The organism is Streptomyces sp. NPDC002276 (genome assembly GCF_053891435.1).
Map to the genome: position 1 here is coordinate 641,886 of NZ_JBSFCQ010000002.1, position 57,671 is coordinate 699,556.

Here is a 57,671-nt window from a genome sequence, read left to right on the forward strand (position 1 = left end):
CGGCCCGGGGTGCCGACGACGACGTCGACGCCCTTGCGGAGCGCCTCGACCTGCGGCTCGTAGGCCCGGCCGCCGTAGATGGCGAGGACGCGTACGTTGCGCACCTTGCCGGCGGTCAGCAGGTCGTTGGTGACCTGTGTGCACAGCTCGCGCGTGGGGACCACGACGAGCGCCTGCGGGGCGTCGGTCAGCTGCTCGGGCTTGGCGCGGCCGGCCTCGACGTCGGCGGGGACGGTGACGCGCTCCAGGAGCGGGAGGCCGAAGCCCAGCGTCTTGCCGGTGCCGGTCTTGGCCTGGCCGATCACGTCCGTGCCGGTGAGGGCGACGGGGAGCGTCATCTCCTGGATCGGGAAGGGGGAGACGATACCGACGGCCTCAAGGGCCTCAGCGGTCTCGGGAAGGATTCCGAGCTCTCGGAAAGTAGTCAGGGTGCTGCCTCTTCTGTGTGCGCGGTGCGAGGCGAGCGCGGGGGTCGTGTCAGGACCGTGCCGGGACGTCGGCTGCCAATACGGCAAGCCGTAAAGACACGGGACAACTGCCGACGCTCTAGCGCTCGAACCGCTGAGGGTCCCCCTCCGAACTTCGTACGCAAAGTGCCGTACGGGTGAGGAGGGCTGTCGGGTCGGAGCCGATCGGGCCACCGACCGGGCATCCTCATTCGTGCGGCCCGGCGAATATTCGGCGGGCGCATTACCACCATACCCCGGAATCACGCACATGCGTTGGCCGATTTGGTCACGTAGTCGTCGTCACACTGACTGACCAGGGCCTTCCGCCGTGCGGTGAGCGGGCTATTGTGCGCTTCATGACGACCGCTGACAACGCCTCCGACGCACCCGCCGAACCCACCGGAGTCGCCGCCCAGGAGTGGGCCACGGCCTCCGCCGACCCGCAGTACCGCAACGCGGTCGTGGACCTGCTCGGCGCGCTCGCGTACGGCGAGCTGGCGGCGTTCGAGCGGCTCGCGGAGGACGCCAAGCTGGCGCCGACACTCGCGGACAAGGCGGAGCTGGCGAAGATGGCGTCGGCCGAGTTCCACCACTTCGAGCGGCTCAGGGACCGGCTCACGGAGATCGGGGCCGAGCCGACCGAGGCGATGCAGCCGTTCGTCGCCGCGCTCGACGGCTTCCACAAGCAGACGGCCCCCTCGGACTGGCTGGAAGGGCTCGTCAAGGCGTACGTCGGCGACTCGATCGCCAGCGACTTCTACCGCGAGGTCGCGGCCCGCCTCGACAAGGACTCCCGCTCGCTGGTGCTGGGTGTGCTGGACGACACCGGGCATGCGAGCTTCGCCGTGGAAAAGGTACGCGCGGCGATCGACGCCGACCCGCGCGTGGGGGGCCGACTCGCCCTGTGGGCACGGCGGTTGATGGGTGAGGCGCTGTCGCAGTCGCAGCGGGTGGTCGCCGACCGGGACGCGCTGTCGACGATGCTCGTGGGCGGAGTCGCGGACGGCTTCGACCTCGCGGAGGTGGGCCGGATGTTCTCCCGGATCACCGAGGCGCACACCAAGCGGATGGCGGCGCTGGGGCTCGCCGCCTAGCTACGCGTGGGCCGACCGTCCGCGGAGTCGTCTCGACGGCCGGAGGAGCAGGGAGAGCGAGGCGGTCGAGACGACCGCCGCGCCGAGCAGGCTCGGCAGGCCACTGCCGGGGCCCAGCGCGCTGTGCGTGACGAAGTCGCCGAAGAGCGCCCCGGCGACACCGGTGGAGAAGACCAGGGTGCGGGCCGGAAGACGGTCCGCGAGCCGGTGGGTGGCCGCCCAGGCGAGCAGCAGACCCAGCACGGCGGAGCCGAGCGCTTCCAGGATCATCACGGGGGTCCCTCCCACGGTCGGCCTGTGTACTGCTGTCACAGCCGGTCATACCCGTGACCTGCGGAATGCAATCCTCCCCTGTGGGCGACTTGTGCTCCATCTGTGATGGAAACGCGGTGGCGGAAACACGGTGACGGAAACGCCCTGACGGAAACGCGAGGGGGCCCGGCGACCTTCCGGCCGCCGGGCCCCCTCGCTGTTCGCTCGTGACTACAGCGCGCCGAAGCCCACCTTGCGCGGGGCCGCCTCGCCGAGCTCGACATAGGCGAGCCGGTCGGCGGGGACGAGGACCTTGCGGCCGTGCTCGTCCACGAGGCTCAGCAGCGGAGCCTTCCCGGTCAGTGCCTCGGCCACGGCCTGCTCGACCTCCTCGGCGCTCTGACCGGTCTCCAGAACGATCTCGCGAGGCGTGTGCAGCACGCCGATCTTGACCTCCACGCTATGTCCCTCCGACGGTCAGCAAAGTGCGCGATCTTCCGCGCCGTACGCAGCACACACTAGCCCGGTGAGAGGACGTAGATGTTCCGCGCCGGGAACGCCAGGAGCGAACACCGGACGGGAACAAAAAGGGAGCCCGGCGGTCAGTGGTGCTGCTCGCTCCCATGCAGCGGGAAACCGGCGATGCCGCGCCAGGCCAGCGAGGCCAGCAGCTGGACCGCCTGGTCGCGCGGGACACTGCGGTCGCTGTGCAGCCAGGAACGGGCGACGACCTGGGCGAGACCGCCAAGACCGGAGGCCAGGAGCATCGACTCGGCCCGCGACAGACCGGTGTCCTCGGCGATGACGTCGCAGATCGCGACGGCGCACTCGTTCGTCACCTTGTCGACGCGCTCGCGCACGGCGGGCTCGTTCGTCAGGTCCGACTCGAAGACCAGCCGGAAGGCGCCGCCGTCGTCCTCGACGTAGGCGAAGTACGCGTCCATCGTGGCGCGGACGCGCTGCTTGTTGTCGGACGTCGACGCGAGCGCGGTCCGCACCGCCTGGATCAGCGACTCGCAGTGCTGGTCGAGGAGGGCCAGGTAGAGGTCGAGTTTGCCGGGGAAGTGCTGGTAGAGCACCGGCTTGCTGACGCCGGCGCGCTCGGCGATGTCGTCCATCGCGGCCGCGTGGTACCCCTGCGCGACGAAGACCTCCTGGGCGGCGCCCAGCAGCTGGTTCCGTCGGGCACGGCGCGGCAGGCGGGTGCCCCGCGGGCGCGCCGCCTCTGTCTGCTCGATGGCTGTCACGCCGCCTCCCAAATGTCGTCCTCATGCGGTGAGCGCCGCGCGGCCATCGTACTTTTCGGTAACCCTGGTGTGCGCGCTGCGAGCGCAGAATTTCACGGACCGGACGGTGACGGAAGTCGCGCAAAGTGTTTCGAAAGGGGATGGAGCGGGCATGGGGGCGCGGTTCGGTGCACGCTCCAGGGGGAGACGGTGGACGGTGGTGACCGCGGGGCGGTCAGCGATAGTCGTCCTCGTCGATGGCCACGACCCGGGCCTGTTCGATGACGTCGGCCTCGTTCGCGGAGTCCGGGTCCACCTCGGGCAGTGGGTCGTCGCGGTCCGGTGTCACCTCGGTCGACTGCTCGGCGGCGTCGCCCTCCGGGGCCTCGACATCGAGTTCGGCGGCGCCGCTCTCGTCCTCGAAGGTCTCGGGATCGGTGGGATCGACGGCCATGGCGGGCTCCCTTCCTAGTACGTCCCTGGACGTCCCTGTACGTCTCCGACGAAGCAGGGGGCCACATTGGGTGCCCTGTCTACATCTACGAGCCTAGGAGACACCCGATCCGCACGCCATGCGATGAGCGGGGTGGCTGTCTCGATGACCCGCGCGCGGGGCAGGCCGTCGGATATCCCGCGCGCGGGAGGGCCGTCGGCGGTCCGTCGGCCCTCCCGCCGACGGCCTGTTCGCTGTCTGTGACGGCGAACACATGAACCACAGCGTGATCGTCTCGTAACATTGGCGCATGTCTTCGACAGAGCTGCCCTCCGTGTCGGTCGCCGCCGTGCTCCCGAAAGTGGCGCCCGTCAGGGTCGGCGACGGCGAGCGGCTCAGGTCGGTCGGCCTGCCGGGGATGACCCTCACGGTGCGGTCGAGGCCGCCGGTCCGCGAAGGACTCCCGCCCGCGCTGTACGTCCACGGGCTCGGCGGTTCCTCGCAGAACTGGTCGCTGCTCATGGCCGCGCTCGACGGCGTGGCCGACAGCGAGGCCCTGGACCTGCCGGGCTTCGGCGACTCCCCGCCACCGGACGACGGCGACTACTCCGTCACCGGGCAGGCGCGCGCGGTCATCCGCTACCTCGACGCGGCCGGACGCGGCCCGGTGCACCTCCTCGGCAACTCCCTGGGCGGCGCGATCACGACCCGCGTGGCCGCGGTCCGCCCGGACCTCGTCCGCACGCTCACCCTCGTCTCCCCGGCCCTCCCGGAGATCCGCGTCCAGCCCACGGCGGTCCCGACGGCACTGCTCGGCGTACCCGGAGTCGCCTCCCTGTTCACCCGCGTCAGCAGGGAATGGACGGCCGAACAGCGCATCCGAGGCGTCATGGCCCTCTGCTACGGCGATCCCGGCCAGGTGACGGCGGAGGAGTTCCGCGACGCCGTCGAGGAACTCGAACGGCGGCTCCAACTGCCGTACTTCTGGGACGTGATGGCCCGTTCCTCCCGGGGCGTCGTGAACGCGTACACGCTCGGCGGCCAACACGGCCTGTGGCGCCAGGCCGAGCGCGTCCTCGCCCCGACCCTGCTCGTCTACGGCCGCCGGGACCAACTGGTCGGCTACCGCATGGCCCAGCGAGCGGCCCGCGCCTTCCGCGACTCCCGACTGCTGTCCCTGCCGGACGCGGGGCACGTCGCGATGATGGAGTACCCCGAGATCGTGGCCACGGCGTTCCGTGAACTGCTCGCGGACGCAGGGAAGTTGGGGGAGTTGGGGACGGACATCGATACCGGCGCGCGTGCCGGTACGGGTACGGGTGCTGGTGGGGGTACCGGTGGAGGCACGGGCACGGGCACGGGTGCGGTGACGGGGCGTCGGACGGTGGACGCGGAAGCGGTGGCTCGCGGTGGGAAGGGCGGTCGCGGCGGCAAGGGTGGCCAGGGTGGCCGAGCGGGTCAGAGCGGCCGGAGTGGTGCGCGGGGGGTCCGTGACGGCGGTTCGGTGAGTACGGTGAGCGAGGGCGGCGGTGCTGCCACGGGTGCGGGTGCGGGTTCCGGCGCCGCGGGTGATGCCAAGGGCGACGATACGAACGCGGGGAGTTGAGGAGGCGACGTGGGACGCCATAGTCGCCGTAAATCCAACTCCAAGGGTGACGCTGCGGGCGGGGGCATAGGTGCGGGTGCCGGTGCCGGTGCCGGTAGCGACGTCAATGCCAACGCCGGTACTGGCAAAGGCGGTTGGGCGGCTCAAGAGCGTCAGCGGGCTCAGGGGCCTCAGCCGGGACAGGCGGGGTTGGCAGGGCAGGCGGGGTTGGCAGGTGGGTCGAGCCGGGCAGGCCGGCCGGGCCTGCCGGGTCAAGTGGGGCAGGCGGGGCAGGCGGGCAGGCCCAGCGGGGCGGGTCGGCCGGGTCAAGCGGGCCAAGCAGGCCAAGCAGGCCAAGTGGGTCAGGTGGGCCAGGGGGCTCAGCCGGGGGCGAGTTGGCCGGGTGCGCCGCGTTCCGGGGACGGGAACCCGGGCCGTGGAGTGCCGCGTTTCGCGGACGGGACCCCTGCGCACGGCTTCCCGAGGCTTCCTGACGGGACGCCTGCGCATGGCTTTCCGAGGCTTCCCGACGGCACTCCCGCGCGCGGTGTTCCGCGCCTGGCCGACGGGACCCCTGCGCACGGCAGTCCTCGTTTTCCCGATGGGACTCCCGCGCACGGCATGCCGCGCTTTTCTGACGGCACGCCCGCGCACGGCACGCCCCGCTTTCCTGACGGCACTCCCGCGCGCGGGATCCCCCGGCTGCCGGACGGCACCCCCGCGCGCGGTGTTCCGCAGGCTCGTGCCGGGCACCCCGAGCAGGCTGAATCCGGTGGTGGTTGGGGCGAGTTGAGAGGGCGGGACGGGCGGGCCGGGGTTCCTCAAGCCCCGGTCGTCGGCGGGCCCGTGCCGCCCGGGGCAGGCCCCGTAGTTCCCATCCCCCGACAGCGGCAGGCGCCGCAGACCGGGGCGCGGCGAGGTGGGCAGCGCGGTCGTGGTCCCCGGCAGGACTACGTCGACGCCTTCGACGGAGGCGGCGACGGAGGCGGAGACGGTGACGTCTTCGCGCCGCGAGTCGGTGTCGCCGCACACCGTTCCGACCCGTACGCCTCGGTCACCGACTGGCCGTCCGGGAGTGACGCCGGTACGGACACGGGTACCGACGCCGAAAGCGGTACCGAGGGCGGCCTCGGCAGTCCGGGCGCGCCGCCCGGCGACCGTAGCCGGACCGGTGTCGGTGCCGGTCCCGGCAAGGGCGGCAAGGGGCGCGCCTACACCGGTATCGCCGCCGCGGCCGTCACCACCGTGCTGGCGGTCGTCGTCGCCGGGCAGGTCGCGAGCGACGGTGACAACGGTGGTGTGCGGTCGGAGGCGGCCACCGACCAGGCCCGGGACGTACGGGGTACCGGTGCCGCCTCGGCGCGGCCCAGCGCGTCCGCCGCTCCACGCGTGGCGACCCTGACGTATGCCCAGAAGATGGACAAGAAGTACCCGCTCGGCGCCAAGCTCAAGGGGCCGGACAAGTTCGACGCGGTGCCCGGTGTCGACAAGGCGCCCGGCAAGGGGCGCAAGTACACGTACCGCGTGGACGTCGAGCAGGGGCTCGGGCTCGACGGCACGCTCTTCGCGCAGGCCGTACAGAAGACGCTGAACGACAAACGGAGCTGGGCCCACAACGGGGCCCGTACCTTCGAGCGCATCTACTCCGGCAAACCGGACTTCGTGATCACTCTCGCGAGCCCTGGTACTACGGCCAAGTGGTGCGCCAAGTCCGGGCTCGACACCACCGAGGACAACGTGTCGTGCGACTCGGCGGCCACCGAACGTGTGTTGATCAATGCGTATCGATGGGCACAGGGGTCGTCAACATATGGGGACAAGATGTACGCGTACAGAGAGATGTTGATCAATCATGAGGTCGGTCATCGTCTCGGCTACGGGCACGTCACCTGCGACAAGGACGGCGAGTTGGCCCCGGTCATGCAGCAGCAGACCAAGTTCCTCGACCATGACGGGATCCACTGTCTGGCGAACCCCTGGCCGTACCCGGGCAGTTGACAGGCGACGCTTATGTCACATTGACACGAGCCGCAACTTCCTTCATATTTTTTGGCATGTGGTCTAGTCATGTCGCGAATCGCGCCGCCTTCGAGCTGGCGCTCATCGGCGTGACCCCGCTCTGCGTGGCCGACATCCTCTGTCGCTGAACACCGCCCCTGGCGTCCGTGTCGCGACCCGCACCACCTCGCCCTTGCCTGTGACCTTGGCAGGGCATTTTCCGACGACCTGACGCCGGGGCAGACGCCTGTTCACTTCCGTCTCACTCCTCGTCCATCCGTCTCACTATTCGGGAAACCCCATGAGAATTCCCGAGTATCCCCCCCCCGAGAGGTCGTCATTCCGATGCGTCAACCGTCCGTCATAGCCCGGCGCGTGGCCGTGGCATCCGTCAGCCTGGCCGTGGCGGCGGGCGCCGCCGCCTGCGGGCCGAAGGACAACGATGCCAAGGCCTCCGGCGGCGACTCCACGCCGCACAAGGGAGGCACGCTCACGGTCCTGAACTCCAACCCCCAGGAGGACTTCGACCCGGCGCGCCTGTACACCTCCGGCGGCGGCAACGTCCCGTCCCTCGTCTTCCGCACCCTCACCACTCGCAACCGTGAGAACGGCGCGGCCGGCGCCAAGGTCGTCCCGGACCTCGCCACCGACACCGGGCGCCCCAACAAGGACGCGACCGTCTGGACGTACACCCTGAAGGCGGGCCTCAAGTACGAGGACGGCACCGCGATCACCTCGGCCGACATCAAGTACGGCATCGAGCGCTCCTTCGCCCCCGAACTCTCCGGCGGCGCGCCCTACTTGCGGGACTGGCTGGTCGGCGCGGCCGACTACCAGGGGCCGTACAAGGACAAGAAGGGGCTCAGCGCGATCGAGACTCCCGACAGCCGGACCATCGTCTTCCATCTCAACAAGCCCGAGGGCGAGTTCCCCTACCTCGCCACGCAGACGCAGTTCACGCCCGTCCCGCAGGGCAAGGACACGGGCACGAAGTACGAGCAGCACCCGATCTCCTCGGGGCCGTACAAGGTCGTCAGCAACCAGAACGACGGTGAGACGATCGTCCTGGAGCGCAACAAGTACTGGTCCACCGCCACGGACGCGGAGCGCAAGGCCTACCCGGACAAGATCGATGTGAAGTCGGGGCTCGACTCGTCCGTGATCAACCAGCGGCTGTCGTCGTCCCAGGGCGCGGACGCCACCGCCGTCACGACCGACACCAACCTCGGTCCCGCCGAACTCGCCAAGGTCACGGGCGACAAGGAACTCGCGGCGCGCGTCGGCACCGGGCACTTCGGTTACACGAACTACATCGCGTTCAACCCCACGGTCGCGCCGTTCAACAACGTCAAGGTGCGCCAGGCGATCTCGTACGCCATCGACCGTTCGTCGGTGGTCAACGCGGCGGGCGGCTCGTCGCTGGCCGAGGCCGCGACCACGTTCCTGCCGAACCAGAAGTCCTTCGGTTACGACCCCTACGACCTCTTCCCGGCAGGCGCGTCCGGCAACGCGGCCAAGGCCAAGGAGCTGCTGAAGGAGGCCGGTTACCCGAAGGGGATCACCGTCACTCTGACGCACTCCAACGACAAGGACTTCGAGACCAGCCCGGAGATCGCGACCGCGATCCAGGACGCGCTCAAGAAGGCCGGCATCACCGTCAAGCTCCAGGGCCTGGAGATCAACGACTACAAGGACAAGATCCACAGCGTCAAGACCGAGCCGGGCTTCTTCCTCGCCCACTGGGGTGCCGACTGGCCCTCCGGCGGTCCCTTCCTCGCCCCGATCTTCGACGGCCGCCAGATCGTCAAGGACGGCGCCAACTTCAACACCGGCCTGCTCAATGACAAGTCGGTCAATGCCGAGATTGATTCGATCAACAAGTTGACGAATCTTGACGAGGCCGCCAAGAGGTGGGGTGCACTGGACAAGAAGCTCGGCGAGCAGGCCCTGACCGTGCCGCTGTTCCACCCCGTCTACAAGCGACTGGTCGGCAAGGACATCAAGAACGTCGTGATCAGCGACTGGACCGGCGTCCTGGACATCTCCCAGGTCGCGGTCAAGTAACCCCATGAGCGAGGCACTTGTCGCCTCCCAGGCCGCCGGGACGGACGTCACCGTCCCGGCGGCCTCGGGGGCCCGTCAGTTCTGGCGGCGGCTGCGTGCGCAGCGCGCCGCCCTCGTCGCGGCGGCCGTCGTCGCCCTGCTCGTCCTGGTCGCGCTCGCCGCGCCGCTGCTCACCGCGATCGAGGGCCAGGACCCCTTCACCTACCACCCCTCGCTCATCGACTCCGCGCGCGGAGGCGTGCCGACCGGCTCCTTCGGGGGCATCACCGGCGACCACTGGCTCGGCGTCGAACCGCAGACCGGCCGCGACCTGTTCGCCCGCCTCGTCTACGGCGCCCGGGTCTCGCTCGGTGTTGCGCTGGGGGCGACCGTCGTGCAGGTCCTCATCGGTGTCGTGGTCGGTGTCGCCGCCGCGCTCGGCAGTCGATGGGTTGATCAACTGTTGAGCCGGTTCACCGAGATCATCGTTGCGATGCCGTTGATGATCATGTCGTTGGCGTTGCTGGCGATCGTGCCCAGCAGTTTCCCGCGGCCCCTGCTGGTCGCCCTGATCATCGGCCTGGTCGCCTGGGGCAGCGTCGCGAAGATCGTGCGCGCCCAGACGCTCACCCTGAAGCAACTCGACTACGTCTCCGCGGCCCGGCTCAGCGGCTGGGGCACCTGGCGCATCGCCCGCCGCGAACTGCTCCCGGGACTCGCCGCACCCGTCATCACCTACGCGGCACTCCTCGTCCCGACCAACATCAGCGTCGAGGCCGCGCTGTCCTTCCTCGGCGTCGGTGTGAAGCCCCCGACGTCCTCCTGGGGACAGATGCTCACCGCCGCCGACGTCTGGTACCAGGCCGCCCCGCAGTACCTGCTGCTGCCCGCCGGGGCCCTTTTCGTCACAGTCCTGGCGCTGACCGTCCTCGGCGACGGCATCCGCACGGCCCTCGACCCGCGCGCGGCCTCCCGCCTGCGCATCGGCACCGGCCGCAAACGCGAGGCCAAGGCGGACGCGGGAACCAAGGGCGCGGGCGGCAAGGACGCGAGCACCAAGGGCGACACCGGCACGAAGAGCGCCACTACGAAGAGCCCCAGTACGAAGAGCACGAGTTCCAAGGAGGCCACTTCATGAGCGGCTTCGGAGGATTCGTCCTGCGTCGCGGTATCGGCACCGTGATCACCCTGCTCGCCATCTCGGTGATCGTCTACGTGGTCTTCTTCGTCACCCCCGGGAACGTCGCCCAGATCACCTGCGGCCCGCGCTGCTCCCCGGAGCAAGTGCACCAGGTGGCCCAGCAGTTGAGGCTCGACGACCCGTTGTACCTCCGCTACTGGCACTTCCTCCAGGGCATCCTCGTCGGCCAGGACTACTCCACGGGCACCTCCGTGGAGCACTGCTCGGCGCCGTGCCTCGGACTGTCGTACCAGGGCGACCAGCAGGTCACCCAACTGATCCTGGCCAAACTGCCGGTGAGCCTGTCCCTCGTGTTCGGTGCGATGGTGCTGTGGCTGATCCTCGGAGTCGGCACCGGTGTCCTCTCCGCGTGGCGGCGCGGCCGGTTCACCGAGCGTCTGCTGACCGGCGTCACCCTCGCGGGCGTCGCCACCCCGGTGTTCGTGATCGGCCTGGTGCTGATGATCGTCGTCTGCGGGCAGCTCCAACTGCTGCCCTTCCCGCAGTACGTCGGTCTCACCGACGACCCCGAACAGTGGGCCTGGAACCTGCTGTTGCCCTGGCTCTCGCTGGCCCTCATCGAGGCCGCCGCGTTCGCCCGGCTCACCAGGGCGTCGATGCTGGAGACCCTCGCCGAGGACCACATCCGCACGTTCCGCGCGTACGGCGTCGGGGAGCGGTCGATCATCGGGCGGCACGCGCTGCGCGGGGCGTTCGCGCCGATCATCGCGCTCAACGCCAACAACGTCGGCTCGGCGGTCGGCGGCGCGGTGCTCACCGAGACGCTCTTCGGACTGCCCGGCATCGGACAGGAACTCGTCCACGCCGTCAATGTCGTCGACCTCCCTGTGGTCGTCGGCATGGTCCTGGTCATCGGCTTCTTCGTGGTCATCGCCAACGCCGTCGCGGACGTGCTGTACGCGGTGGCCGACCGACGGGTGGTGCTCGCATGAGTTCGGTGGAAGCGTCCATAGGTGGCTCGGCGGACGTCTTGGTGGAAGTCACCGACCTGACGGTCGGGTTCGGATCGCTGCGCGCCGTCGACGGGCTGTCCTTCCGGCTGGAGAAGGGCGCCGCGCTCGGCCTGGTCGGCGAGTCCGGCTCCGGCAAGTCCACGGTCGCCTCGGCCCTGTTGGGGCTGCACCGCGGCACGGGCGCCGACGTGGGCGGCTCGGTGCGCGTGGCCGGCATTGACGTACGGGAGGCCTCCGACGCGGACCTGGGGCGGCTGCGCGGCGGCAAGGCCGCGATGGTCTTCCAGGACCCGCTGTCGTCCCTGGACCCGTACTACGCGATCGGTGACCAGATAGCCGAGGTCTATCGCGTCCACGCGCGCGTGTCGCGTCGGGCCGCACGCGCGCGTGCCGTCGACGTCCTTGACCGAGTAGGAATTCCGGACGCGGTACGACGGTCCCGGTCCCGCCCGCACGAGTTCAGCGGCGGTATGCGCCAACGCGCCCTGATCGCCATGGCGTTGGCCTGCGAGCCGGACCTGCTCATCGCCGACGAGCCCACGACCGCGCTCGACGTCACCGTCCAGGCCCAGATCCTCGACCTGCTGCACACGCTCCGCGAGGAGACCGGCCTGGGCCTGCTCCTGGTCACGCACGACGTGGGTGTCGCCGCCGAGAGCGTCGACGAGATCCTGGTCATGCGGCACGGACGAGCCGTCGAGCACGGCCCGGTGGGCACCGTCCTCGGGGCCCCGACCGCGCAGTACACCCGGGACCTGCTCGGCGCGGTCCCCCGCGTGGACGCGCGGCGCGCGCTCTCCGGGGCGCCGCCGAACGCCTCGTCCGAGACATCCTCCGAGGCGTCCTCCGAGGCGCCTTCGGCGGCCCCGGAGGTCGTCCTGGAGGCCACGGGCCTGCGGCGCGAATTTGGGCGCGGGAAGCGGGCGTTCGCGGCCGTGGACGACGTGTCGCTGACCGTCCACCGGGGCGAGACCCTCGGCATCGTGGGCGAGAGCGGCAGCGGCAAGACGACGCTGGGCCGGATGCTGGTCGGGCTGCTGAAGCCGACGGCCGGCGAGATCAAGCCCGGTGGGGGAGTACGCCCCGACGTCCAGATGGTCTTCCAGGACCCCGTCTCCTCCCTCAACCCCCGCCGCAGCGTGGGCGAGTCGATCGCCGACCCGCTCCGCGCGCGTGGCGAGCGGGACGAGCAGCGCATCCGGGGGCGCGTACGCGAACTCCTGGAGCGCGTGGGGCTCGAAGGGGCGCACTACGACCGCTACCCGCACGAGTTCAGCGGCGGTCAGCGCCAGCGTGTGGGCATCGCGCGGGCGCTCGCGGCCGACCCGCGCGTGATCGTGTGCGACGAGCCCGTGTCGGCGCTCGACGTCACCACTCAGGCCCAGGTCGTCGCCCTGCTTGGCGAACTCCAGCGCGAACTCGGCCTCGCGCTCGTGTTCGTGGCCCACGACCTCGCCGTAGTGCGCCAGGTCAGCGACCGGGTCGCGGTGATGCGACGCGGGAGGATCGTTGAACAAGGCCCCGCCGACGAGGTCTACGACTCTCCGCAGGACCCGTACACAAAGCAGCTGTTGGCTGCCGTACCGGCCCTCGATCCGGAGGTGGCGGCCCAGCGGAGGGCGGCCCGGCGGGAGTTGGCGACGGCCTGAGGATCGTAGAACGATCCGCCCCCGGGTGATCCCTTAGCGCGAGCGAACGCGAACCGCACGGGAAAGTTACGACCGTTCACCCCTTTTGGTGGCGCGATGGACAACCGTCCGTCGCGCCACCGTCATGTCCGCATACGTTCGTCCCGCTGCGAGCCGCCGGGTCAACGGTGGCTCCCCACAAGGGAGATCGGGGGTGTGGTCGTGCGCATAGGACTGGTTACGGAGGGTGGCTATCCATATGTGAGCGGTGACGCCAGACTCTGGTGCGACCGGCTCGTGCGCGGGCTCGGGCAGCACGAGTTCGACGTCTACGCGCTCAGCCGCAGCGAACGCCAGGAGAACGAGGGCTGGCTCGAACTGCCGCCCCAGGTCCAGCGAGTACGCACCGCGCCGCTGTGGAGCACCGAGGACGACGGACCGGCGCTCGGCCGCCGCGCACGCCGGCGGTTCCGCGAGCACTACGAGGAGCTGGCGGCGGTGCTGTGCGCGGGGGATGCGCCGGTGCACGGGCCGACCGTGTCGGGCGCGCCGACTCCGACTCCGGGGCTGATCGGGTCGGCGTCGCGTGGGTCCGAGCCGGTCGGGTCCGAGCCGGGCGGGTCCGAGTCGGCCGTGCCGGAGTCGGTCGGCGCCGTACGGCTCGCGGAGTCCTCGGAGGCCGCTGCCGCAGGGCCCTCCGCGCGCTCCGGGGAGGCTTCCGCCGTTGTGGCGGACCGTTTCGCCAACGCGTTGTACGGGCTCGCGGAACTCGCCCGTGACGAGGGCGGACTCGTGTCCGCGCTGCGCTCCGAGAACGCCGTACGCGCCCTCGAACGCGCCTGTCGTGCGCCCGGCGCACTCCGTACGGCACGCGAGGCACGCGTACCCGATCTCCTCACGGTCGCCGCGCACGTCGAACGCGCCCTGCGCCCCCTCTCGCTCGACTGGTACGAGGACGACGCCCTCGGCTCCGTGGACCTCTGCCACGCGACGGCCGGCGGCACCGCGGCCCTGCCCGGACTGCTGGCCCACCACTTCGCCGGCGTACCACTGCTGGTGACCGAGTACGGCGTCCAGCTGCGCACGCACTACCTGGCCTCCGCGGACGCCCCGCCCGCCGTACGGGCCCTGTTCGCCGCCTTCCACGGCAGGCTGGCCACCGAGGTGTACCGCCGGGCCGCGCTGATCACCCCCGGCAACACCCACACCCGCCGCTGGCAGGAACGCTGCGGCGCCGACCGTACGAAGCTGCGCACGGTCCACCCCGGCATGGAGGCGTCCCGTTTCGCGGAGGTGGGCGAGGCGCCCGACCGCGCCGACCCGGACACGCTGGTGTGGGTCGGCCGTATCGAACCCGCCAAGGACCTGATCTCCCTGCTCCACGCCTTCGCGGAGATCCGCAAGGAGGAGCCCAAGGCGCGGCTGCGGATCGTCGGCGCGCCCGCCGGTGCCGAGGGCGCGGCCTACCTGGGCCACTGCCGGGCGCTGGCCGCACAGCTCTTCCCCGACGAGGCCGAGGGCGTGCACGCGGTCGGCGACAACCCGGTGTCCTTCGAGGAGATCGGCGGCCCGGAAGCCCCCACGCTCCCCGAGGCGTACGCGTCCGGCACGGTGATCGTCCTGTCGAGCGTCGTCGAGGGCTTCCCGATCGGCCTGGTCGAGGCCATGTTCTGCGGCCGGGCGACCGTGTCCACGGACGTCGGCGCGGTGGTCGAGGTCATCGGCGGCACGGGACTCGTCGTGCCCCCGCGCAATCCACGGGCGCTCGCCGAGGCCTGCGTGACCCTGCTGCGCGACCCCGAGCGCCGTGAGCGCCTGGGCGCCGCGGCGCGCGCCCGCGCCCTCGAACTGTTCACCGTCGAGCAGAACATCGCGGCATTTCACGGCATTTACCTGGAGGTGGTTTCGCACTCCCCGGTCCGCCGCGTGGTCCTCGACGAGACCGGCGAGCCCCTCCCGTTCGCCGCCCCCGCGGAGTCCCACGTCCCTGGCCGCTGGACCGGCCCCACGGCGGGCCCGGCAACAGGTTCCATGACGGGCCTGGCAACGGGCTTCGCGGCGGGCCCGACGGCTGTCCCCGCAGCGGCCCGTGTCGTGGCTCGCGGCGGCCCGCGCTGGGCGGCGGGAGCACCGGTACGCGCCACTACTCCGCTGCCGACGACGGAGGCGGCCCGATGAGCGGCCTCGGCGAACTCGACCGCCCCGGAACACCCGGCAGAGCGGAGGCATGGGACGCGCGATCGGAGGAGTGGCTCGGAGGACACGGTGAACCGGAGTCGGAGACGGAGAAGGCGCGGGCCGACGACGCCATCGATCCGCCGACCGGCGACGCCACCGATCCACCGGCCGACCGTCCGGCACCCGTCCAGCCCCCTCACGCACCCGACCGCAAGCCCGCCCCCGCCCGGCGCGGTGCCGCCGACCCCGTGAAGGCGTTGATGCACCGGCATCGCGAACTGTGCGAGCGGGCCGTCGACCCGCTGGAGATCGCGGCGGGCCTTGAGGCGCACGGTGTCACCGACCGGACCGCCACCCGCTTCCGGCACCGTGACGTCTTCTCGCTCGCCGAGGAGATGTACGCGCGCGTGCCCCGCGCCGACACGGCGGCCCCGCACTCCGACACCGACTTCGTCACCGAGCCCACGCCCCGCGCCGCCTGGGCCGTACTCGCCCTGCTGCCCGGAATCCTGTGCGCCGCAGCCGTGACCGGCGTGCGACTCACGGACGGTCGGGTGCGGCTCGCGGTGGCCGTCGCCGGTGTCCTCGCCGTGGCGTTCGGCGTGCGCGTGGCGCTTCTGCGCGGCCCACTGAGCACCCCGCCCGGCACCCCCGCGTGGCGCACCCCGCCCGGCACGCGCCTGTGGACGTACTGGCTGCTCGCCTACGCCCTCCTCGGCGACGGTCTGCTCCGCGCCACGGCCGACGGCGGCCCCGACGCCCTGCCGACCGGCACCACGGACGGACCCTGGCCCACGGCCACCGCACCCGTCCTGGCCCTCACCGCGGCCTGCGTTCCCGCGGCCTGGTGCGCCCACCACTTCGCCGTACGCGCCCGGCGCAGGCTCGCCACCAGTCGCGGCCTGGAGGACTTCGCCGACTCCGTACAGCCGCTGCTGCTCGGCACGTTCGCCCTCTTCCTGTGTGCCCTCTCCGCCCTCCTCGCTCTCTGCGGCGCGGCCCTGGGCGAGCCCGCCGGGTACGCCCAGGGCGTCACTCTGGGCGCGCTCCTGCTGCTCGCCCGCCTTCTCTTCGTGCACGGTTTCACCCGCGCCCCGGCCCGCGCCCTGGGCGCGGCGGCCGCGACGGAGGCCATGGCCCTGGCCCTGGACCTCATCGGGCGGCTCCCCGGCTGCGGCTTCCTCGCCGCCCCCGTCGAAACCCTCATCGGCTCCTGGGGTCCGGGCGCCATTCCCGCCCTGGCCTGCGGAGCGGCCGCCCTGACCCTCCTGTTCCACACCACCCGCACGCTGACCAGAGCCTCCGCGCACGCGCCGGCGGACGAGCCGCGGTGACGCCGCCATGACCTCGAACCAACCGGCCCCGTCACCCGGCCGCAGGCGTCCGGCCCCACCGCCGGAGGCAACCGCATCACCTTGTGAAGGAGAACACCAGATGATCACCTCCCGATCCGGAGAGTCGGCCACGGGAGCCGTCCGATGAGGGTCCTGCTGATCGGAGCCAACGGCTACCTCGGCCGGTTCGTCGCCGACCGCCTGCTCGCCGACCCGGCCGTCCAGCTCACCGTGCTCGGCCGCGGCGACGACGCCGACGTCCGCTTCGACCTCGCGTCCGGCAGCCCAGGAGCACTCACCCGCTTCCTCGACGCCGTGCACCCCGGAGTCGTCGTCAACTGCGCCGGTGCCACCAGAGGCGGCGCCCGCGAACTCACCCGCCACAACACGGTCGCCGTCGCCACCGTCTGCGAGGCCCTGCGCCGCAGCGGCTGCGGGGCCCGGCTCGTGCAGATCGGCTGCGGCGCCGAGTACGGCCCGAGCCAGCCCGGTTCCTCCACGGCCGAGGACGCGGTGCCCCGCCCCGGCGGCCCGTACGGCGTCAGCAAACTCGCCGCCACCGAACTGGTCCTGGGCTCCGGTCTCGACGCCGTCGTCCTGCGCGTCTTCTCGCCCGCCGGACCGGGGACCCCCGCAGGCTCCCCGCTCGGCCGGCTCGCCGAGGCCATGCGCCGGGCCATGCAGTCGGGCGACGGCGAACTCAAGCTCGGTGGCCTCGGCGCGCAACGGGACTTCGTCGACGTACGGGACGTGGCCCGTGCCGTGCACGCCGCCTCGCTCTCCGCCGCGCAGGGCGTCATCAACATCGGCTCGGGCCGCGCGGTCCGGCTGCGCGACGCCGCCTCCGTCCTCGCCCGCGTCGCCGGATACGGCGGAGCACTGCACGAACTCGACGGTCCGCCCGGACCACTGCGGGGCGCCATCGGCCACCCCCGCACCGACCCCGACCACGCGCCGGTCGCGTACCCGTACCCGGACGGCTGCGGCAGCTGGCAGCAGGCCGATGTGCGCACCGCGCGCGACCGGCTCGGCTGGCGGCCCCGGATCAACCTGGAGGAGTCCCTCGCCGACATCTGGATGGAGGCGGCGTGCCGCATCTGACCAGCACGAGCGCGGCCACCGCGGGCACCGCCGTCCGCGCGGGCTTCGGCATCCCCGGGTACGCACACCCCCTCGTCGCACCGGCCGAGTGGGGCGAACTCACCCGCCCCGGAACCCCCTTGCACTGGGTCGTCCTCAACGTCTCCTCCGGCCCGGGGACGCGGCCCGACCCGCACTGTCTGGAAGCGGTCGGCCGCCTGCGCAACACGGGTGTCCGTGTTCTCGGTCACCTGGACGCCGCGTACGGCGCCCGTGCCTTCGGCGAACTGATCTCCGAGGCGCACCGCTATCGCGACTGGTACCGGACCGACGGCTTCCTCCTGGACCGCTGCCCCACCGGACGCACCGCGCTCCCCGAGGTCCGCCGCACGGTCACCACGCTCCGCGAGATCCGTGACGGTGCCCACATCGTGCTGGGGCACGGCACCCACCCGCACGCCGGATACGCCGAGTTCGCCGACCAGTTGGTGACCTTCTCCGGCCCGTGGAGGGACTACCGCTGGTCGCAGGTCGCCGAGTGGACCGCCGATCACCCTCCCGAACGCTTCTGCCACTTCGTGCACAGCGTCCCGCGCGGCCATCTCGACGAGGCGCTGCGCATCGCCCGCTGGCAGGGTGCCTCGACCATCTACTTCACCGACCGCACCGATCGCGGCGGCCGCACCGACCCCTGGGAGACCATGCCCGGCTACTGGGACGAGATCGTCTCGCGGATCGGAACGGGTGTCTCGGAATGAAGAAGGGCATGGCAGTGTTACAGGGAGAACAACTGTCAGTGATTGACCGACCAACGGAGACCCCGTGTCGCTGCCACCCCTGGTCGAGCCGGCTGCCGAGCTCACCGTAGACGAGGTCCGCAGGTACTCCCGCCACCTGATCATCCCCGACGTGGGCATGGACGGGCAGAAGCGGCTGAAGAACGCCAAGGTGCTCTGTGTGGGTGCGGGCGGCCTGGGTTCGCCCGCGCTGATGTACCTGGCCGCGGCGGGCGTGGGCACGCTCGGCATCGTGGAGTTCGACGAGGTCGACGAGTCGAACCTGCAGCGCCAGATCATCCACAGCCAGGCCGACATCGGCCGCTCCAAGGCGGAGTCGGCTCGCGACTCCGTGCTGGGCATCAACCCGTACGTGAACGTGGTCCTGCACGAAGTGCGGCTCGAAGCCGAGAACGTGATGGACATCTTCAGCCAGTACGACCTGATCGTCGACGGCACGGACAACTTCGCGACCCGCTACCTGGTCAACGACGCCGCCGTACTGCTGAACAAGCCGTACGTGTGGGGTTCGATCTACCGTTTCGACGGCCAGGCCTCCGTCTTCTGGTCCGAGCACGGCCCCTGCTACCGCTGCCTCTACCCGGAGCCCCCGCCCCCCGGCATGGTCCCCTCCTGTGCCGAGGGCGGCGTCCTGGGCGTGCTGTGCGCGTCCATCGGCTCCATCCAGGTCACCGAGGCGATCAAGGTCCTCACCGGAGTCGGCGACCCGCTCGTCGGACGCCTGATGATCTACGACGCCCTGGAGATGCAGTACCGCCAGGTCAAGGTCCGCAAGGACCCCAACTGCGCGGTCTGCGGCCCGAACGCGACCGTCACCGAGCTCATCGACTACGAGGCCTTCTGCGGCGTCGTCTCCGAGGAGGCCCAGCAGGCGGCCGCCGGTTCGACGATCACTCCCAAGCAGCTCAAGGAGTGGATCGACGACGGCGAGAACATCGAGATCATCGATGTACGTGAGGTCAACGAGTACGAGATCGTCTCGATCCCCGGCGCCAAGCTGATCCCCAAGAACGAGTTCCTCATGGGCACCGCCCTGGAGACCCTCCCGCAGGACAAGAAGATCGTCCTGCACTGCAAGACGGGTGTCCGCAGCGCGGAGGTCCTCGCCGTCCTCAAGTCGGCCGGTTTCGCGGACGCGGTCCACGTCGGCGGCGGCGTGATCGGCTGGGTCAACCAGATCGAGCCCGACAAGCCGGTCTACTAGACACACGCCTTCCTGGGAGGGGCTCGGCACTATGGGTGCCGGGCCCCTTTCCGCTGCCCGGGTGGAAACCCGGACCGACGTGCGGCCTACGAGGCGCAGACCTTGCCGTCCTTGGGCACCGTCCCCTTCAGCAGATACGCGTCCACCGTCGAGTCGACACAGTCGCTCCCACTGCCGTACGCGCCATGGCCCTCGCCCTTCCAGGTGAGCTCCACACCGACGCCCTTGCCCAGCTCGTCGACCATCTTGCGGGCACCCTCGTACGGCGTCGCCGGGTCCCCGGTGTTGCCGACCACCAGGATCGGCGCCGCACCGGGCGCGCTGACCTCCGGGGTGTCGTACTGCCCGGCCACCGGCCAGTCGTGACACCACCCGGCCGTGTCCCAGCCCAGGAAGTCGCCGAACACGGGGGAGATCTTCTCGAACTCCGGCAGCAGTTTCTGCGTCTGCTCGGGCGTCGGCCGCTGCTTGTCGTCCAAGCACGATATGACCCGTTGTGAATGCGTCGTCGTGCCGTAGTGCCCCGCGCTGTCACGGTCGTTGTAGCCGTCGGCGAGCGCCAGCAGCTCCGAACCGTCGCCCTCCTTCGCGGAGTCCAGAGCACTGGTCAGCGTGGGCCAGCTCTGCTTGCTGTACAGCGGAAGGACGATGCCGGTCAGGGCGAGCGTCTGGGTCAGCTCGCGCCCGCTCGACGTCGCCAGCGGTTTGCTGTCGATCTGCTTCAGCAGGGCCGCGATCTTCTTCGAGCCCTGCGCGGGGTCCTGTCCCGTCGACTTGAGGTAGTCGTCCAGGGCGCGCTGGAAGCCCCGGGTCTGGTTCAGCGCGTGGCCCACCGAGTCGGCGGTCGGGTCGACGACCGCGTCCAGGATCAGCCGCCCCACCTTCTTCGGGAACAAGTGGGCGTAGACACCGCCGAGTTCGGTGCCGTACGAGATGCCGAAGTAGTGCATCTTCGTGTCGCCGAGGACCTGACGCATCAGGTCCATGTCGCGGGCCGTGTCGGTCGTCGACACGTGCGACATCAGCTTTCCGGCGGCCTTCTCGCAGCCCTTGCCGAAGTCGATGGCGTCCTGGAAGTACGCCTTCTCCTCGGCCGGTGTGTCCGGTGTGGCGTCCACGTCCTCGGCGGCCTGGATCGCCTTGTCGCCGCGGCAGCGGACGCCCTCACTGGCGGCGACCCCGCGCGGGTCCCAGCTCACCAGGTCGTAGTGCTCGTGCAGCGCGGACACGGTGGTGGAGTACGCCGGCATGTAGTCCACGCCCGAGCCGCCGGGGCCACCGAAGTTGAACAGGAGCGAGCCGATGCGGTCGCCGCCGGTCGCCTTCGAGCGGATCAGCGCGAGCCCGATCGTGGAACCGTCCGGCTTCGTCCAGTCCAGCGGCACCTTCAGCGTCGCGCACTGCCAGTCGCTGCTGGGCGCGGCCGAGTCGCCGGTGGCCTTGCAGCGCCCCCAGCCGAGCTTCTGCGCGGTCAGCGACGCGGGCAGCGCGGCCGTGGTGGACGCGGCAGAGGACGAGTCGGCCGTGGACGGCTTGGCTTCCCCCGAGCCCGCGCCGCCCTTGCCGTCGTCCGACGAGCCGCTGCTACAGCCGGCCGTCAGCAGTGCGGCGGCGGCCACCAGAGCCGTCCACCGTACGAATCGCGCCATGTGAATTCCCCCCTCGCAGGCCGTCCGCGTCACGCCGCGGATGGCGGTCAGGCCATAGTAGGCGGCGCGAGCCGAGCCCGTGACGGCCTGTGGATAACCGTTTGACCTGCACTTTTGCTGGGATTTCAGAGGGAGAGTCAGGAGCAGACGGTGCCGGCCGCCGGCACTTTCCCGTTCAGCAGATAGCCGTTCACCGCGCTCTGCACACACTTGTTCTTGCTGTCGTACGCCCCGTGCCCCTGGCCCTTGTACGTCAGCTCGACCGCGACGCCCTTGCCCAGCGCGTCCACCATCTTCCGCGCGCCCTCGTACGGCGTGGCCGGGTCACCGGTGTTGCCCACGACGAGGATCGGCGCCGAACCGGCCGCGCTCACGTCGGGATGGTCGGCGGCGCCGGGCACGGCCCAGTCGGTGCAGCTGACCATGCCCCAGGCCAGGAAGTCCCCGAACAGGGGAGACGCGGCCCGGAATTCGGGCAGCTTCCCCTCCACGTAGTCGGTGGTGTACCGCGGCTTCTCGTCGGCGCAGTTGATGGCGACGTTCGCCGCGGCGATGTTGCTGTACTCGCCGTTCTCGCTGCGTCCGTTCATCGAGTCGGACAGCACCATGAGGACCTTGCCGTCACCGCCGTAGGCCTGTTCGAGGCCCTCGGTGAGGTACTCCCAGAAGTCCTTGGAGTACAACGCCTGTGCGATGCCGTTGGTCGCGGCGGTCTGGGTCAGCTGGCGGGGGAAGATGCCCGGGATCGGCTTGCTGTCGAGGCTCTTGAGCAGCTTCGCGATGCGGTCCTTGACGTCCTGCGCGGTGTCGCCGATCGGACAGTCCGTCGTCTTCGACGTGCAGTCGTCGGCGAAGTTGTCGAGCGCCAGTTGGAAGCCCTCGGCCTGTCCCAGGGAGCCCTGTTCGGCGTTCTGCGTGGGGTCGACGACCGCGTCGAAGACGGCGCGCCCCACGTGCTTGGGGAACAAGTGGGCGTAGACACCACCGAGTTCGGTGCCGTAGGAGATGCCGAAGTAGTACAGCTTGTCGTCGCCCAGCACCTGGCGCATCAGGTCCATGTCGCGGGCCGCGTCGGTGGTGCGCACCTGGGGGAGGATCTTCTTGGAGTTCTTCTCGCAGGCCGCGTTGAACTGCTTGGTGTTGGCCAGGAGCTTGGTCCGCTCGGCCGCGTCGTCCGGCGTGGCGTCCTGCTGGAAGTACTCGTCGAGCTGGGAGTCGCTCTCGCACTTGACGCCGGCGCTCCGGCCGACTCCGCGCGGGTCGAAGCTCACCAGGTCGTAGCGGGTGCGCAGGGTCGCGTAGTCCTCGCCGAACGCGGGCAGCGTGGTGACGCCCGAGCCGCCGGGGCCGCCGAAGTTGAAGACGAGCGACCCGATCCGCTTGTTCGCGGGGCCACTGGTCTTCGCCCGGACCAGGGCGATCCCGATCGTGTCGCCCTTGGGCTTGCTCCAGTCGAGAGGCGCCTTCATGGTGGCGCACTGCCACTTGCCGCCGTTCGGCAGCGGCGACGGCGCGGCGCCGCCGCCCTCCGACTCGGACGGGGCCGGGCAGTCCTTCCAGCTCAGCTTCTGGGCCGTCGGATCCTCGTCCTTGGAGCCGCCGCCGCAGCCCGCCAGCGTGGCGGACAGCAGGACGACGGTGGCGGTCAGGGCAGCGGCACGCAGCCGGGAGGGGTTCGGCATGGTCCCATCCTGAGGTCGCATACGACAGGGCGCTCGGGGCACGGGCCGTACGAGGTACGCACGCGTGCGTGCCCCATGTTCCTCCGTGGGCGTGCCCTACAGGGAGCCCTTGCGGGACAGGTGGTTGAAGAACAGCCAGCCCGGCAGCACCGGAATCCACAGCGTCAGCAGCCGGTACAGCAGCACCGCGGGAGCGGCGACCTCCTTGGGCAGGCCGACGGCGATCAGACCGAGCGTCAGGCTCGCCTCGACCGCGCCCACACCGCCCGGGGTGGGGGCGGCGGAACCGAGCGCGTTGCCCGCGAGGAAGACGACGGCGACGCTGGCCAGGCTGAGCGACGTCGACTGGTCGCCGAACGCCCGGATCGACGCGTCCAGGCACATCACGAAGCAGGCCGTCAGCAGCAGCATGCCGCCGATGCCGGTGACCAGCTTCTGAGGCCGCTGCAACACGTCGAGCATGCGCGGGATGACGCCCGCGAACAGCGACCGCACGCGCGTGACGAGGAACTTTCGCAGGAACGGCACCGACGTCACCACGAGCACGAGCACCGCCACCGTCAACAGCCCGGCGATCACCGTCCTGGACGGCGACAGCGACGGCGTCTTCTCCGTGCCGGTGAGATAGCCGAACGACAGCAGCATCAGGATGTGGCAGCCCAGGCCGAACAGCTGAGACGCGCCGACACTCGCCACCGCGAGCCCGGGCCGCACCCCGGCACGCTGTAGGAAGCGGGTGTTCAGGGCGACACCGCCGACTGCGGCCGGAGCCACGATCTTCACGAACGACCCGGCGACCTGCGCCGCCACCGCCCGCAGGAACGGCACCCGCTCCGGCACGAACCCCAGGAGGGCCATCGCCGCCGCGAAGTAGCTCAGCGCCGAGAACAGCACGGCCGCGGCCACCCAGCCCCACTGGGCGTTGGCGACGAGCGGACCGAACTCGATGTGCGTGAGCTGCGTCAGCAGGAAGTACGCACCGATCGCGCCCGCGATGAAACTGATCAGCGTGCGGGGCCGCACCCGCTCCAGACGAGCCGGTTCGACCGGCGCCTGCGGTCTGATCAGCAGCACCTGGTGGCGGATCTGGGTGAGCAGATCCTCCTCGCGCGCCTCGTCCAGGGCATCGTCGATGGCCCGTTTCTCGGCCCGCTGCTCCGCCCGTACGGCCTTCTTGTCGGGCTTTTCGAGTACGGGCGTCGAGCCGCTCTCCGAACTCGCCTCCGCGTGGGCCAGCCGGGTCTGCCGGGACGCCTCAAGGATCGCCTCGCGCTCCCGCTGGGCCCGCTCCCGGGACAGTCGGCGCAGCGTCGCGCGCGTGGAGCGCGACAGCGCGATGGGCTGGAGCATCGGCAGACAGTCCGCCACGGCGTCGGGGCCGAGGACCCCGACCGCCGACGCCACCGCGCGCTCGGCGCCCACCCGCAGCCCGAGCGTTGTCACCAACTGGGCGACGTCCATGCGCAGTAGCAGTTCACGGGCCGCGATCTCGCCGCCCCGCAGGTCGGTCAGGATCACCTTGCCGGAACGATCCACCAGAATCGCGTCACCGGCGAGCCTGCGGTGGGCGATGCGCCGCGACTGCAACGCCTGCACCTGGTGCCAGGTCAGGCGCAGCAGATCGTCGGTGATCTCATCGTCCGCGAGCGAGTCGAGCGTGCGCCCACCGGTGTGCTCGTAGACGAGCATGACGGCGTCGGGGCCGAGTTCCGAGGTCGCGATCAGCTTGGGGGCGTTGGCCCCGGCCGCGATCGCCGCGTAGGCCAGCAGGGCCTCCTGCTCCAGCGCCTGGCGCAGCGACTGGAGGCTGCTGCGGGTCGCGAAGCCCCGGAGCGTCAGATTGCGCCACGCGCGATAGAAGAAGCCCTGGGCCTGCTGCTCCCGGTCGACCACGGTGACGTCCAGCGGTGGACCGTCCTCCAGGGTGACGAAGTAGCGTCGGCCGCGATCGCCGTTCTCGGTGTCGACGGCCTCCTCGCGGGCCGCGCCCACGGGATGGAAGCCGACCGTCCGCAGTCCCGCCATCAGCGTACGGCCGGTGGGACGGACGTTCGGGGAGCCCACCGCGTACAGCGTCCCGTAGGCGACGGTCCAGCCGATCAGCACCGTCAGGATGATCGAGAACGGTGTCGTGTACCCGGTGACCAGCATTGAGAAGGCATCCAGCAGCAGCACGATCCACAGCACCGAGCGCCAGCGCGGCCTCCGGGACATGCCTACGGCCGTCATGTAGGCGATGACGGGCGCCAGATAGCCGTGCACCGGGTCGGTGAGGGCGTGGATGTCACCGGGGGAGGGCTGGGTGAGCGCCTCCTGGATGGAGCCCGGGGCGGCCTTGGCGACCCACAGGTCCGTGGCGAGTGTCACTCCGTGGGCGAGGACCGCGGCGAGCACGCCGTCGGCGATACGCAGTCCGTCGCGCTTGATCAGCCGCTCGATCGCGAAGGCGACCGGCACCAACAGGATGGCGATGCTCGACGCCAGCCCCGCGATCTTGATCAGCAGGTCGGGTGCCTGGCCGGTGCCCTTGTTGATGTCCTGTTCGAGCCCCGAGGTCGTGCCGTGCGCGAACGCGGCGATCGCGAGCAGTACGACGATCGCAAGAAAGCCCACCAGGAGGCGCATGAGATCGGAAGGGCGGTGCACGCGCGCGGGGAGGAGCGGTTCGTCGCCCTCGACCTCTTCGGCGTGCGTCTCGCCGTCGCAGTCGTCGAGGCCGGGCGTGGCGTCGGGCGCGGGCGTCTCGGCGGGCCCCTCCGAGGGGTCCTGCCCGGGCGTATTGGCGGTGTCCGGGCGCGACGCAGCGTCAGAGGTGCCCTCCGCGTCTTCGGGGTGCACACCCTGCTGCTTCATCGTCTCTTCTTGATCTCGTATCACCGGTCACCGCCCGCACGATGGTGGCATGCCCCACCGACACACGGGGGCATCAGGGTGCAAATGCGGGGGCGCACAGTCTGCCCCACGCGCCGCTCCGGGGCGAGGGATAGGCACAGTCGCCAGCGCGTCGCGTTGTCGGTGCCGTGCGGCAGGATGGGGCGGATGAGCGAGCAGAGCCTTCCGGACGACACCGGCCCGGAGCACGCGGACGCGCTGCCCGAGTACGCGGAGCGGGTCCTCGACGTGGCCGAACGCATCCCGCCCGGGCGCGTCATGACCTACGGCGACGTCGCCGAATGGCTGGAGGAGGGCGGACCGCGTCAGGTCGGCCGCGTGATGGCCCTCTACGGAGGAGCCGTCGAATGGTGGCGCGTCGTCCGCGCGGACGGCGCCCTGCTGCCTGGCCACGAACTGGAGGCCCTCGCCCGCTACCGCGAGGAGGGCACCCCTCTGAAGGAGGCGAGCAGGGCCGCCGAAGGTCACCTGCCACGCCTCGACATGAATCGGGCGCGATGGGACGGCGGCGAACGCGCGGACGGTCACACCTGACAGCTTCCGCCATCGGACCCGCCCGGGTGCGGCCTGTGATCCGTACGGGGGAAACAGGGCACGTCCGTGGCATGCCGTACGTTCGAGGGGCGAGGGACACACGGGTCGTGAGAGCCCTGCGGGAAGAGGCGGAAGTCCCGCTCCCGTACGACCCGTCGGCGTAGCGTCGGCTGCACGCGTCCCCCTCACCCCGCTGCCACCGACCTCGACGCGCGGCAGCCTGCCAACCAGTACACCCACCAGGACCGGCGAACCACGTGAGCTCCGCTTCCTCCACCAGGCGCCTGTCGCACCCCCAGGTGCGACAGGGGAACCGTGGCGCTTACCGACTGGTGCGTACCCCGCCGACCCGGCCGGTCCCCCCTCACCTGGACGCGCCACAGCGCTCCGTGGTTGACCATGGGGCCGGTCCGCTGCTCGTCCTCGCAGGTCCCGGCACCGGAAAGACCACCACCCTCGTGGAGTCCGTCGCGGCCCGCATCGCCCGGGGAGGTGACCCCGCGCGGATCCTCGTGCTGACGTTCAGCCGCAAGGCCGCCGTCGAACTGCGCGACCGCATGGCACTGCGCATCGGCGCCGCCCGCGCGCCCCGGGCCACCACCTTCCACTCGTTCTGCTACGCCCTGGTCCGCGCCCACCAGGACAGCGACCTGTTCGTCGAGCCCCTACGGCTGCTGTCCGGCCCCGAACAGGACGTCGCCGTACGCGAACTGCTCGCGGGCCAGCCCGACCTGGAGCGGCTCGGCCTCGCGCATGTGCGCTGGCCGGACGAGCTGCGGGCCTGCCTGACCACCCGCGGCTTCGCCGACGAGGTCCGCGCGGTCCTCGCCCGCAGCCGCGAACTCGGCCTGGACCCCGCGGCCCTGGACGCCTTCGCCCACCGCATCGGCCGCCCCGACTGGCGGGCAGCCGCCGCCTTCCTCGCCGAGTACCTCGACGTACTCGACCTCCAAGGAGTGCTCGACTACGCCGAACTCGTCCACCGCGCGGTGCTCCTGGCCCACCGCCCCGAGGCCGCCGAACGGCTCGCCGCCCAGTACGACGCCGTATTCGTGGACGAGTACCAGGACACCGACCCGGCCCAGGTACGACTCCTGCACGCCCTCGCCGGCGGTGGCCGCACCCTCGTCGCCTTCGGCGACCCCGACCAGTCGATCTACACGTTCCGGGGCGCCGACGTGAACGGCATCCTGGACTTCCCGAGCGCCTTCCCGCGCGCGGACGGCAGCCCCGCCCCCGTAGAGGTGCTCCGGACCTCCCGCCGCTCCGGCGCCACTCTGCTGACCGCCACCCGCCTGCTGACCCAGCGCATGCCCCTGACCCGGCTCCCGGCCCAGAAGGTGCGCGCCCACCGCGAGCTGTCCCCGGTACGGGACGGCGGACGCGTCGAGGTGTACACGTACCCGACCCCCGGCACGGAGCTGGACAACATCGCCGACATCCTCCGCAGGGCACACCTGGAGGACGGCGTCCCGTGGAACGACATGGCCGTCCTGGTGCGCGCCGGCTCCCGGACGATCCCCACGGTCCGCCGCGCCCTCACAGCCGCAGGCGTCCCCCTGGACATCGACGGCGACGACCTGCCCCTGCGCCACGAACCGGCGGTGGCGCCCCTGCTGACGGCGCTGCGAGCGGTGGCCACCGCCGAGGCGTCGGGGCACACGGAGGACGCCGCGGGGGCCGTCCACACGGAGGACGACGCAGAGGTCGTAGGGGACGATCCCACGGAGGAACTCGCTCCCGCTCCTTCCTGGCTCGACACCGAGACCGCCCTCACCCTGCTCGCCTCGCCCCTCGCCGCCATGGACGCCGCCGACCTGCGCCGCCTGGGCCGGGCGCTGCGCGAGGAGGAGCGGGCCGGTGGCAACCCCGTACCGCCGCCCTCAGACGAGCTGCTCACGCGGGCGCTCGCCGAGCCGGAGCGGCTGGTCGCGCACGACCCCACGTACGCGCGGGGAGCCCAGCGCCTGGGCGCACTGCTGCGCAAGGCACGCGAGCGCCTGGCGGGCGGCGGTACGGCCGAGGAGGCGCTCTGGGACCTCTGGCAGGGCACCCCCTGGCCCGGGCGCCTGGAGCGGGCCACCCTGCGCGGCGGGGCGGCCGGGCGCAACGCGGACCGGGACCTGGACGCCGTCTGCGCGCTGTTCGCGACCGCCGCCCGCGCGGAGGAGCGCACCGGAGGCCGCGGCGCCCTCAACTTCCTGGAGGAGATCGACGCCGAGGACATCGCCGCCGACACCCTCACCCGGCGCGTCGTACGCCCCGACGCCGTACGGCTGATGACCGCACACCGCTCCAAGGGCCTGGAGTGGCGCGTGGTCGTCGTGGCCGGTGTCCAGGAGGGCCTGTGGCCGGACCTGCGCCGCCGCGGCTCGCTCCTGGAGGCCGACCGCATCGGCCGCGACGGACTCGCCGAACCACTCACCCCGGGCGCCCTGCTCGCCGAGGAACGCCGCCTGTTCTACGTAGCCGCCACGCGCGCGCGTGAACGCCTTGTCGTCACCGCCGTGAAGGCGCCCGCCGACGACGGCGACCAGCCGTCCCGCTTCCTCACCGAACTCGGCGTCGAGCCCAAGGACGTCACAGGGCGCCCCCGACGCCCGCTGTCCGTCCCCGCGCTGGTCGCCGAACTGCGCGCCACGACCGTCGACCCGCGCGTGTCAGACACCCTCAGGGAGGCCGCCGCGCGGAGGCTGGCCCGGCTGGCCGCGCTCGCCGACGAGGACGGCCGCCCACTGGTCCCGTCCGCGCATCCGTACCGCTGGTGGGGCATGTTCGAGCCGACCGAGAGCAAGGTGCCGCTGCGCGACCGCGACCAGCCCGTCGTGCTCTCCGGGAGCGCCCTCGACCAGCTCGCCAACACCTGTGCCCTGCAATGGTTCCTGGGCCGCGAGGTGAAGGCCGACGCCCCCGCGACCGCCGCCCAGGGCTTCGGGAACGTGGTGCACGTCCTCGCCGACGAAGTCGCTTCCGGACGCACCCCCGCCGACCTGGCCGTCCTCATGGAACGCCTCGACACCGTGTGGAACGCGCTCGCCTTCGACGCGCCCTGGAAGTCGGCGCAGGAGAAGGACAACGCGCGCGTGGCGCTCGAACGGTTCCTGAAGTGGCACGTCGACTCCAACAGCCTCCGCGCGGGCCGCACCCCGGTCGCCAGCGAGCACGACTTCGACGTCACCCTCGAAGCGGGCGACTACGAAGTGCGCATCCGCGGCTCCATGGACCGCGTCGAGACGGACGGCGAGGGACGCGCCTACGTAGTCGACTTCAAGACCGGCAAACAGACGCCGACCGCCCGCGAGGTCGAACGCCACCCCCAGCTCGCCGTCTACCAACTCGCCGTCCAGGAAGGCGCCGTGGACGACGCCTTCGACGGAGTGCGCCCCGAACCGGGCGGCGCCGAACTCGTCCAGCTGCGCCAGGGCGCCGCCGTACGGGACGGCGGCGAGACCCTGCCCAAGGTGCAGGCCCAGGAGCCCCTGGAGGGGGAGTGGGCCGGTGAACTGCTGGCCACGGCCGCGGGCAAGGTCCTCGACGAACGGTTCACGCCGAAGGCCGGCCAGCACTGCGCGCACTGCGCGTTCCGGGCCTCGTGCAGCGCGCGGCCCGAGGGACGGCACGTGGTCGAGTAGCGCGCGTGACACATCGCACCACATGTGCTGACCTGCGCTTCTGCTTCCCCCGAAGGCGATTGGTCCTCGACTGTCAGTGGCCGCCGCTAGCCTCTCCGACATGCCCGCCCGTATCACCGATCCCGATCAGCTCAAGGAGCTCCTCGGCATCCCCTTCACCCCGGAGCAGACGGCCTGCATCATCGCGCCGCCCGCCCCGCAGGTGATCGTGGCCGGAGCCGGGTCGGGCAAGACGACGGTGATGGCGGCCCGCGTGGTGTGGCTGGTCGGCACCGGCCAGGTCGCCCCCGAACAGGTCCTCGGCCTGACCTTCACCAACAAGGCCGCCGGTGAACTCGCCGAGCGCGTCCGCAAGGCGCTCATCAAGGCGGGCGTCACCGACCCCGACGTCATCGACCCGGACAACCCCCCGGGCGAGCCCGTGATCTCGACCTACCACGCCTTCGCGGGCCGCCTCCTGACCGACCACGGCCTGCGCATCGGCCTCGAACCCACGTCCCGCCTGCTCGCCGACGCCACCCGCTTCCAGCTCGCCGCGCGCGTACTGCGCGAAGCGCCCGGCCCCTACCCGGCCCTCACCCGCTCCTTCCCGGACCTCGTCAGCGACCTCCTCACCCTCGACGGCGAGCTGGCCGAACACCTCGTACGCCCCGAGGAGTTGCGCGCGTACGACGCCGAGCTGCTGCGCGACCTGGAGGGCCGCAAGCTCAGCAACGCCGAACTGCGCAAGGTCCCCGAGGCGGCCGCCGCCCGCCGTGAACTCACCGAACTGGTGAGCCGCTACCGGACCGCCAAGCGCGAGCGCGACCTGCTCGACTTCGGCGACCAGATCGCCCTGTCCGCGACCCTGGCGCGCACCCGCCCCGAGGTCGGCGAGATCCTGCGCGACGAGTTCCGGGTGGTGCTGCTGGACGAGTACCAGGACACCTCGGTCGCCCAACGCGTCCTCCTGGCAGGCCTGTTCGGCGCCGGCACGGGCCACCCGGTGACCGCCGTCGGCGACCCCTGCCAGGCGATCTACGGCTGGCGCGGCGCGTCTGTCGCCAACCTCGACGACTTCCCCGAGCACTTCGCGCACGCCGACGGCCGCCTCGCCGCCCGCCAGGCGCTCAGCGAGAACCGCCGCAGCGGCGGCCGCCTCCTCGACCTCGCCAACGGCCTCGCGGAGCCCCTGCGCGCCATGCACGCGGGCGTGGAGGCCCTCCGCCCGGCCCCCGGCGCCGAACGCGACGGCATGGTCCGCTGCGCGCTGCTGCCCACCCACGCGGAGGAGATCGACTGGCTCGCCGACTCCATCGCCCACCTCGTACGGACCGGGAAGGCGCCCGGCGAGATCGCCGTCCTGTGCCGCACGGCCACCGACTTCGCCGAGATCCAGGGCGCCCTCGTCGCCCGCGACATCCCGGTCGAGGTGGTCGGGCTCGCCGGGCTGCTGCACCTGCCCGAGGTCGCCGACCTCGTCGCCGTCTGCGAAGTCCTCCAGGACCCCGGGGCCAACGCCTCCCTGGTCCGGCTGCTGACCGGCCCGCGCTGGCGCATCGGCCCGCGCGACCTCGCCCTCCTGGGCCGACGCGCCCGGCTCCTGGTGTCCCACACGCGCGTGGGCGACGACGAGGACCCCGACCGCCGACTCGCCGCAGCCGTCGAGGGGGTCGACCCCTCCGAAGTCATATCGCTGGCCGACGCCCTCGACACGTTCCTGGAGACGCCCCTCTACGGCTCCGACGGCGCCGGGGACGACGACGGGCTGCCCTTCTCACCGGACGCGCGCGTGCGCTTCGCCCGCCTGGCCACCGAACTCCGCGACCTGCGCCGCTCACTGTCCGACCCCCTGATGGACGTCCTGCACCGCGTCCTGGCCGTCACCGGCCTGGAGGTCGAACTCGCGGCGTCCCCGCACGCGTTGGCCGCCCGCCGCCGCGAGACCCTGTCGAACTTCCTGGATGTCGCCGCCTCCTTCGCCGCGGGCGACGGCGAGGCGACCCTGCTGGCCTTCCTCGCCTTCCTGCGCACCGCCGCCCAGTACGAGAAGGGCCTCGACAACGCCCTCCCCGGAGGCGAGAACACCGTCAAGGTCCTCACCGCGCACAAGTCCAAGGGTCTGGAGTGGGACGTCGTAGCCGTCCCAGGCCTGGTCACCGGGACCTTCCCCAGCAGCCAGGGCCGCGAGAAGTGGACCGCCCAGGGCAAGGTCCTCCCACACGCGCTGCGCGGCGACACCGCCACCCTGCCCGACGTCGTCTCCTGGGACTCCAAGGGCATGAAGGCCTTCCACGAGGCCATGAAGGACCACCAGCACACCGAGGAACTCCGCCTCGGCTACGTCACCTTCACCCGCCCCCGCTCCCTGCTCCTCGGCTCCGGCCACTGGTGGGGCCCGACCCAGAAGAAGCGCCGAGGACCGTCCGACTTCCTCCAGGCCCTCCACGACCACTCCGCGGCCGGGTACGGCGAGATCGAGGCCTGGGCGGACGAACCCGAGGAGGGCGAGGAGAACCCCGCCCTGCAGACGGCCACCGCCGACCAGGCCTGGCCACTGCCGTTGGACGACACGGCGATGGCCCACCGCCACAAGGCCGCCAAGCTGGTCATGGACCACCTGGAGCGCCTCGCCTCCCACGACGAGAGCCATCCCGCGGCCAGCCATCCCGCGGTCACCCACGACCCGGACGCGCACGACGACCCGGACTGGCCCCCGCCACCGGAGGACGAAGAGCCGCCCTACGACGAGCCCCTCTACGAGGAAACTCCTCTCGATGCCGAAGACGGCCTCCCGGAAGACGACCCCGCCGACTGGGACGCCTGGACCACGGACCGCCCGACCGTCCCGCACCAGGCGACGGCCCCGGACCCCGCCGAACACCCCAGTGCGCCGGGGCACGCGCACCCACACCCCACCGAACCGCCCGGCACCCGCCTCACCCCCGAGGAGGCCCGCGCCATCGCCTCCTGGGACCGCGACCTCGACGCGCTCACCGGGGAGCTTCTGCGCGCCCGCCGAGGCGTCACCGACGTCCCCCTGCCCGCCTCCCTGACCGCCACCCAGCTGCTGCACCTGGCCGCCGACCCGGACGGGCTCGCGCGGGAACTCGCGCGCCCCATGCCGCGCCCCCCGCAACCCGCCGCACGTCGAGGCACCCGCTTCCACGCCTGGGTGGAATCACGCTTCGAAGAGCTGACCCTGCCCATGCTGGAGCCGGAGGAACTGCCCGGCAGCGAAGCCGAGATCGCCGACGAACGAGATCTGGAAGCACTCAAGGACGCCTTCGAACGCACCGAGTACGCCCGGCGCACGCCCTACCGCGTCGAGACCCCCTTCCAGCTCGCGATCGCAGGCCGCGTCGTACGGGGCCGTATCGACGCCGTCTACAAGGAGGGCGACGGCGACGGGGCGACGTACGAGATCCTCGACTGGAAGACCAGCACCACCCGCACCGCCGACCCGCTCCAGCTCGCGATCTACCGGCTCGCCTGGGCCGAGCGGCAGGGCGTGCCCCTGGAAGCGGTCACGGCCGCGTTCCTGTACGTGCGCGGTGGCGAGGTCGTCAGGCCGGAGGGCCTCCCGGACCGGGCCGCACTGGAGCGGCTGCTGCTGGAGGAGCCGGGCACACAGGCGGAATCACCGGGCGCGCAAGGGGAGTAGCCGACACCGCGCAAGCAAACTGTGAGGAACCGCCCACCGAGGATGTCAGTGCGGGCCGATAGGCTCGTGACCATGAGCCACACCGTTGACAGTGCCGTCAGCGCGGTCCGCACGTACATCGAGCAGCACCGCGCAGCCTTCCTCGACGACCTCGCCGAGTGGCTGCGCATCCCGTCCGTGTCGGCGCAGCCCGAGCACGCGCCCGACGTCCGGCGCAGCGCGGACTGGCTCGCCGCCGCACTCCGGGAGACCGGCTTCCCGACCGTCGAGGTCTGGCCGACCCCGGGCGCACCGGCCGTCTTCGCCGAGTGGCCCGCCGACGACCCCGAAGCACCCACGGTCCTCGTCTACGGCCATCACGACGTACAGCCCGCCGCCCGCGAGGACGGCTGGGACAGCGAGCCCTTCGAGCCCGTCGTCCACGGGAACCGCCTCTACGCGCGCGGGGCCGCCGACGACAAGGGCCAGGTGTTCTTCCACACACTCGGCGTCCGCGCCCACCTCGCCGCCACCGGCCGCACCGCCCCGGCCGTGCACCTGAAGCTGCTCGTCGAGGGCGAGGAGGAGTCCGGCTCCCCGCACTTCCGGGCACTCGTCGAGGAGCGCGCCGACCGGCTCGCCGCCGACGCCGTGATCGTCTCCGACACCGGCATGTGGTCCGAGGACACCCCCACGGTGTGCACCGGCATGCGCGGCCTCGCCGAGTGCGAGATCCGGCTGCACGGCCCCGACCAGGACATCCACTCCGGCTCCTTCGGCGGCGCCGTGCCCAACCCGGCGACCGCCGCCGCCCGCCTCGTCGCCGCCCTGCACGACGAGCACGCACGCGTGACGGTCCCCGGCTTCTACGACGGCATCGTCGAACTCACCGAGCAGGAGCGCGAGCTCTTCGCCGAACTGCCCTTCGACGAGCGGGAGTGGCTGCGCACCGCCAAGTCGCACGCCACCCACGGAGAGGCCGGACACACCACCCTGGAGCGCATCTGGGCCCGCCCCACCGCCGAGGTCAACGGCATCGGCGGCGGCTACCAGGGCGCGGGCAGCAAGACGATCATCCCGTCCTCGGCCATGGTGAAGCTCTCCTTCCGGCTGGTCGCGGGCCAGGACCCCGACCACATCGAGAAGGTCGTCCGCGACTGGGCCGCCCGGCAGGTGCCCGACGGAATCCGGCAGGAGATCACGTTCAGCGCGGCCACGCGCCCGTGCCTGACCCCGCTGGACCACCCGGCACTGCAATCCGTCGTCCGGGCCATGGCCACCGCCTTCGAGAAACCGGTCCTCTTCACCCGCGAGGGTGGCTCGGGACCGGCCGCCGACCTCCAGGAAGTCCTCGGGGCACCCGTCCTCTTCCTGGGCATCTCCGTCCCCTCCGACGGCTGGCACGCCCCGAACGAGAAGGTCGAACTCGACCTCCTCCTCAAGGGCGTCGAAACCACCGCCCACCTGTGGGGAGACCTCGCCGACACCTGGCGCCACGCGCCCTGACGAACCACGCGATCCGGAACGGCGACGCGCGCGAGGCACACTTGAAGAACCGCCCCGCACACCCGTCCCCGCCGGACCCGGTCGCCTCCTGCCGTACGTCCCGCTGAACCGCCCGCCGAAACAATCCGCATTGCCGGGGGAGTTGGAAGCACCCGTGACCACCTGGACCGACCACACAGCCGATCGACCCATCTCGCTCACCGCCCCGAGCGGCATCGACCGAGCCGCCCACCACCGGCTCGACGAGGCCTGGCTCGCCGCGGCGTGGAGCCACCCCACCACCCGCTGCTTCGTGGTCTCCGGCGGTCAGGTCCTCATCGACGAGACACCCGACGGCAGCACCGAACTCGTCATGACCCCGTCCTTCGAGGCCCCCCTCACCGAGGCCCACCGCTACTTCCTGGGCACCGACGAGGACGGCGTCAGCTACTTCGCGCTCCAGAAGGACGCGCTGCCCGGCCGTATCGACCAGTCGGCACGGGCGGCGGGCCTGCGCGAGGCGGGCCTGCTGCTGTCTCCCCGGGACGTGGGCCTGATGGTGCACGCGGTCGCCCTGGAGAACTGGCAGCGCCTGCACCGCTTCTGCTCCCGCTGCGGCGAGCGCACGGTGATCGCCGCGGCCGGCCACATCCGCCGCTGCCCGGCCTGCGGCGCCGAGCACTACCCGCGCACCGACCCCGCCGTGATCATGGCGGTCACCGACGAGGAGGACCGCATCCTGCTCGGCCGCCAGGTCCACTGGCCCGAGGGCCGCTTCTCGACGCTCGCCGGCTTCGTGGAGCCCGGCGAGTCCATCGAGCAGTCGGTGCGCCGCGAGGTCTTCGAGGAGGCCGGCATCACCGTCGGCCACGTCGAGTACGTCGCCAGCCAGCCCTGGCCCTTCCCGTCCAGCCTCATGCTCGGCTTCATGGCCCGCGCCACCTCGACGGAGATCAACGTCGACGGTGACGAGATCCACGAGGCCCGCTGGTTCTCCCGCGAGGAACTGCGCGCAGCCTTCGAGTCCGAAGAGGTGCTGCCGCCCTACGGCATCTCGATCGCGGCCCGCCTGATCGAACTCTGGTACGGCAAGCCGCTGCCGACGAGGACTTTCGTCTGAGGCCGACACGAAGACGCAGACAGCAAGAAGGCGGCCCCTGACGTTTCAGGAGCCGCCTTCTGCCGAGCCGTGTGGGCCGATCGTCGATCAGGCGCCGACCTTCTGCTTGACCTGGGCCAGCGAAGGGTTCGTGAGCGTCGAACCATCGGCGAAGAGCAAGGTCGGGACCGTCTGATTCCCGCCATTCGCCTTCTCGACGAACGCCGCGGAATCCGGGTCCAGCTCGATGTTGACCTCGTTGTACGCGATGCCCTCGCGGTCCATCTGGCTCTTCAGCCGACGGCAGTAACCGCACCAGGTCGTGCTGTACATCGTCACGGTGCCCGACATTCTCTCGCGCTCCTCAACAGCTCAGGGAATAGGTCCTCGCAGTGGAGGAAACGTACGTGACGCACCCGCCATTCCCGCCGGGGGTATCCCACGGGACGTGACGCCTGCCGCATTAGTACGACCGCGGGTGCCTCCCTGTGGACAACCGGCTCACCCGTCTCCGGCGACCTGGCAGCATGGCCGTGTGACAGCAGCAACGCACTCCCCCCTCTTCCCGCAGGTACCGGACTCGGCCGACGCGGTGCTCGAAGGGCTCGACCCCGAGCAGCGCGAGGTGGCGACCGCCCTGCGCGGTCCGGTGTGCGTGCTGGCGGGCGCCGGCACGGGCAAGACACGGGCGATCACCCACCGCATCGCCTACGGGGTGCGCGCGGGGGTCCTACAGTCCTCCAGCGTGCTGGCCGTCACCTTCACCAACCGCGCCGCCGGCGAGATGCGCGGCCGGCTGCGCCAACTCGGTGCCACGGGAGTGCAGGCACGTACGTTCCACTCGGCCGCCCTGCGTCAGCTCCAGTACTTCTGGCCGAAAGCGATCGGTGGCAGTATTCCCCGACTCGTCGACCGCAAGATCCAGCTCGTCGCCGACGCGGCGGCGGCCTGCCGCATCCGACTCGACCGCGGTGAACTGCGGGACGTCACCGCCGAGATCGAGTGGTCCAAGGTCACCCAGACCGTCCCCTCCGACTACGCCGCCGCGGCGGCCAAGGCGGGCCGCGACGTCCCCCGCGCACCCGCCGAGATCGCCCAGCTCTACGCCGCCTACGAGGACGTCAAACGCGACCGCGCGGTCATCGACTTCGAGGACGTCCTGCTGCTGACCGTCGCCGTGCTCCAGGACCGGCACGACATCGCCGAACAGGTCCGTTCCCAGTACCAGCACTTCGTGGTCGACGAGTACCAGGACGTCAGCCCGCTCCAGCAGCGCCTCCTGGAGCTGTGGCTCGGCGATCGCGACAATCTGTGCGTCGTCGGCGACGCCAGCCAGACGATCTACTCGTTCACCGGGGCGACCCCCGACCACCTCCTCGACTTCCGCACCCGTCACCCCGGCGCCACCGTCGTCAAGCTGGTCCGCGACTACCGCTCCACACCCCAGGTCGTGCACCTCGCCAACGGTCTGCTCTCCCAGGCCCGAGGCAGGGCCGCCGACCACCGGCTGGAGCTGATCTCCCAGCGCGCCGCGGGCCCCGAACCCGTCTACGCCGACTACACCGACGAGCCCGCCGAGGCCGAGGGCGCCGCGCGCCGCATCCGTGACCTGATGGCGGCGGGCGTGCCGGCGAGCGAGATCGCGATCCTGTTCCGCACGAACTCCCAGTCCGAGACCTACGAACAGGCCCTGGCCGACGCGGGAGTTCCCTACCAACTGCGCGGGGCCGAGCGGTTCTTCGACCGCCCCGAGGTCCGCAAGGCCGGCGTCGCCCTGCGCGGCGCGGCCCGCTTCGGCGGCAACGACTCCCTCCTCGACGACGTCGTCGACCTGCCCTCCCAGGTCCGTGCCGTCCTCTCCGGCGAGGGCTGGACCACCGAGCCACCGGCCGGCTCCGGAGCCGTCAGAGAGCGCTGGGAGTCCCTGGCCGCCCTGGTCAACCTCGCCCAGGACTTCGCCGCGGCCAGACCCGGAGCCACCCTCGCCGACCTGGTCGCCGAACTCGACGAGCGGGCGAACGCCCAGCACGCCCCGACCGTCCAGGGCGTCACGCTCGCCTCCTTGCACTCGGCCAAGGGCCTGGAGTGGGACGTCGTCTTCCTGGTCGGCGTCGCCGAGGGCATGATGCCGATCTCCTACGCGAAGACCGACGAACAGATCGAGGAGGAGCGCCGCCTCCTGTACGTCGGGGTCACCCGCGCAAGAGAGCGGCTCCACGTCTCCTGGGCGCTCGCCCGCTCACCCGGCAGTCGCCCCAACCGCCGCCCCAGCCGCTTCCTGGACGGTCTGCGCCCCGGCTCGACCGGTGCCGCGGGCAGACCCGGCCTGGTCGCCCCCGGCGGTATCGAGCGCGGCTACACGGGCAGCGGCCCCACAGCCGTCCCACGGCGGACACAGCGCACCGTGGCCCGCTGCCGGGTCTGCGGTCGTACGCTCACCGACGCCGGCGAGATGAAACTGATGCGCTGCGAGGACTGCCCGTCCGACATGGACGAGGGCCTCTACGAGCGGTTGCGCGAGTGGCGGGAGGTCCAGGCGCAGCGCAGCGGCCAGCCGGCGTTCTGCGTCTTCACCGACAAGACGCTGATGGCGATCGCCGAGACCGTCCCCGACGACGAGGGCGAACTCGCACGGATCCCGGGCGTCGGAGTGCGCAAGCTCAACCGCTACGGGGTCGACGTCCTGGCCATCTGCGGCGGTCAGGAGCCTGCGGAGGGTGTCGCGGGGGACTGATGAAAACTCGTCGGAAAAATAGTTTGCGCATGCCCCGGCGATCCCCATAGGTTCTAAGCCACGGGAACAGAAGGCCTTCTCGGAGGCCCTGATTCCGTGATGTACTTGCATATCCGAAGGATCGGGTTCACCCCCGGTCCCCCGAGACGCCGAGAGGAGGCGATTCCAGTGATCAGCATCAACACCAGCTCCGCCAGCATCGTGAAAATGACCGATCCCTCGGTCGTCTCCCTGTGCATGCTCGGCGTTTCGAACCTGGGCACCGGTCTGTCCGGCATCTCTGCCGCCCGTCCGGCGTCCGTCCTGTCTCTCGCGGTTCTTCCCATCCGTGAGCGCAATGAGCGACCGACCAAGGCACTGGAAGCAGTAGGAGCACAGGCGCAGGCCTATGCCTTTGCACCCGGTGCCGGAAGCCGGAAGCGGACGACGCAGCACCACCAGATGTGGGCCTTCCGTGGGCCAGAACCCTGGAGTGATCCAGCCTGATCGATCAGGCCGGCGCCTTCAGGGCCGCGGAACCCCATCCGGGATCCGCGGCCCTTCTGTTTGTCCCCGAACGGGGATGACGGAGCGAAGGGGCCTCGGGACAAGAAAAGAACCCGGTACCAAGCCGACACCCGGCCCAACAGGGCCGGACCGACCAGACGAGGAAGAACAGCCGTGCAACTCGAAGCGCACGCCCCGTCCGTACCGCCTTCCGAAACGATCCCCCCGCCCGGCCTCACGGAGGACTCCACCTTGACTCCGCTCACTGCGCTCACCGCGCTCGACGACGCCATCGAGAACCTCGGCGTGCCCGTCCCCTGCCGTTCCTACGACCCGGAGGTCTTCTTCGCCGAGTCGCCGGCCGATGTCGAGTACGCCAAGTCCCTCTGCCGCACCTGCCCGCTGATCGAGGCCTGCCTCGCCGGCGCCAAGGAGCGGCGTGAGCCCTGGGGCGTCTGGGGTGGCGAGCTCTTCGTCCAGGGTGTCGTCGTGGCCCGCAAGCGGCCGCGTGGCCGTCCGCGCAAGAACCCGGTCACGGCATGAACACCATCTTCGGAACGATCGACCGCCCCCTCACGCACGACCCCAAGAAGCAGGCCCCGATGAAGCCGTCCACTCCCAGCGAGCCCGCGGGCTCCGCGATCCCAGACTTCACCACCATCGGTGCGACCGAGTCGCGCCAGAACAGGACCCGAGAGATGCAACTCATCCCAGAAGCCCTGGCCCGTGCGCATATGCACGAGCGCCTGCGGGCGGCCGAGCGGGAACGGCAGGGCACCCACCTGCTGGTCGCTCGCCGGATGCAGCGCAGGGCCGAGCGCGCCTCGATGCGCGCCCGCCGTGCGCTCGCCGTGGCCGTCATGCAGTGATCGATCACACCTGAAGCGGTGGCCTCCCCAGCCCGGGAGGCGAATGCTCCCCGCGGGGGCCGGTCCGTCCGAACGGACCGGCCCCCGCGGTGCGTTCCGCCCCCGATCCCCGGCCGCGGCGATATCGTCGCCGCGTGACGAGTCGTCCCGGAGGCAGTGACACCAGCGCCTCCACCGCGGAGCCCCAACCCCTTGTGTGCGCCCGCTGCGGCGCCCGGTCCGAAGGCCCGCAACCCACCTGGACCTGTTCCGTGGAGAACGGAACCCGGCACTACTTCTGCGACACCTGCGCCAGGGAGAACCTCAGAGCGATCGAGGGACGACTGGACTCCGACTGGTGGTAGGCCGCGACCGACCGCGCCCGTTCTCGCGCGGGGCTCAGGCCTCCGCCGCCGGTGCCTCCTCGTCGGGGAACTCCTCGTACTCGTCCGGATCCTCCGGCACGAACCCTGGCAGCCACTCCTCCAGCTCCTCGCGCAGCCGCACCGTCGCACCCAACTGACACAGAACGCCGATTGTGCTCAAAGTCACTCGGTGTATCAGGAGGTACGCCGGAGGCAGGTTGAGCTGCTTGCCCAACTGGTGGGCGGGGGAACGGGGATCGGCGATCCGGGCGGCCTGACTGCGCATCCAGCCGCGGGTGAAGGTGAACTCGTCGACCTGGGCCGGCTCGATGATCGGCACCAGGTAGTCGAGGACGGCGTCCGGGTCCAGCTCTATCGACTCCTTGACGAAGCCCTCCGTGCACAGCAGTTCGTAGACGGCCTCGGCGTCGCCGTCGAGTGTCATGCGCAGGGAATCGCCGATGGGGGTCGGCAGACCACCGGGTAGCCGGTCGACCGTGCCGAAGTCCAGGACACCCAGGCGCCAGTCGCCCTTGCCGTCCGGGTCGGCGGGCAGCAGACGGAAGTTGCCCGGATGCGGGTCCGCGTGGAGCAGGCCCGTACGGGCCGGGCCGGAGAAGAGGAAGCGGGCCAGGAGCTGGCCTGCCCGGTCGCGCTGCTCCTGGGTGCCGCCGGAGATCACCTCCGACAGGGGAATCCCGTCGATCCACTCCGTGACCAGAACCTGGTCGCACTGGTGGACCACGGCGGGCACCACCACATCTGGGTCGCCCTCGAACTCCTCCGCGTGCACCTGCTGGGCCTGCGCCTCCAGGCCGTAGTCCAGTTCCTCGGAGACCCGGTCGCGGAGCTCGGCGATGAGGGGCTTGATGTCCATTCCGGGGATGAGCGGGCCCAACAGGCGGGCGAAACGGCTCAGTTGGGTCAGGTCGGACAGGAGGGCCTCGCCGGCGCCCGGGTACTGCACCTTGACCGCGACCTCGCGGCCGTCACGCCACACCGCCCGGTGCACCTGGCCGATCGACGCCGCGGCTGACGGCTTGTCCTCGAACTCCACGAACAACTCGCGCCAGCCCTCGCCGAGCCGCTCCGCCAGCACACCGTGCACGGTGCGCGTCGGCATCGGCGGCGCCGCCTCCTGGAGCTTGGTCAGCGCGGCACGGTAGGGACCGGCGACCTCCTCGGGCAGCGCCGACTCGAAGACGGACAGCGCCTGCCCGAACTTCATCGCCCCGCCCTTGAGCTCGCCGAGCACCTTGAACAGCTGCTCCGCCGTGCGCTGTTGGAGCTCACGGCTGACGATCTCCGCGGACTCGCCCACGATCCGTTTCCCGAGCCCCCATGTGGCTCTCCCGGCGAAGCCGAGCGGGAGCGCGGCGAGCTTGGCGGTACGGGTGACCGCCTTGCGGGGAAGATCAGACATGCGCCCTCCAAGTCCCAGCCGGCCGGGCCGAGTCTGCCTTACGGCGCACACCCCTCGACGGCCGGTCCTCTGCCATTGTCGCGTGTCGATCCTCGTCCGTAGAGGTGTGTCCCTCCTTACCTTTCTCCGCTTCCCTTTCCGCACCTTTCTCCGCTTCCCTTTCCGCGGCCCCGCAGGGGCATGCGGAATGCGCCCAGACCGGCCGCGCGTGCCAGTGCAGACCGGGTAGCGAGACCTCCCACCGCGCGCCCGCGCTCGTCGGTGACTGCCCGTCCAGGAAGGCGAGCGCGTGCGTGGCCGCCAGCCCGGCGACGGTCGTCGCCAGCGCCAGATCGCAGGGCCGCACCCGGGGCTGCCTGCCGGAACGCCACTGCGCGACCAGCCGGGGCCAGGTCGGATCCCGGTCGGTGCGCGCGTGGTGCAGACAGCCCGCGCACGCCGACTCGCCCGGCAGCACCAGCGGGCCCACAGTTCCCGTGCCCTCCACGACACCGGCGTACAGGTGAGGGGTCCCCGAGGCGATCAGGTCGGCGGCGGCCGACGGATCCGGCGCGTGCACGGCGACGTCGTCGCGCGGTGCGAGGACCACCAGGGAGAAACCGGGTTCGCCCGCCACCCGCGCGGTCCCTCCGGTTCGGCGCGGCGACCGGTCCGGGGCCGCCCGGCGCACCGCCCGTCGTGCCGCCTCGTCGCGGCGCTCGCCGACGGCCTCGGCGGGCAGCCCGCCCGGAGCGACGTCCCAGGGCTCGGTGACACCGCCGTCGCGCACCTCGACCTCGCCGATCCCCGCGCCCGACAACAGCGCGGCCAGCACCGCGCCCACCCGGCCCGCGCCTCTCACCTGCACGCGCAGTTCGCGACGCGCCGCCAACCGGGCCATCGCCGCGCCCGGCTCGCCGGTCGTCAGGGAGAGCGACGCGAGGTCCGGGCGCAGCCGGTCCAGGACGTCCTTCTTCGCGCGGAGGGCGTCGGCCGCGGCACCGCCGCCTTTCGCGTCGTCGAGCAGGCCCGCGTGCGTGAGCCCCTTCACCAGCTGGTCGACGTGCCCCTCGGGCAGATCCATCCGTCGGCCCTCTTCGCGCAGCAGCGGCAGGCCGCGCGTGCCGTTGAGCAGGTCCAGGAAACTGCCCGTCGCCGTGTCCATCGGGCCGAGCGTCATCGCGTGCGCCGGCGTCATCCCGAACTGCACGGTGTTGAGATCACGCCAGCCGCGCCGCAGCGCGGGCTTCACCATCGGATGCATGACAGGCCCCCGTAGCCGTAGGAAGTACGTCCCGTGTGCCGGTGGAGCTGGTCGGTGCTCCGCCGGTGGTGCCAGAGTGCCCGGCCGGGCCGTCGGCCGCCGAAAGTTGTCCACAGGCGGTGGGGATTCGTCGTACGAATCAAACGCTTGGTGGGGGATCGACACCGAAACCGTCCCGGAGTCGGGACTTCCCGCGTGTGCAGAGGGTAACGTCATGGCGTGCCCGCCGACCCACTGCACAGCGCCGGAAAACCACAGCGCAGTACGACGAGCCAGCCGCCAAGCGGCTCGGGGGCGAGCGCGATCGAGGTACGCAGGAGTGCGCGTCGGCGCAGAACGGTCTCCGCGTACCGCGAGGGCGATCGCACCGTCGTGCTGATCCCCGCCCGTATGTCCGAGGCGGAGGAGAAGCGCTGGGTCACCGTCATGCTCGACAAGCTGGCTGCCCAGGAAAGCAAACGCGTGCTCGGTGACACGGAGCTGGCCGAGCGCGCCGAGCGCCTGTCGGCCCAGTACTTCGACGGCCGCGCCCGGCCCACCTCGGTGCGCTGGGTCACCAACCAGAACACGCGCTGGGGATCCTGCACGCCCTCCGAGGGCAGCATCCGGCTCTCCCACCGGCTCCAGGGCATGCCCGAGTACGTCGTCGACTACGTGCTGCTGCACGAACTCGCGCATCTCCTGGTGCCCGGGCACGGGCCGCGTTTCTGGCGGCTCCTGGAGGCGTATCCGCGCACCGAGCGGGCCAAGGGGTACCTCGAAGGCGTGGTCGCGGCCGAGCGACTGCCCCATTCGCCGGGCGCCCGCGAGGAGTGACCGTCCCCTGTGGGGGATTGTGTACCGGGTCTGTACCGACTTACTCCGGTGTCGGAGATTGCCGTTAGCCTGACGCGACGCACATCGCATCGGGATGGGGGACGGTCGTTACGCATGGCCAGGGAATTCCAACGCGGCCACAAGGCCAAGATCAGTGACCTCACCGCGGGCACCGATCTGTACGTAGGCGTACAGATCACCGGCCCCGGACTCACGTTCGACATCAGCTGCTTCGGTCTCGACGCCGAGGAGCGGCTCTCGGACGACCGGTACTTCGTGTTCTTCAACCAGCCGAAGTCCCCCGAGGAGTCCATCCAGCTCCTGGGCGCCCAGGCGGGCGACGCCGAGTCCTTCCGGGTCACGCTCGACAAGATCCCTCCGCAGATCCACAAGCTGGCGTTCACGGCCACGCTCGACGGCGCCGGACAGATGTCCCAGATCGCCCCCGGGTACGTCCGGATCGTCGCCGGTGGCGAGGAAGTGGCCCGCTACTCGTTCAACGGTTCGGAGTTCACCACCGAGCGGGCCGTGATGCTGGGCGACTTCTACCTGAAGGACGTCTGGCGGTTCGCCGCCGTCGGCCAGGGCTTCGACGGCGGCCTCGAAGCGCTGCTGAAGAACTTCGGCGGCGAGGTCATGGAAGAGGAGACCCCGGCCGCGCCGCAGCCGCAGTCCGGCGCCGCCCCGGGCTTCGCCCCGCCCCCGGGGATCTCCGCGCCGCCCGCGTTCGGCGCACCGTCCGCTCCGGCGCCCGCCCCGGCCCCCGCGCCGGGCTTCACGCCCCCGCCGGCCCCAGCGCCCGCACCCTCCGTGCACGCCGCGCCGACGATCATCGCCCCGATGACCCCGCCCGGCCCCGGAACCGTGCCGCCCCCGGGCCCCGCCCCCGCGCCCTACGGCCAGCCCCCGCAGCCGTACGGGCAGCAGGCCCCCGGCCAGACCGCGCCGCCGCCTCCCGGGTACGGCCAGCCGCCGCAGGCACCGCCGCCCCCGCCCGGCTACGGGCAGCCCACCCCGCCTCCGGGCTACGGCCAGCAGCCGCCCGCCCCGCCCGGATACGGGCAGGTTCCGGCCCAGTCGGCCGGCTACGGAGTGCCCTCCGGTGCTCCCCAGGGCGCCGGTGTGTCGGCCGCGCTACAGAAGTTCAAGGAGACGCCCACCGGGCAGCGCTGGACGCAGCAGAACAAGAAGCTGATCCGCGTCGACCTCGGCATCGGCGGCCAGCCGGTACTGGCCCGTCAGGGCAGCATGGTGCTCTACCAGGGCAAGGTCGACTTCGGCTACAAGGGCGCCGGGTTCGCCGGCCGGCTCGTCGGCAACGCGACCGGCCAGGAGATGCAGCTGATGCGCTGCACCGGCCAGGGACAGGTGTTCCTCGCCGAGAACTCCACCAACCTGCACCCCGTCGAGCTCCAGGGGGACGCGATCTGCGTCTCCGCGGAGAACGTCCTCGCCTTCGACGAGAGCCTTCAGTACGAGGTCAGACGTATCGAGGGACACGGCATCCCTGGGGGCGCGCTGTTCACGATGCAGTTCCAGGGGACCGGCACCATCGTCGTGAAGACCCACGGCGAGCCCGTCGTCCTGCCGGTCACGCCGACCACGTTCGCCGACTGCAACGCGGTCGTCGCCTGGTCCGCCGCCGCCCAGGTGATCGTCTCCAGCCAGGTCCGGATGCGCCGCAACGCGTACCCCGGAGACACCGGGGAGAGCGTCAACCTGCAGTTCCGGGCCGCCCCCGGCAACTTCGTCGTCGTCCAGCCTTACGAGGTCTGAGGGAGCCCGTCATGAACCAGCCGCTCGCGGGCTACGCCCCCGCACCCGTCACCGCCCGCATGGAGAACCACGGCAACAACATGCTGAAGGTCGCCATGCAGACCGGAAGCGACCTCTTCGCGCGCGTGGGCTCGATGGTCGCCTACGAGGGCTTCATCCAGTACGAGCCCAACCCGCCGGCCGTGCGCCAGATCGCGCGCGACTGGATGACCGGCGAGGGCGCGCCCCTGATGAAGTGCTCCGGGGACGGACTGCTCTACCTCGCCGACTACGGCGCGGACGTCGTCGTGATCAACCTCAACGGCGACGGGATCTCCGTCAACGCCACCAACCTGCTCGCCTTCGACACCTCCCTCACCTGGGGTGTCGAGCGCGTCAAGGGGCTCGCCAAGTTCGCCGGGCAGGGCCTGTGGAACACCAAGATCAGCGGCCAGGGCTGGGTCGCGCTGACCTCCCGCGGCAAGCCGATCGTCGTCGACTGCGGCGGCGGCGATGACGAGACCTACGTCGACCCGGACGCGCTCGTCGCCTGGTCCCCGAACCTCAAGGTGAAGGGCAAGCGCAGCTTCAAGGCGCAGTCCCTGATCGGCCGCGGCAGCGGCGAGGCGTACCAGATGGCCTTCTCCGGGACGGGCATCGTCGTTGTCCAGCCCAGCGAGGACAGCACCGACCGACTCCGGTTCCGGGGCTGAGGGGGGAACACGACACCATGCAGAGCCCGCTTTTCGCGTTCAACGACTCGCAGTCCCAGGACCGCTACAGCCTCCAGAACAAGCAGATGCTGCGCATCGTCCTGGAGGGCCACGACGACATCCTCGCTCGCAAGGGCACGATGGTCGCCTACCAGGGGCTCGTCGAGTTCGACGCCGAGTACCAGAACACCCAGCAGGCCTACGCGCGTGCGGCGACCGGCGAGGGCCTCAGCCTGATGCGCTGCCACGGGCAGGGCACGGTCTTCCTCGCCAACCTCGCCCAGCACATCCACGTAGTGGATGTGGAGCAGGACGGCCTCACCGTCGACAGCAGCTACGTCCTCGCGATGGACTCCTCGCTGCACCACGAGGTCATCGCCGTGGACAGCCAGTACGGCATCTCCGGCTCCGGGAAATACCAGCTCAACATCACCGGCCGCGGCAAGGTCGCCCTGATGACCTCGGGCGCACCGCTGATGATGCAGGTCACGCCGGACAAGTACGTCAACTGCGACGCCGACGCGATCGTCGCCTGGTCCACCGGACTGCGCGTCCAGATGCAGGCCCAGACGCACTCCTCCGGGGTGTGGCGGCGTCGCGGAAACACCGGCGAGGGCTGGGAGCTGAGCTTCATGGGCAGCGGCTACGCGCTCGTCCAGCCCAGCGAACTCCTGCCACCGCAGAACGCCGGGATCGGCCAGGGCCTCGCCGCGCAGTACGGCGTGGGCCAGCACGGCGCCCACGCGCAGAACCAGGGCAACGCCTGGAGCTGAGCGTCCAGAAGTCGAACGTAAGGGGCGCCCGCAAGTGCGGGCGTCCCTTACACGTTCACAGCCTGGCGCGCGTCGCCTCCAGCAGCCGTACGACCGACTCGTCGGCCACGGCCGCCACCTCGTCGTAGGGGAACCAGCGCAGGTCCAGGGACTCGTCGCTGATCTCCTGGACGGCGCCGGGGGGTGCCACGACCGCGTACTGGACGTCGTAGTGGAAGTGGCACGGTGCCGGGATGGGATGGAGGTCGAGGCGGACCGGGCCGCCCGGCAGCAGGGTCAGTCCGGTGATGCCGGACTCCTCCGTGGCCTCGCGCAGGGCCGCCGCCTCCAGGGAGGTGTCCTCCGGCTCGCAGTGGCCGCCCATCTGGAGCCACATCCGCAGCTTCTTGTGGAGCGTGAGCAGCACTCGCCCCTGCTCCGGGTCGACGACCAGGGCACTCGCTGTGATGTGCCCGTCCCCGCAGGACTTCCACATGCCGTCCGGGTGAGCGGCCAAGTGGTCCAGGTAGGCCTGGCGCAGCTCCGTCTGGTCCTCGTAGCTCTTCAGTACGAGGACCGCGTCGTCGTACAGGCTCACTCGGTGTCGTCGTCCTTCTTCTTCAGGTCGGGCTTCTCCTCCGTGCCACTCGCCGCCTCGCCGAGCAGCTTGTCCAACTCGGAGAAGTCCAGCTGCTCGCGGTGCACGAAGCCGTCCGGGTCGTCCAGGTCGGAGGCCGTCGGCAGCATGTCCGGGTGGGCCCACAGACCGTCCCGGCCGTCCACACCGCGCGCGTCGGTGAGCGAGGCCCACAGCCGGGAGGCGTCGCGCAGCCGGCGCGGGCGCAGCTCCAGGCCGATCAGCGTGGCGAACGTCTGCTCGGCGGGACCCCCCGTCGCGCGACGGCGCCGCAGGGTCTCGCGGAGCGCGTCGGCCGACGTCAGACGCGGCTTCGCGGCGGCGTGGACCACCGCGTCCACCCAGCCCTCGACGAGCGCCAGAGCCGTCTCCAGACGGGCCAGGGCGGCCTTCTGCTCCGGTGTGTCCTCCGGCTGGAACATGCCCTGCTGAAGGGCGTCCTGCAACTGCTCCGGGTTCTGCGGGTCGAACTGGCCGACCACGTCCTCCAGCTTGGCGGTGTCGACCTTGATCCCGCGCGCGTACCCGTCGACCGCGCCGTACAGGTGCGAGCGCAGCCACGGCACGTGCGCGAACAGGCGCTGGTGGGCGGCCTCGCGCAGGGCGAGGTAGAGCCGCACCTCCTCCTGCGGAATGCCCAGGTCCTTGCCGAACGCCTCGATGTTCAGCGGCAGCAGCGCGGCCTTGCCGACCGGGCCGAGCGGCAGACCGATGTCGGTCGAGCCGACGACCTCGCCCGCCAGCACGCCCACGGCCTGGCCGATCTGGGTGCCGAACATGGCGCCGCCCATGGAGCGCATCATGCCGATCAGCGGGCCCGCCATGGCCTGCATCTCCTCAGGCAGGACATCACCCATGGCCGCGCCGACGCGCTCGGCGACCGGGTCCACGAGCTCCTTCCAGGCGGGCAGGGTCGCCTCGACCCACTCCGCGCGGGACCACGCCACGGCGGAACCGGCACCGGACGGCAGCGAGGTCGCGTCGTCCAGCCACAGGTCGGCGAGGCGGACGGCCTCCTCGACGGCACTGCGGTCGGCGGGGCCGATGCTCGCGTCCTTCGTGCCGTCCTGTGTGCCCTGGGAGACCGTCTGGCGGGCGATCTGCTTGGCCATGTCCCAGTTCACCGGGCCGCCCTCGTACGAGAGCATCTGCCCCAGCTGCTGGAACGCGGCGCCCAGGTCGTTGGGGTTCAGCGAACCGAACATGGCTGCGAGCGGATTGTCCGCACCGGGGCCGCCAAAGCCACCGGCACCGGGCAGCCCGCCAAAACCGAACGGGTTGGCCGGTCCCTGACCACCACCGCTCTCCTGGTCCTTCTTCTTGCCCTCGTCGCCGTCGTCCGGCTCCTCCGGCGGAAGGCCGAATCCGAATGGGGTGTCACTCACGGGATTCCTCGGCTGTTAAGGCCGCCGGTCTCTCTCCGACGGCACGACTGCCCTTCAACACCACCCAGCGTAGACACCGCGGGCCGATCGGGCCTCGGTGCTTCGCCGAGACCTGGCCTGCGGCAGGATGGATGCCACCTGGTCCGGACGCGTCACGCGCGTCCGTACTGAAGACAACCGCTGGAGACGCCCGGTGAGTTCCCCAGATCCGCAGGTTCGCGCAGCGCGAAACCACTCAACCAGTCCCGCCGTGCGCGGGCCCATCGTCGCGGTCACCGGCGCCGCGTCCGGGATCGGGGCGCTCCTCACCGAGCGGCTCGCCGCCTCCGAGGAGATCAAGCAGGTCATCGCCATCGACGAGCGGCGCGGCGAGTGCGCGGCGGCCCAGTGGCACATCCTCGACGTGCGGGATCCGGCCATCGCGGAGAAGCTGCGCGGCGCCGACGTCGTCGTACACCTGGCGCTGGACCTCGATCTGGAGACCGACCCGGCCGCCCGTTCGGCGTACAACGTGCGGGGGACGCAGACCGTGCTGACCGCCGCCGCGGCGGCCGGTGTGCACCGGGTCGTGCTGTGCACCTCGGCGATGGTCTACGGAGCGCTGCCCGACAACGAACTGCCGCTCTCGGAGGACGCCGAACTGCGCGCCACCGCGGAGGCCACCGGCGTCGGGGACCTCCTGGAGGTCGAGCGGCTCGCGCGGCGCGCGCCCCGGGCGCATCCCGGGCTCAATGTCACCGTCGTCCGCCCCGGAGTCCTCGTCGGCGGCACCGACACCGCGCTGACCAGGTACTTCGAGTCGCCGCGACTGCTGGTGGTGGCCGGATCGCGGCCCGCCTGGCAGTTCTGCCACGTCGAGGACCTGTGCAGCGCCCTGGAGTACGCCGTCCTGGAGAAGGTCGACGGAGAACTCGCCGTCGGCTGTGACGGCTGGCTGGAGCAGGAGGAGGTCGAGGAGCTCAGCGGCATCCGGCGCATGGAACTGCCGTCCGCGGTCGCGCTCGGCGCGGCGGCCCGGCTGCACCGGATCGGACTCACCCCGTCCCCGGCCGGCGACCTGGCGTACACGATGTACCCCTGGGTGGTCAGCGGGAGCCGGCTGCACGACGCGGGCTGGCGGCCCCAGTGGACCAACGAGGAAGTGCTCGCGCAGCTCCTGGAGGAGGTCGCCGGACGGCACACGGTCGTCGGACGACGGCTCGGCCGCAAGGACGCGACGGCGGCGGGTGCCGCGGGCGCGACGGTCGCACTGCTCGGCGCGGCGGCGGTCGTACGACGGGCACGGAAGGCCCGGCGCCGGATCTGAACAGCGTGCCCGTGAAGGACACCCTGTAGGACGCTCCAAACAGGCACGCGCGTGTGCCTGTTGAAAGTGCTATTCCGCGCTGTCGGCGGGGTGCGGCACGATGGAGGCATGGCACCCACGATCGACCACCCCGGTGAGCAGGCCGCGCAGGATCCCGTAAAGCTGATCGGGATCCGGGAGACGCCGCTCTCCGTGGACGAGGTCTTCCGGGCCGTCGGGGACGACGCGGCCGGTGGGACGGCGCTGTTCGTCGGGACCGTGCGCAATCACGACGGCGGTGCCGACGTCGACCGGCTGGGGTACTCGTGCCACCCCAGTGCCGAGGCCGAGATGCGCCGCATCGCCGAGAAGGTCGTCGCGGACTACCCGGTACGGGCGCTGGCCGCCGTCCACCGGGTGGGGGACCTCGGGATCGGGGACCTCGCGGTCGTCGTCGCCGTGTCGTGTCCGCACCGGGGCGAGGCCTTCGAGGCCTGCCGGAAGCTGATCGACGACCTCAAGCACGAGGTGCCGATCTGGAAGCATCAGACGTTCTCCGACGGCACGGACGAGTGGGTGGGCGCCTGCTGATGGGCGCTCACCGGTTGCGTAACCGCCCCCCTGCCACGAGCGTTGTCAGTGGGCTTGGCTAATCTGCTGATCAGGCAGTTGAGTTCACTTGTCCGGGGTTGGGAGGTCGGCATGGCGGCACTCGCCTGGTTGTTGATTCCGCTGGTGGCCGCGATAGGCGCAGGCCTGTGGGGCAGTTGGGCCAACCGGACCCGCAAGGTACGCAGCGACGGTCCGGAGCTGGACGGCTATGCCCGGTTCCGCGAGGCCATGGAGAAGTCCCACTCGGGCACGTGAAGCGAAGCGTGACCGGAGGGCGGCCCTGACGGTGCGCTGACAGAAGCGTCCCGTACTGTCGTGCCATGCCACGCCGCACCGCGACGATGCTCGCCTCCACCCTGATGCTGATCGCGCTCCTGTGCGCGGGAGTCCTCATCAACGTCCCGTATGCGGAGATGTCACCGGGCCCGACGGTGAACACGCTCGGGGACCACGACGGCGAGCCGGTGCTTCAGATCACCGGGCGCAAGACCTACCCGGCGAGCGGCCACCTGAACATGACGACGGTCCGGGTCACCAGCGCCGACTACAACATGAACCTCATCGAGGCCGTGTACGGCTGGCTCGCCCACGACGACAAGGTCGTCCCGCACGACACGCTGTACCCGGACGGCAAGACGGAGCAGCAGTCCACCCAGGAGAACGCCGAGGAGTTCAGCCAGTCCCAGGAGAGCGCCAAGGTCGCCGCCCTGGACCAGCTGGGCATTCCGGTGAAGTCCTGGGTGATCGTCTCGACGGTCCTCAAGGGCTCCCCGGCCGAGGGCAAGCTGCACGCCGGTGACGTGATCAAGGCCGTCGACGGTACGGCGGTGAAGCAGCCCGACGACGTCGCGAAGCTGGTCACCAAGCACAAGCCGGGCGAGAAGGTCGTGTTCACGATCGTGTCGGCCAAGGACCAGGCCGCCGCGGTGAAGGCGAACAAGACGGCGACCACGACGAAGGACATCACGATCACCACGGCGACCTCCGACGACACCGGCGCCAAGCGCGCGATCGTCGGCATCTCCGCCGGAACCGATCACACGTTCCCGTTCAGCATCGACATCAAGCTGGCCGACGTCGGCGGCCCGAGCGCCGGCCTGATGTTCGCGCTCGGCATCTACGACAAGCTCACCCCGGGCGACCTCACCGGCGGCAAGTTCGTGGCCGGCACCGGCACCATCGACGACACCGGCAAGGTCGGCCCGATCGGCGGCATCTCGATGAAGACCGTCGGCGCGCGCAGCAAGGGCGCCCAGTACTTCCTGACGCCCGCCGAGAACTGCGCGGAGGCCGCCAAGGACACCCCCGGTGGCCTCAGGCTCGTCAAGGTGAACACCATCAAGGACGCGATCAGCGACCTCAAGCTGATCAACAGCGGCAAGACCGCCGACCTCCCGAAGTGCAGCACCAAGGACTGAACAGGCCTCCTCTTTAAAGAAGACCTCGCGTACGACTCCGGGGGCGCCCTCAAGCCAAGGGCGCCCCCGGAGTCGTACGAGAAGAACCGGAGCCGTAGGGCAGGTCGTCAGTCCTCGAAGGTCGCCGACAGGGCCTCCGCGAGGCCCGGGACGAGGGCGCCGCCGGTGAGGACCTCCGTGGGGGAGTCCTTCTCGCGCAGTCGCAGGGCCGAGTCGCGGGTGCCGTCGCGCAGGACCGCGACCGTCATGCGGACCTCCTGACGGTCCGGATGCTGGGCGACCCACTGGGCGAGCTTCTTGTCGCTCAGGCCGTCCGGGACGGAGGCCTCGGCGGACGGCGGCAGCATCAGCCGCTCGACGGTGAGCGCGCAGCCGGCCACCGCGTCGGGCCAGGCGATCGTGCCGAGGAACTCGTCCAGCGGCTTTCCGGCCGGGATCTCCTCCTGCTCGATCGGGGTGAGACCGGTGGTCTCGGGCTCGTCCCGCAGGCCGAGTTGGGCCGCGAGACCGGGCTCCTGGGCCCGCAGTCGCGCGGTGTCTACGAGGGCGAAGAGGCGAGCGGGCTGGTCCCAGCCGAGGCCGGAGGCGTACTCGTCGATCTCCAGTACGGCCCGGGTGAGGGGGTTCGCTGCCATGGGAGTGTTGGACATGGTCACAATCCTGCCTCGTTCATGGCCGGAATCGGGAACCGAGTAAACGGTGAGTAAGTTGCATAGGTGTGGGCCCGCGATCACGCGGGGCTACGGAAGGTCTTCCAACCCGGGGATCTGACGCAACGACAGCGACCAACAGCGAACTTCGAGGTGCGCACCTTGGCTTTCCAGATGCCGGACCGCGGCGGAGGCCCGCAAGGGCCGCGGATCAGAGTGGGCCGCCCGTCCCGGCGTGTCCGGACTTTGCTCATGACACTGGGCGTCCTTGCCGTACTCGGCATGGCGTTCACGATGTTCGCGGGCTTCTGGACGGACTGGCTCTGGTACCGGTCGGTGCATTACTCGTCCGTGTTCACCACCACCCTGACGACGAAGATCGGCCTGTTCTTCGTCTTCGGCCTGCTGATGGCGGCCGCGGTCGGGGTGAACATCTGGCTGGCGCACCGCCTGCGCCCGCCGCTCAGCGCCATGTCGATGGAGCAGCAGAGCCTCGACCGCTACCGCATGGGCATCGCCCCGTACAAGAAGTGGCTGCTGCTGGCGATCACCTCTCTTGTCGGGCTGATCGCGGGCGCCTCGGCGTCCAGTCAGTGGCGGGTCTGGCTGATGTGGGTCAACGGCGTGCCCTTCCACCAGAAGGACCCGCAGTTCGGCCTCGACGTCTCCTTCTACGCGTTCGACCTGCCCTGGTACCGCTTCCTGCTCGGCTTCGGCTTCGCCGCCGCGATCCTCTCGCTGCTCGCCGCCGCGCTGACGCACTACCTGTACGGCGGCCTGCGCATCACCAGCCCGGGGGCGCGCGCCACGGCCGCCGCCACCGGCCACCTGTCGGTGCTGCTCGGCATCTTCGTCGCCCTCAAGGCGGTCGCCTACTGGCTGGACAGGTACGGACTCGCGGTCAAATCCAGCGACTTCAAGGCGACGGGTGACTGGACCGGCCTCAGGTATGTCGACGCGAACGCGTATCTGCCGGCCAAGACGATCCTGTTCTGCATCGCCGTCATCTGCGCGCTGCTGTTCTTCGCCACCCTGTGGCGGCGCACCTGGCAGCTCCCCGTCATCGGCTTCGGCCTGATGGTGCTCTCCGCGATCCTCATCGGCGGCCTGTACCCGGCGATCGTCCAGAAGTTCACGGTCCAGCCCAACGAGCAGGCCAAGGAAGCCCCGTACGTCCAGAAGAACCTCAAGGCGACGCGCGAGGCCTACGGCATCGACGACACCAAGGTCACGGAGTACTCGGGGACGAGCACCACCAAGGACAAGACCAAGCTCCGCGCGGACGTCGATTCCACGGCGAGCATCCGGATCGTGGACCCGAACGTCGTGTCGCCCACGTTCCAGCAGCTCCAGCAGATCAGGAACTACTACGCGTTCCCGACCAACCTGGATGTCGACCGCTACAGCGAGGACGGCAAGGACCAGGACACGGTCATCGGGCTGCGCGAGCTGAACCTCAACGGCATCCCGAAGAACAACTGGATCAACGACCACTTCCGCTACACACACGGCTACGGAGTGGTCGCCGCCAAGGGCACCGAGGTCGACTCCGAGGGTCGCCCGGTCTTCACCGAGTCCGATCTGCCGTCTACGGGTGAGCTCGGCAAGTACGAGCAGCAGATCTACTACGGCGAGAAGACCACCACGTACTCGATCGTCGGCGGTCCCCAGAAGGAGATCGACTACTCCGACGACAGTGGCGAGAAGACCACCAGCTACAAGGGCAAGAGCGGGGTCAACCTCTCCAACCCGCTCAACCGGGCCGCGTACGCGGTGGCGTTCAACGAGCCGCAGATCCTCTACTCCGGCGCCATCGGCGAGGGTTCGCGGATCCTTTACAACCGCACACCCAAGGAGCGCGTCGAGGCGGTGGCGCCCTGGTTGACCATCGACGGCGACGCCTACCCGGCGGTCGTGGACGGCCACATCCAGTGGATCGTCGACGCGTACACCACCAGCAACGGATACCCGTACGCCTCGCGGACGACCCTCGGGGACACCACGGCCGACTCGCTCACCGCGACCAACAACAACCGCGCGGTGGTGGCCCAGCAGAACCAGGTCAACTACATCCGCAACTCGGTGAAGGCGACCGTCGACGCGTACACCGGTCAGGTCAAGCTCTACCAGTGGGACACCGAGGACCCGGTCCTGAAGACCTGGATGAAGGCGTTCCCCGGCACGGTCGAGCCCAGGTCGGACATCTCGGCCTCGCTGATGGCCCATCTCCGGTACCCGCAGGACCTGTTCAAGGTCCAGCGCGAACTGCTCACCCGCTACCACGTGACGGACGCGCAGACGTTCCTCAGCGGCAGCGAGGTGTGGCAGGTGCCGGACGACCCGACCAACAAGTCGGGCAGCGCGGTGCCGCCGTACTACCTGAGCATGAAGATGCCGGACCAGAGCTCGCAGGCGTTCTCCCTGACGACGACGTTCACGCCGAACGGGAGAGACAATCTCAGCGCCTTCATGGCGGTCGACTCCGAGGCGGGCAGCCCCGACTACGGCAAGATCAGAATCCTGAAACTGCCGACCAGTACGACCGTCGGCGGCCCCAAACAGGTGCAGAGCGCCTTCAACTCCCAACAGGACATCGCGGAATCCATCAAGCTGCTCAAGGGTGGCGACTCCGACATCGAGTACGGCAACCTGCTGACGGTGCCGCTCGACGGAGGACTGCTGTACGTGGAGCCCGTCTACGTACGCGGTGGTGGACTCAAGTACCCGCTCCTGCGCAAGGTGTTGGTGGCCTACGGCAACAAGACCGCGTTCGAGGACACGCTGGACGAGGGGCTCAACAAGGTCTTCGGGGCGGAGACTTCGACCACGCCACCGGATACCGGGACGACCACTCCACCGACATCCAGCAATCCGACGGTCCAACAGGCCCTGAACGACGCCCAGAAGGCCTTCGACGCGGGGCAACAGGCCCTGAAGAAGGGCGACTGGGAGGCGTACGGGCAGGCGCAGAAGGATCTCCAGGCCGCGTTGAAGCGGGCCGAGGACGCGCAGGCCGCGGCCGAGAAGAGCAGCGGCGGCGCCAAGAGCACCCCGAGTCCCAGCACTAGTCCCAGTGCCAGCAGTAGTCCCAGCAGCAGACCGAGTGCCAGCAGCAGTCCGAGCAGTGCGAGTGGTTAGCGCAGCTCAGACGGCAGTTGATCACTAGGTCAGAGGCCCACCCCGCACCGTGGTACGGTTGCAACACAACGGCGCGGGGTGGAGCAGCTCGGTAGCTCGCTGGGCTCATAACCCAGAGGTCGCAGGTTCAAATCCTGTCCCCGCTACTGATCGCGAAGGCCCGGATCCTTTCAAGGATCCGGGCCTTCGCGCTGTGCGAACGCATGTGCCGACGAGGGTGACGGCCGTGGCGCCGGGGGGACTTGGTGAAACCGTGTTTCGCTTGTCTCTCTGTGGGCATGTCGACAAAACGCTGTAGAGACCTCACTGGCTGCGGTATACCAGGTGTACCCAGGTTGCAGGTGGTGCGACGATGGACGTTATGGGGGACAAGGCAACTCTGTTGGATACAGGGCGTTTTGTGCAGCCTTCCGACCGGGACGAGACCGGCGAGGGGGAGGCTGTCGACGAGGCACGCACACGGCTCGCCGCACAGGCCGGCGAAGTCGAGGCGATGAGTGTCCTCGGAGCGATGCTGCTGCGCCGCGGTGATCTCGACGGAGCCGAGCCCCTGCTGCGTGCCGCCACCGCCGAGGGCGACCGGGCCGCGGCCAACAACCTGGGCGTCCTCCTCCACCAGCGCGGATACACCGACGACGCCGCCGGCTGGTGGCGGATCGCGGCCGTCGCCGGTTCCGCCGCCGCCGCGCACGCGCTCGGCCGCTACCACCGCGAGCGCGGCGACGAACCCGCCGCCGAGTACTGGCTGCGCCAGTCCGCCGAGCAGGGCCACGCGCTCGGCGCGTACGCGCTCGCCGACCTGCTGGAGCACCGCGGGGACACCGCGGCCGAGCAGTGGATGCGGTCCGCCGCGGAGCGCGGGCACCGAGAGGCCGCGTACCGGCTGGCGCGCGCGCTCGACCGGCGGACGCCGTACGAGGACGAGTACGGGACCGGAGACGGTCACGGGGGCGGAGACCGGGACGGGATCACGGACGGGGTTCGGTACGGGCAGACGGCCGCGAGCAGGGTCGGTAGTCGCGGTGGGGACACGGCCGACGGTGGTGCCGGATCGGCCTCCGGAGGAGCCCCGGTCCCCGGCGACGAAGCCGAGCAGTGGTACCGGCAGGCCGCCGCGCGTGGGCATCAGCGGGCCGCGCTGCAACTCGGGGCGATCCTGGAGAAGCGGGGCGAGCTCAAGGAGGCCGGGCGCTGGTATCTGACGTCCGCCAAGGACGGCGAGGCCCGCGCCGCCTGCGCGCTCGGGTTCCTGCTGCGCGACGCCGGCGACACCGAGAGCGCCGCCGTGTGGTGGCTGCGCGCCGCCCAGGACGGCGACGGCAACGCGGCCAACGCGCTGGGCGCGCTGCACGCCGAGCGCG

The 57,671-nt window shown here is 70.8% G+C and carries 46 protein-coding genes, 1 tRNA gene and 1 pseudogene (2 of these 48 cut by a window edge); 34 read left to right on the forward strand and 14 right to left on the reverse strand.

The annotated features are described in order from the left end of the window. Positions 1-338 carry the beginning of a DEAD/DEAH box helicase gene (locus ACWIHT_RS08070; protein ID WP_456165589.1) on the reverse strand. The gene continues 2,353 nt to the left of window position 1, outside the view, so only the first 338 of its 2,691 coding nucleotides appear in the window; it begins with the start codon at positions 336-338; its stop codon lies beyond the left edge, outside the window. Positions 339-805: 467 nt separating this feature from the next. Here ACWIHT_RS08070 and ACWIHT_RS08075 point away from each other — a divergent pair, with 467 nt between their 5' ends. Beyond that, entirely contained in the window at positions 806-1,543 is a 738-nt protein-coding gene (locus tag ACWIHT_RS08075; protein WP_456165591.1) for a ferritin-like fold-containing protein, read from the forward strand. Here the strand turns inward: ACWIHT_RS08075 and ACWIHT_RS08080 are convergent, their stop codons facing one another. The 4 genes from ACWIHT_RS08080 to ACWIHT_RS08095 form a co-directional block, all read right to left on the reverse strand. Continuing rightward, positions 1,544-1,813, reverse strand: a complete 270-nt coding sequence (locus ACWIHT_RS08080) for a hypothetical protein (protein ID WP_456166025.1) — start codon at positions 1,811-1,813, stop codon at positions 1,544-1,546. Positions 1,814-2,026: 213 nt separating this feature from the next. After that, positions 2,027-2,254: a DUF3107 domain-containing protein gene (locus ACWIHT_RS08085; RefSeq protein ID WP_019072095.1), complete on the reverse strand. Its 228-nt coding sequence runs from the start codon at positions 2,252-2,254 to the stop codon at positions 2,027-2,029. Positions 2,255-2,397: 143 nt separating this feature from the next. Beyond that, positions 2,398-3,042: a TetR/AcrR family transcriptional regulator gene (locus tag ACWIHT_RS08090; RefSeq protein WP_019072096.1), complete on the reverse strand. Its 645-nt coding sequence runs from the start codon at positions 3,040-3,042 to the stop codon at positions 2,398-2,400. Positions 3,043-3,256: 214 nt separating this feature from the next. Beyond that, the gene (locus tag ACWIHT_RS08095; protein WP_456165594.1) at positions 3,257-3,475 is read right to left on the reverse strand and encodes a hypothetical protein; all 219 of its coding nucleotides are present in this window, start codon (positions 3,473-3,475) and stop codon (positions 3,257-3,259) included. Between the two features lie 289 nt (positions 3,476-3,764). Between ACWIHT_RS08095 and ACWIHT_RS08100 the strand changes: the two are divergent. The 12 genes and pseudogenes from ACWIHT_RS08100 to moeZ all read left to right on the forward strand — a co-directional run. Next, positions 3,765-4,718, forward strand: a pseudogene (locus ACWIHT_RS08100) (alpha/beta fold hydrolase); the annotation flags it as partial. Between the two features lie 942 nt (positions 4,719-5,660). Beyond that, positions 5,661-7,037 (forward strand): DUF3152 domain-containing protein, encoded by a 1,377-nt coding sequence (locus ACWIHT_RS08105; protein WP_456165596.1) that lies wholly within the window; start codon positions 5,661-5,663, stop codon positions 7,035-7,037. Positions 7,038-7,093: 56 nt separating this feature from the next. Then, on the forward strand, positions 7,094-7,186 hold the full coding sequence (locus ACWIHT_RS08110) for an Ms4533A family Cys-rich leader peptide (RefSeq protein ID WP_456165598.1): 93 nt from the start codon (positions 7,094-7,096) through the stop codon (positions 7,184-7,186). A 196-nt stretch (positions 7,187-7,382) separates the two neighbouring features. After that, positions 7,383-9,101 (forward strand): ABC transporter substrate-binding protein, encoded by a 1,719-nt coding sequence (locus tag ACWIHT_RS08115; protein ID WP_456165600.1) that lies wholly within the window; start codon positions 7,383-7,385, stop codon positions 9,099-9,101. 4 nt (positions 9,102-9,105) lie between these two features. Next, positions 9,106-10,218, forward strand: coding sequence for an ABC transporter permease (locus tag ACWIHT_RS08120; protein WP_456165602.1), 1,113 nt, complete (start codon positions 9,106-9,108; stop codon positions 10,216-10,218). Next, positions 10,215-11,213: an ABC transporter permease gene (locus tag ACWIHT_RS08125; RefSeq protein WP_456165604.1), complete on the forward strand. Its 999-nt coding sequence runs from the start codon at positions 10,215-10,217 to the stop codon at positions 11,211-11,213. The genes ACWIHT_RS08120 and ACWIHT_RS08125 overlap by 4 nt, the downstream gene beginning before the upstream one ends. Beyond that, positions 11,210-12,883 carry a dipeptide ABC transporter ATP-binding protein gene (locus ACWIHT_RS08130; protein ID WP_456165606.1) on the forward strand — a complete coding sequence of 558 codons (1,674 nt, stop codon included), beginning with the start codon at positions 11,210-11,212 and terminating at the stop codon, positions 12,881-12,883. The genes ACWIHT_RS08125 and ACWIHT_RS08130 overlap by 4 nt, the downstream gene beginning before the upstream one ends. Positions 12,884-13,084: 201 nt before the next feature. Continuing rightward, positions 13,085-15,040: a DUF3492 domain-containing protein gene (locus ACWIHT_RS08135; RefSeq protein WP_456165608.1), complete on the forward strand. Its 1,956-nt coding sequence runs from the start codon at positions 13,085-13,087 to the stop codon at positions 15,038-15,040. After that, complete coding sequence (locus ACWIHT_RS08140; protein WP_456165610.1) at positions 15,037-16,374, forward strand: hypothetical protein; 1,338 nt, start codon at positions 15,037-15,039, stop codon at positions 16,372-16,374. Before ACWIHT_RS08135 ends, ACWIHT_RS08140 begins: the two co-directional genes overlap by 4 nt. 144 nt (positions 16,375-16,518) lie before the next feature. Continuing rightward, positions 16,519-17,475: an NAD-dependent epimerase/dehydratase family protein gene (locus ACWIHT_RS08145; protein ID WP_456165612.1), complete on the forward strand. Its 957-nt coding sequence runs from the start codon at positions 16,519-16,521 to the stop codon at positions 17,473-17,475. Then, positions 17,463-18,212 (forward strand): spherulation-specific family 4 protein, encoded by a 750-nt coding sequence (locus tag ACWIHT_RS08150; RefSeq protein ID WP_456165614.1) that lies wholly within the window; start codon positions 17,463-17,465, stop codon positions 18,210-18,212. The genes ACWIHT_RS08145 and ACWIHT_RS08150 overlap by 13 nt, the downstream gene beginning before the upstream one ends. Before the next feature lie 64 nt (positions 18,213-18,276). Further along, entirely contained in the window at positions 18,277-19,455 is a 1,179-nt protein-coding gene (gene moeZ, locus ACWIHT_RS08155; protein ID WP_456165616.1) for an adenylyltransferase/sulfurtransferase MoeZ, read from the forward strand. 86 nt (positions 19,456-19,541) lie between these two features. Here the strand turns inward: moeZ and ACWIHT_RS08160 are convergent, their stop codons facing one another. The 3 genes from ACWIHT_RS08160 to ACWIHT_RS08170 form a co-directional block, all read right to left on the reverse strand. Beyond that, positions 19,542-21,104 (reverse strand): alpha/beta hydrolase, encoded by a 1,563-nt coding sequence (locus ACWIHT_RS08160; protein WP_456165618.1) that lies wholly within the window; start codon positions 21,102-21,104, stop codon positions 19,542-19,544. Between the two features lie 137 nt (positions 21,105-21,241). Then, positions 21,242-22,786: an alpha/beta hydrolase gene (locus ACWIHT_RS08165; protein WP_456165620.1), complete on the reverse strand. Its 1,545-nt coding sequence runs from the start codon at positions 22,784-22,786 to the stop codon at positions 21,242-21,244. Between the two features lie 96 nt (positions 22,787-22,882). Continuing rightward, positions 22,883-25,639: a lysylphosphatidylglycerol synthase transmembrane domain-containing protein gene (locus ACWIHT_RS08170; RefSeq protein ID WP_456165622.1), complete on the reverse strand. Its 2,757-nt coding sequence runs from the start codon at positions 25,637-25,639 to the stop codon at positions 22,883-22,885. Between the two features lie 186 nt (positions 25,640-25,825). On the opposite strand from ACWIHT_RS08170, the gene ACWIHT_RS08175 reads away from it, so the two are divergent. The 5 genes from ACWIHT_RS08175 to nudC all read left to right on the forward strand — a co-directional run bounded on the left by ACWIHT_RS08175 (position 25,826) and on the right by nudC (position 36,071). Further along, positions 25,826-26,212 carry an MGMT family protein gene (locus ACWIHT_RS08175; protein ID WP_456165624.1) on the forward strand — a complete coding sequence of 129 codons (387 nt, stop codon included), beginning with the start codon at positions 25,826-25,828 and terminating at the stop codon, positions 26,210-26,212. A gap of 257 nt (positions 26,213-26,469) precedes the next feature. Continuing rightward, positions 26,470-29,844: an ATP-dependent helicase gene (locus tag ACWIHT_RS08180; RefSeq protein ID WP_456165626.1), complete on the forward strand. Its 3,375-nt coding sequence runs from the start codon at positions 26,470-26,472 to the stop codon at positions 29,842-29,844. 100 nt (positions 29,845-29,944) lie between these two features. Next, positions 29,945-33,487: a UvrD-helicase domain-containing protein gene (locus tag ACWIHT_RS08185; RefSeq protein ID WP_456165628.1), complete on the forward strand. Its 3,543-nt coding sequence runs from the start codon at positions 29,945-29,947 to the stop codon at positions 33,485-33,487. Positions 33,488-33,559: 72 nt separating this feature from the next. Next, positions 33,560-34,972: a dipeptidase gene (locus ACWIHT_RS08190; RefSeq protein ID WP_456165630.1), complete on the forward strand. Its 1,413-nt coding sequence runs from the start codon at positions 33,560-33,562 to the stop codon at positions 34,970-34,972. A gap of 154 nt (positions 34,973-35,126) precedes the next feature. After that, a complete protein-coding gene (gene nudC, locus ACWIHT_RS08195) occupies positions 35,127-36,071 on the forward strand; it encodes an NAD(+) diphosphatase (RefSeq protein ID WP_456165632.1) in 945 nt (314 codons plus the stop codon). Positions 36,072-36,158: 87 nt separating this feature from the next. Here nudC and ACWIHT_RS08200 read toward each other — a convergent pair whose 3' ends face one another. Beyond that, on the reverse strand, positions 36,159-36,401 hold the full coding sequence (locus tag ACWIHT_RS08200; protein ID WP_019072117.1) for a mycoredoxin: 243 nt from the start codon (positions 36,399-36,401) through the stop codon (positions 36,159-36,161). 184 nt (positions 36,402-36,585) lie between these two features. On the opposite strand from ACWIHT_RS08200, the gene ACWIHT_RS08205 reads away from it, so the two are divergent. The 5 genes from ACWIHT_RS08205 (at position 36,586) to ACWIHT_RS08225 (ending at position 40,483) form a co-directional block, all read left to right on the forward strand. Continuing rightward, complete coding sequence (locus ACWIHT_RS08205; RefSeq protein ID WP_456165635.1) at positions 36,586-38,784, forward strand: ATP-dependent DNA helicase UvrD2; 2,199 nt, start codon at positions 36,586-36,588, stop codon at positions 38,782-38,784. A gap of 168 nt (positions 38,785-38,952) precedes the next feature. Next, on the forward strand, positions 38,953-39,270 hold the full coding sequence (locus tag ACWIHT_RS08210) for a hypothetical protein (RefSeq protein WP_456165637.1): 318 nt from the start codon (positions 38,953-38,955) through the stop codon (positions 39,268-39,270). A 174-nt stretch (positions 39,271-39,444) separates the two neighbouring features. Beyond that, positions 39,445-39,813, forward strand: a complete 369-nt coding sequence (locus ACWIHT_RS08215; protein WP_019072119.1) for a WhiB family transcriptional regulator — start codon at positions 39,445-39,447, stop codon at positions 39,811-39,813. Continuing rightward, entirely contained in the window at positions 39,810-40,139 is a 330-nt protein-coding gene (locus tag ACWIHT_RS08220) for a hypothetical protein (protein ID WP_456165639.1), read from the forward strand. The genes ACWIHT_RS08215 and ACWIHT_RS08220 overlap by 4 nt, the downstream gene beginning before the upstream one ends. Positions 40,140-40,273: 134 nt before the next feature. Beyond that, positions 40,274-40,483 (forward strand): hypothetical protein, encoded by a 210-nt coding sequence (locus ACWIHT_RS08225; RefSeq protein WP_456165641.1) that lies wholly within the window; start codon positions 40,274-40,276, stop codon positions 40,481-40,483. Positions 40,484-40,517: 34 nt separating this feature from the next. Here the strand turns inward: ACWIHT_RS08225 and ACWIHT_RS08230 are convergent, their stop codons facing one another. Both ACWIHT_RS08230 and ACWIHT_RS08235 read right to left on the reverse strand, forming a co-directional pair. Beyond that, on the reverse strand, positions 40,518-41,906 hold the full coding sequence (locus ACWIHT_RS08230) for an ABC1 kinase family protein (protein WP_456165643.1): 1,389 nt from the start codon (positions 41,904-41,906) through the stop codon (positions 40,518-40,520). Next, complete coding sequence (locus ACWIHT_RS08235; protein ID WP_456165645.1) at positions 41,899-43,149, reverse strand: TOMM precursor leader peptide-binding protein; 1,251 nt, start codon at positions 43,147-43,149, stop codon at positions 41,899-41,901. Before ACWIHT_RS08235 ends, ACWIHT_RS08230 begins: the two co-directional genes overlap by 8 nt. Positions 43,150-43,368: 219 nt before the next feature. On the opposite strand from ACWIHT_RS08235, the gene ACWIHT_RS08240 reads away from it, so the two are divergent. The 4 genes from ACWIHT_RS08240 to ACWIHT_RS08255 all read left to right on the forward strand — a co-directional run bounded on the left by ACWIHT_RS08240 (position 43,369) and on the right by ACWIHT_RS08255 (position 47,206). Next, a complete protein-coding gene (locus ACWIHT_RS08240; protein WP_450514175.1) occupies positions 43,369-43,965 on the forward strand; it encodes a M48 metallopeptidase family protein in 597 nt (198 codons plus the stop codon). 114 nt (positions 43,966-44,079) lie between these two features. Continuing rightward, on the forward strand, positions 44,080-45,741 hold the full coding sequence (locus tag ACWIHT_RS08245; RefSeq protein ID WP_456165647.1) for a TerD family protein: 1,662 nt from the start codon (positions 44,080-44,082) through the stop codon (positions 45,739-45,741). Positions 45,742-45,752: 11 nt separating this feature from the next. Continuing rightward, entirely contained in the window at positions 45,753-46,433 is a 681-nt protein-coding gene (locus ACWIHT_RS08250) for an AIM24 family protein (RefSeq protein WP_456165649.1), read from the forward strand. A gap of 17 nt (positions 46,434-46,450) precedes the next feature. Then, positions 46,451-47,206, forward strand: a complete 756-nt coding sequence (locus ACWIHT_RS08255; protein ID WP_456165651.1) for an AIM24 family protein — start codon at positions 46,451-46,453, stop codon at positions 47,204-47,206. A 55-nt stretch (positions 47,207-47,261) separates the two neighbouring features. Here the strand turns inward: ACWIHT_RS08255 and ACWIHT_RS08260 are convergent, their stop codons facing one another. Both ACWIHT_RS08260 and ACWIHT_RS08265 read right to left on the reverse strand, forming a co-directional pair. Continuing rightward, positions 47,262-47,783 carry an NUDIX hydrolase gene (locus ACWIHT_RS08260; protein WP_456165653.1) on the reverse strand — a complete coding sequence of 174 codons (522 nt, stop codon included), beginning with the start codon at positions 47,781-47,783 and terminating at the stop codon, positions 47,262-47,264. Continuing rightward, the gene (locus ACWIHT_RS08265; RefSeq protein ID WP_456165655.1) at positions 47,780-49,207 is read right to left on the reverse strand and encodes a zinc-dependent metalloprotease; all 1,428 of its coding nucleotides are present in this window, start codon (positions 49,205-49,207) and stop codon (positions 47,780-47,782) included. The genes ACWIHT_RS08260 and ACWIHT_RS08265 overlap by 4 nt, the downstream gene beginning before the upstream one ends. A 193-nt stretch (positions 49,208-49,400) precedes the next feature. Between ACWIHT_RS08265 and ACWIHT_RS08270 the strand changes: the two genes are divergently transcribed. From ACWIHT_RS08270 to ACWIHT_RS08285, 4 genes are all read left to right on the forward strand, one after another. Then, complete coding sequence (locus ACWIHT_RS08270) at positions 49,401-50,513, forward strand: SDR family oxidoreductase (protein ID WP_456165657.1); 1,113 nt, start codon at positions 49,401-49,403, stop codon at positions 50,511-50,513. Positions 50,514-50,621: 108 nt separating this feature from the next. Further along, a complete protein-coding gene (locus ACWIHT_RS08275; RefSeq protein ID WP_456165659.1) occupies positions 50,622-51,083 on the forward strand; it encodes a molybdenum cofactor biosynthesis protein MoaE in 462 nt (153 codons plus the stop codon). A 111-nt stretch (positions 51,084-51,194) separates the two neighbouring features. Then, complete coding sequence (locus ACWIHT_RS08280; RefSeq protein ID WP_169389425.1) at positions 51,195-51,359, forward strand: hypothetical protein; 165 nt, start codon at positions 51,195-51,197, stop codon at positions 51,357-51,359. 65 nt (positions 51,360-51,424) lie between these two features. Continuing rightward, complete coding sequence (locus ACWIHT_RS08285; RefSeq protein WP_456165661.1) at positions 51,425-52,522, forward strand: YlbL family protein; 1,098 nt, start codon at positions 51,425-51,427, stop codon at positions 52,520-52,522. A 107-nt stretch (positions 52,523-52,629) separates the two neighbouring features. Here ACWIHT_RS08285 and ACWIHT_RS08290 read toward each other — a convergent pair whose 3' ends face one another. Then, positions 52,630-53,172, reverse strand: a complete 543-nt coding sequence (locus ACWIHT_RS08290) for a PPA1309 family protein (protein ID WP_456165663.1) — start codon at positions 53,170-53,172, stop codon at positions 52,630-52,632. 174 nt (positions 53,173-53,346) lie between these two features. Between ACWIHT_RS08290 and ACWIHT_RS08295 the strand changes: the two genes are divergently transcribed. The 3 genes from ACWIHT_RS08295 to ACWIHT_RS08305 form a co-directional block, all read left to right on the forward strand. Next, entirely contained in the window at positions 53,347-56,310 is a 2,964-nt protein-coding gene (locus tag ACWIHT_RS08295; RefSeq protein ID WP_456166027.1) for a UPF0182 family membrane protein, read from the forward strand. Between the two features lie 72 nt (positions 56,311-56,382). Beyond that, positions 56,383-56,456, forward strand: a tRNA-Met gene (locus tag ACWIHT_RS08300). Positions 56,457-56,662: 206 nt separating this feature from the next. After that, positions 56,663-57,671, forward strand: the 5' portion of a protein-coding gene (locus ACWIHT_RS08305; RefSeq protein WP_456165665.1) for a sel1 repeat family protein. It continues 923 nt past the right edge of the window; 1,009 of the gene's 1,932 nt are visible here — the first part of the coding sequence; its start codon is at positions 56,663-56,665; its stop codon lies off the right edge, out of view.

Coding starts and splice junctions, on each gene's coding strand:
- ACWIHT_RS08130 (WP_456165606.1), top strand. CDS start 11,210: ATGAGTTCGGTGGAAGCGTCCATAGGTGGCTCGGCGGACGTCTTGGTG.
- ACWIHT_RS08250 (WP_456165649.1), top strand. CDS start 45,753: ATGAACCAGCCGCTCGCGGGCTACGCCCCCGCACCCGTCACCGCCCGC.
- ACWIHT_RS08275 (WP_456165659.1), top strand. CDS start 50,622: ATGGCACCCACGATCGACCACCCCGGTGAGCAGGCCGCGCAGGATCCC.
- ACWIHT_RS08140 (WP_456165610.1), top strand. CDS start 15,037: ATGAGCGGCCTCGGCGAACTCGACCGCCCCGGAACACCCGGCAGAGCG.
- ACWIHT_RS08280 (WP_169389425.1), top strand. CDS start 51,195: ATGGCGGCACTCGCCTGGTTGTTGATTCCGCTGGTGGCCGCGATAGGC.
- ACWIHT_RS08285 (WP_456165661.1), top strand. CDS start 51,425: ATGCCACGCCGCACCGCGACGATGCTCGCCTCCACCCTGATGCTGATC.
- ACWIHT_RS08115 (WP_456165600.1), top strand. CDS start 7,383: ATGCGTCAACCGTCCGTCATAGCCCGGCGCGTGGCCGTGGCATCCGTC.
- ACWIHT_RS08095 (WP_456165594.1), bottom strand. CDS start 3,475: ATGGCCGTCGATCCCACCGATCCCGAGACCTTCGAGGACGAGAGCGGC.
- ACWIHT_RS08220 (WP_456165639.1), top strand. CDS start 39,810: ATGAACACCATCTTCGGAACGATCGACCGCCCCCTCACGCACGACCCC.
- ACWIHT_RS08185 (WP_456165628.1), top strand. CDS start 29,945: ATGCCCGCCCGTATCACCGATCCCGATCAGCTCAAGGAGCTCCTCGGC.
- ACWIHT_RS08120 (WP_456165602.1), top strand. CDS start 9,106: ATGAGCGAGGCACTTGTCGCCTCCCAGGCCGCCGGGACGGACGTCACC.
- ACWIHT_RS08145 (WP_456165612.1), top strand. CDS start 16,519: ATGAGGGTCCTGCTGATCGGAGCCAACGGCTACCTCGGCCGGTTCGTC.
- ACWIHT_RS08190 (WP_456165630.1), top strand. CDS start 33,560: ATGAGCCACACCGTTGACAGTGCCGTCAGCGCGGTCCGCACGTACATC.
- ACWIHT_RS08230 (WP_456165643.1), bottom strand. CDS start 41,906: ATGTCTGATCTTCCCCGCAAGGCGGTCACCCGTACCGCCAAGCTCGCC.
- ACWIHT_RS08125 (WP_456165604.1), top strand. CDS start 10,215: ATGAGCGGCTTCGGAGGATTCGTCCTGCGTCGCGGTATCGGCACCGTG.
- ACWIHT_RS08080 (WP_456166025.1), bottom strand. CDS start 1,813: ATGATCCTGGAAGCGCTCGGCTCCGCCGTGCTGGGTCTGCTGCTCGCC.
- ACWIHT_RS08245 (WP_456165647.1), top strand. CDS start 44,080: ATGGCCAGGGAATTCCAACGCGGCCACAAGGCCAAGATCAGTGACCTC.
- ACWIHT_RS08255 (WP_456165651.1), top strand. CDS start 46,451: ATGCAGAGCCCGCTTTTCGCGTTCAACGACTCGCAGTCCCAGGACCGC.
- ACWIHT_RS08235 (WP_456165645.1), bottom strand. CDS start 43,149: ATGCATCCGATGGTGAAGCCCGCGCTGCGGCGCGGCTGGCGTGATCTC.
- ACWIHT_RS08295 (WP_456166027.1), top strand. CDS start 53,347: ATGCCGGACCGCGGCGGAGGCCCGCAAGGGCCGCGGATCAGAGTGGGC.
- ACWIHT_RS08290 (WP_456165663.1), bottom strand. CDS start 53,172: ATGTCCAACACTCCCATGGCAGCGAACCCCCTCACCCGGGCCGTACTG.
- ACWIHT_RS08175 (WP_456165624.1), top strand. CDS start 25,826: ATGAGCGAGCAGAGCCTTCCGGACGACACCGGCCCGGAGCACGCGGAC.
- ACWIHT_RS08105 (WP_456165596.1), top strand. CDS start 5,661: ATGCCGCGCTTTTCTGACGGCACGCCCGCGCACGGCACGCCCCGCTTT.
- ACWIHT_RS08170 (WP_456165622.1), bottom strand. CDS start 25,639: ATGAAGCAGCAGGGTGTGCACCCCGAAGACGCGGAGGGCACCTCTGAC.
- ACWIHT_RS08200 (WP_019072117.1), bottom strand. CDS start 36,401: ATGTCGGGCACCGTGACGATGTACAGCACGACCTGGTGCGGTTACTGC.
- ACWIHT_RS08165 (WP_456165620.1), bottom strand. CDS start 22,786: ATGCCGAACCCCTCCCGGCTGCGTGCCGCTGCCCTGACCGCCACCGTC.
- ACWIHT_RS08110 (WP_456165598.1), top strand. CDS start 7,094: ATGTGGTCTAGTCATGTCGCGAATCGCGCCGCCTTCGAGCTGGCGCTC.
- ACWIHT_RS08160 (WP_456165618.1), bottom strand. CDS start 21,104: ATGGCGCGATTCGTACGGTGGACGGCTCTGGTGGCCGCCGCCGCACTG.
- ACWIHT_RS08075 (WP_456165591.1), top strand. CDS start 806: ATGACGACCGCTGACAACGCCTCCGACGCACCCGCCGAACCCACCGGA.